The organism is Streptococcus sp. C150 (assembly GCF_000187445.1).
Taxonomy (GTDB): domain Bacteria; phylum Bacillota; class Bacilli; order Lactobacillales; family Streptococcaceae; genus Streptococcus; species Streptococcus raffinosi.
Genome location: NZ_GL698449.1, coordinates 790,646 through 847,644, shown reverse-complemented (window position 1 = coordinate 847,644; position 56,999 = coordinate 790,646). Strand labels below are relative to the sequence as shown.

Sequence of the window (56,999 nt, the reverse complement as noted above, 5' to 3'; positions counted from 1 at the left end):
GAGCCTAGAAAGAAGGCGACAATATGCAGGTAAAGAGAGTTCAGGATTATATCTCTAAAGAGTGGTTTGATGAAACAGATGGCTCTTACTTTGAACGACTTAACAGTCGGATACAGGTGCTTGTAAAAAAAGATTATCCTCTTGTACAAGGACATGATTTTATTAGCAATATCAGTCTTTTGGATTATAGATTGGTTTTTCTTGATGAAATCATTGCTAGTGCCAATGAAAAGAACGAGCATGTACGTGAGACAGTACATGATGTGACCAAAAATTTGTTGTATGAGTATCAGGACGTCCAGGAACAATTGGATAGTCGGATTACTTTTGGTCAAAAAGTTGCGGATGAAGTGGCACGATTTGGTGGATCTTGGACTTTTATCTTGTCGTTTATAGCTTTTATGGGGATTTGGATGGCACTAAATGTCATTCAACCATTTGGAATTTCTTTTGACAAGTATCCATTTATCTTGCTTAACTTGGCCTTATCAACCTTGGCGGCGGTTCAAGCACCATTGATTATGATGAGCCAGAATCGTGCATCGGATTATGACCGTTTGCAAGCCCGAAATGACTATCATGTGAATAAACAGTCTAAGGAAGAGATTCGTTTTTTGCATGAAAAGATTGATCACTTGGTGCAACAAGACCAGTCTGATTTGCTTACCATCCAAAAATTGCAGACAGAAATGATAATGGCTGTTAGTCAACAAGTTGAGAAGATGTCAGATGATATTCGAATGATGAAGGAAAAAGGATTAGAAAGGGAGATTCATGGAGACGAATCAAATTGATTTAGTTATCGTAACAGGAATGAGTGGTGCAGGTAAGACTGTGGCGATTCAATCCTTTGAGGATTTAGGTTACTTTACCATCGATAATATGCCACCTTCATTGGTGCCTAAGGTTATTGAGTTGGTAAAACATAGTGAACAGACCTCTAAGATTGCCTTAGTTGTTGACATGCGTAGTCGATTGTTTTTCGACGAGGTAAATGTCATTTTAGACAATTTGGAAAGTAATCAGGAACTTAATTTCAAGATTCTTTTCTTGGATGCCACAGATGGTGAATTAGTTTCTCGTTATAAAGAGACACGTCGTAGCCACCCCTTGGCTGCAGATGGTCGTGTGTTGGATGGGATTAAGCTTGAACGTGAACTCTTATCACCACTTAAGAGCTTGAGCCAAAACGTTGTAGATACAACTGAAATGACCCCACGTCAGCTTCGTAAGACCATTTCTGAACAGTTTTCATCTACAGAGGATCAGACTTCTTTCCGTATTGAGGTCTTGAGTTTTGGTTTCAAATATGGCTTGCCTTTAGACGCAGATTTGGTATTTGATGTGCGTTTCTTGCCAAACCCTTATTATGATCCTGCTCTTCGTAACCAGACTGGTCTGGATCAAGAAGTTTATGATTATGTTATGGAACACAAGGAATCAGAGGTGTTTTACAGTCATTTGACTCAACTTATTAAACCAATCTTACCGGGTTACCAAAAAGAAGGTAAATCTGTTCTCACTATTGCTGTTGGTTGCACAGGTGGTCAACACCGCAGTGTAGCTTTTGCACATCGATTGGCTCAAGAGTTGAAAAATGATTGGACGGTCAACGAAACACATCGTGATAAAGATCGACGTAAGGAGACGGTGAATCGTTCATGAACAAACCAAAAATTACAGTAATAGGTGGAGGAACTGGTATTCCAGTCATTCTTCGTAGTTTGCGCCATAAAGATGTTGATATTACTGCTGTTGTAACCGTGGCTGATGATGGCGGTTCTTCAGGAAATTTACGTGATATCATGCAACTGACACCTCCAGGGGATTTGCGTAATGTTTTGGTAGCTATGAGTGATATGCCTAAACTTTATGAACGTGTTTTCCAATATCGTTTTGACAAAACTGATGGTGCATTGGCTGGTCATCCTCTTGGGAATCTTGTTATCGCAGGAATTTCAGAAATGCAGGGATCTACATACAACGCCATGCAGCTTTTAACCAAGTTCTTTCATGTGACAGGCAGGATTTACCCTGCCAGTGAAACAGCCTTGACACTGCATGCGGTATTTCGTGATGGACATGAGGTCGCTGGTGAGAGTAGTATTGCCAAGTATGATGGCATGATTGAGCGTGTTTATGTAACCAATGCTTATAATGAGGATGAACCAAAGGCAAGTCGTAAGGTTGTTGATGCTATTTTAAATAGTGATATGATAATCCTTGGCCCTGGTTCTCTCTATACATCTATTTTACCTAACTTAGTTATCCCTGAGATTCGTCAAGCGCTTATTGAGACTAAGGCTGATGTTACTTATATTTGTAATATCATGACTCAATATGGTGAAACAGAACAATTTTCGGATGCTGACCATGTGGCTGTGCTTAATCGACATCTTGGCTCTGATGTGATTGATAATGTTCTGGTAAATATCGAAAAAGTTCCATTGGAATATATGACGAATAACAAGTTTGACGAATACCTTGTTCAGGTTGACCATGATTTCAACGGTTTACGTCGTGAAGCAAAAACAGTTGTCTCATCTAATTTTCTTCGCCTAGAAAATGGAGGTGCCTTCCACGATGGTGATTTAGTCGTTGAAGAACTCATGCATTTAGTGAGGAAGAAGTCATGAGTTTCACAATCAAGGTTAAAGAAGAGATCATTGCTGAATCAACCAAAGATAAGGCTGAATTGTCAGCTTTTATTAAGATGTCTGGTTCTGTAGGTTTGACCAATCAAGGGCTGACACTCTCTATCTCGACAGAGAATGCAAAGATTGCTCGTCACATTTATCAATTAATGGAGAGTCGCTATCATATTGCCCCTGAATTAAGACACCATAATAAGACGAATCTCAAGAAAAATCGTGTCTACACGGTTTTTGTGGCGGACCAAGCCAATGATATTTTGTCTGATTTACAATTGGCGGATTCTTTCTTTGGCTTTGAGACAGGGATTGAGACGTCAATAATGGAAGACGATGAGGCTGGAAGGTCTTATTTACGAGGGGCTTTTCTGGCAACAGGAACGGTACGTGACCCTGAAAAAGGACGTTATCAATTAGAAATTTTCTCTGTTTATCAGGACCACGCTGAGGATTTAGCCTCTCTCATGAAAAAATTTATGCTTGATGCCAAGGTTTTGCAACATAAAAATGGCTTTGTGACCTATCTTCAAAAAGCAGAAGATATTATGGATTTTCTTCTTGTCATTGGAGCCATGACTTCAAAGGAAATTTTCGAAGAAGTTAAGATTATGCGAGAGACGAGAAATGACCTCAATCGAGCTAATAACGCTGAAACGGCTAATATCGCTAGGACTATTAGTGCTAGCATGAAAACAATCAATAACATTATCAAGATTATGGATACGGTTGGCTTGGAAATTTTGCCGGCTGAACTGCGTCAAATTGCTCAACTCCGTATTGCCAATCCAGATTACTCAATCCAGCAAATCGCTGATAGTATCGAACCGCCTTTGACCAAAAGTGGTGTCAACCATCGTCTCAGAAAAATAAATAAAATTGCGGACGATTTGTAAGTAGAAAGGAAGCTTTTATGGCTTGTACAACGATTTTAGTAGGTAAGAAAGCCTCATATGATGGCTCTACCATGATTGCCCGTACTGAAGACTCTCAATCAGGTGTTTTCACACCTAAAGAGTTTCTTGTAGTAACACCCGAGGACCAACCACGTCATTACCAATCTGTGCTTAGCGATTTTTCGATTGATTTGCCAGATAATCCATTAGGTTATACTTCCGTACCAGATGCCCTTGGTAAAGATGGTATATGGGGAGAAGCCGGTATTAACTCAGCGAATGTTGCTATGAGTGCAACGGAAACAATCACAACCAATGCGCGTGTTCTTGGTGCGGATCCTCTTGTTAAAGATGGATTTGGCGAAGAAGATATGCTGACTCTGGTTTTACCTTATATTAAGACTGCTCGTGAAGGTGTTCTTCGCTTGGGACAACTCCTTGAAACTTATGGAACTTATGAGTCAAATGGTATTGCTTTTTCTGACACTGAAGAAATTTGGTGGCTAGAAACAATTGGTGGTCACCATTGGATTGCTAGACGTGTTCCGGATGATGCTTATGTTACCAATCCAAATCAACTAGGTATTGATCATTATGAATTTGAAAATCCAGATGACTATCTCGCTTCACCAGATATTCGTGACTTTATTAATAAGCATCATTTGGATTTGACTTATTCTAACGAACACTTCAATCCACGATATGCCTTTGGTAGCCAGCGAGATAAGGACCGTCATTACAATACACCACGTGCTTGGGCTATGCAAAAGTTTTTGAATCCAGAAAAGGAGTATGATCCAAAATCATTCTTCATTCCATGGGGTCAAAAACCTTACCGCAAAATTACAGTTGAAGACGTTAAATATGTTTTGAGCCTTCATTATCAAGACACCCCTTATGATCCTTATGGCCCTCAAGGTGATGCTGTTAGTCAACGTCAATTCCGTCCAATTGGTATTAATCGTACGAGTCATACAGCTCTCTTGCAAATGCGTCCTCATAAACCTTCTGAAACGACTGGTATCCAATGGTTAGCCTATGGATCAATGCCTTTTGGAACCATGGTACCATTTTGGACTCAAGTTGGTACAACGCCTGCTTATTTCTGTCAAACAACTGATAAGGTTGACACAGGCAATTTCTACTGGAGTAATCGCTTGATTGCTGCCATCTGTGATTCTCATTTTCAACATCACGAAGCTGATTTGGATGACTATGTCGAAACAACTATGGCTCTTGGCCATGCCATGATTAATCGTGTCGATACGGCTTTGGCAAATGGTGAGAGTATTGATTTTGAAGCTGAAAATCAAAAAATTAGTGACCAGATTCAGTCAGAAACAGATAAACTATTGGCAAAAGTCTTAGATGATGCTAGCAATTTAATGACCAACCGATTCTCAATGAGTGATTAGACTTATCAAAAAAACCTTTCCATAAAAAATGGAAAGGTTTTTTAGTGCTTTAACTATGGCTATTTTCTTCATCAAGCCTAGATAGCAGTTGGTAAAGCATAATGAAGAAGAAAAGATTAATTGAAATAAGAAGTCCTGAAGCCCAGGGAAAATCACTTTCTAAATTTCGAAGAGGTGAGTTCCAAGCAAAATGAGCGGCAAAAGCACCACAGGCATAAAGGAAGCCAATAAGACAGTATTTTTGATTAATAAGCTTTCGACATGAACGCCATATTAAGATTAAGCCCATAGCAAAGAAGGACGTATAAAGCCAGTGAGATGATACGACACCAATACTGCGGCCAAGGATTCCCGAAATCGTATAAGAAAAACCATCAGGTAAATCTGAAAGGATATAGGAGAAATCTTCACTAATCTGAAAACCTAGACCAGCTGTTATAGCAACAAGTAAGAGCCCTTTGTAACTTTTTGTTGGTACCATATAGATAGCAAAGAGAAAAGCTGCTAGTTTGAGAGGTTCCTCAACAAGAGGAGCCATAATAGCATCTTCAAAACGATAGAAAAAATGTTTCGAAGATAGGTGGGCCGTTACCCATTCATGAGAGAAGGTATTGGCATAACCTGCTATCCATCCCGTGATAAAGAGACCACCAATTAGGGCAAAAGCTAGCACAAGTGGTCTAACCTGCCATTTTTCACCTAAATGATAAATAAGAAATAAAGCTGGAACGATATAACATAGTGCAATGAGTGTTGATAGCCCAATGATACCGTAAGCTGAACCAGACAGAGCACCTGAAGTGTATGATTGGGTATCATAAGTCAGGCCAATGGCTGAAAGTAACAAAAAAATATACAGGGTTAATTTTCGAAACATGTATAACCTACTTTCCAAATGATACTTCCAGTATAACAAATAATTCATTTACACCGAAATATTTCAATTTTTTTATTTTAGGACTTGCAAAATAAAAATAGTGTGATATACTTAACCAGTAAACTATTAACTGGTTAAGTATTTTTTGAAAGGATTATTATGAAAAAGAAACGTATTTTTGGCCTAGCAGGCCTAGCAGCGATTGTTCTAGCAGCAGGTGCAGGTATTTATTATACGACTAGCCAACATAGTTCAAAAGACAATGGTGATATGAAAGTCGTTACAAGTTTTTATCCCGTTTATGAATTCACCAAGCAGGTTGTTGGTGATGAGGGAGAGGTGTCTTATCTTATTCCTGCAGGAAGTGAAGCCCATGATTTTCAGCCTTCTACAAAGAATGTCGCTGATATTGAAAAGGCTGACACTTTTGTCTATCTAAATGAAAATATGGAAACATGGGTTCCAAAGGTTGAAAAAACCATTAACACCAAACATACTAAAGTCATTAAGGCAAGTAAGGGTATGGTTCTTCTTCCTGGTATTGAGGAAGAAGAGCATGAACACGGGGAAGAAGGTCATCACCATGAGTATGATCCCCATCTCTGGCTGTCACCAAAACGTGCTCAAAAGTTGGTAGAAACCATTAGAGATGGTTTGATTGCGCAACACCCTGACAAGAAAGCGGTGTTTACAACAAATGCAGAGAAATACCTTAAAAAATTACAAACCTTAGATAAAGAGTATACCGAAGCACTCAGTCAAGCCAAACAGAAGAGTTTCGTAACACAACACTCAGCTTTTGCTTATCTAGCCTTAGATTACGGTTTGACACAAGTGCCAATTTCAGGTGTTTCTGCTGAGTCTGATCCATCGGCTAAACGTATTGCTAGTCTTTCTAAGTATGTCTCAGAATATAACATTAATTATATCTACTTTGAAGAGAATGCTTCAAGTAGTGTTGCTAAGACCTTAGCCAATGAAGTAGGTGTTAAGACAGCAGTTTTAAATCCGATTGAATCTTTAACCAAGGATCAGTTGAAAAAAGGTGAAAATTATGTCAGCGTCATGAACGAAAATTTAAAAAATCTTCGTTTGACTACTGATGTTGAAGGTAAAGCCATCCAACCAGAATCTGGAAGTGATGATAAGAAAACAGTCCAAAATGGCTATTTTGATGACAAAGATGTTAAAGATAGAAAACTAACTGATTGGTCAGGTGATTGGCAATCTGTTTATCCTTACCTTCAAGATGGTACTTTAGACCAAGTATTCGAATACAAATCTCTAATGAACAAGGATAAAACAGCACAAGAGTATAAGGATTACTATACTAAAGGGTATCAAACAGACGTTTCTAAAATTTCGATTGATGGTAAGAAAATGACTATGACTTTCACTAAGACTGATGGAAGTAGTGTGACACATACTTATCGTTATGACGGCTATAAGGTTTTGACCTATGCTTCTGGTAAGAAAGGTGTTCGCTATCTTTTCACAGCTACTGACAGTCAAGCGGCGGATAATCCTTATCAATATGTCCAATTCTCGGACCATCAAATAGATTCAACAACTTCAGCACATTTCCATATTTTCTTTGGAAATAGCAGTCAAGATGAGATTCTAAAAGAGATGGATAATTGGCCAACTTACTATCCAGCAAAACTCAGTGGCTTTGATATCGCACAAGAAATGATCAGTCACTGATACTATTAAATCACTCATATTTTGAGTGATTTTTCTTCTTTAAAAAATCTTTCATTTTTAAACTCTTAGAAAAATAGCTTGTGCAATAATTTTAAAATAGAAGATTTAAACAAAAAAATTTTTCTAAAAAATCATGAAAAAATTAAATTATTACTACTTTTTTTCATTCTTTAGTGGTACAATAATATTACGATTTTCAGATGACCAGGAGAGACCCATGAACCAGTATTTAGTAGCGATACACTATATTCAACTGCTGCAAGCAGAACTCGATATTCTTAATCATGATGCACGATTACTTTTTGATTTAAAGATTGACCCTAATCTTGCCAAAAGAGAGCTTGCTGACCTAAAAGTATCCCTGTCTAAATTATCTGATAAAAATCTTTATATTGAAGGAACTATCTGGTACCAGCCAAGTTTATTCACGATTATCGATCAAAATTTAGGAGTTATTGATGATTGGCTAAAGGACATAGATGACTTCTTTGCATTTACCTATGCAACAACAGTTTATACAGTTTTGAAAGAAAATGAAAATCGTAGTTATGACCTATTGCTTGGTCTCTATAGACGCCTAGAATATATTGTTTCAGAAATAAAAAGTTGCCGCTAGCTTGCTAACGGCTTTTAGTTTACCCTGATAGAATCATATTAATCTATTAAGTAGATATAACATACATTTAAAATACCAAATAATTTGACAAAATATTCAAATATGTGTAAAATAAAATTTGAAAATACTCTAATAAAAAGAACTAAAGATTAAAGGAAGATAATAACGAAGTGAGTAATCAGGGGTTGAAATGGGGTTCTTTTTGTAAATATTATTTGGTGAGTCTTGCTTCACTAAGCCTTTTATGTTTTGCGTTCTATGGCCTTTATTCTTTAAATGAACTCTTCCCATTGTCTTTAGACAAGACTTCAAGTTTGGAAATTAAGCATTATTCTGGTCAGTCATCTTCTACAGCTAAAAAAGATGGCATATATAAAGTTCAAGACTTTAGTGGCCAAACTAAGAGTTATGATGTTGATTTGCATGTATCAAATGAAGGGGATAAGGTTGTTCAAACCTACATCTTCGAGTATAAGAAATGACATATCGTGATGAAAACTCACAAACGAATAGTTTGTGAGTTTTTTTGTATTTATATTTTACCAGAGTCCTAATACTTTTTGCATGAGCAGAGATGCGAGGCTAATCAATACCCAACAGAGCCCCCCAACTAGTAGAGCGGATCCGCCTTTGGTAATGAGTTTCTTCAGATTTGTTTGGTAACCGATAGCTGTCATTGCCATGATAATCATAAACTTTGAAAGGTTCTTTAAAGGAGCAAAAACAGTAGCGGATGCGCCAAGAGACGTTGTAACAGTTGTAATGAGAGAAGCCACTAGGAACCAGAGAATAAAATTAGGAACAGCTTTGATTATAGAAAATGACTCTTTTCTATTTTCCTTTTTTGATTGCCATATAGATAGGCCAAGTGTAATAGGAATGATTGCAAGAGTACGAGTTAACTTAACAATTGTTGCTTGCTCTAAAATCGATGTTCCGTGCAAGCTATCCCAAGAACTGGCAGTGGCAGTTACAGACGAAGTATCGTTAACGGCTGTTCCAGCAAATATGGCGAATCCTTCATTACTAAGTCCTAGCCAAGATCCCAAGTGAGGGAAGAACAGAGCCGCTAAGATATTAAAAAAGAATATTACCGAGATTGCTGTGGCTATGGATTCATCTTTCGCTTTGATGACAGGTGCTGTTGCAGCAATAGCAGAACCTCCGCAGATTGAAGAACCAACTCCTACTAAAGTAGTAATTTCGCTGTCTAACTTAAATAACCGGTGAATGATATAAGCCGTACTGAGTGCCGTAGCAATAGTGACTAAAATGATAGGAAGTGAGGTTAAGCCAACTTGGAAAACTTGAGAAAGGTTTAGCCCAAACCCTAGAAGAATAACAGCGTATTGTAATACTTTTTTGGATGTGAATTGTATTCCAGTTTTAAGTTTTTCAGAGTCTGTAATTAAACTGCCAAACAAGAGGCCAATGAAAAGGCCAATGACAGGCCCTCCGATAATAGGAAATAATATTCCAAGATACCAAGCTACAAGCGAAATAAGTATTGCAATACTTATACCAGGTAAGAATGATTTGATTTTCATTTTTTCATCTCCTTAAAAATTACCTACATTATATCTTATTATTTAGGCTATGTAAAGGTGTTATTAGGGCTTGTTTTTTGGGAAAACATCTCTATAACTTGCTAAGGGTCTTTTTTTCTGATAGAATAGTATTAAAATATTATAATGGGAAATCTTAAGAAGGAAGGCTATATGTATCGTCATTTAAAGAAGTATTTGATTTTTATTGTGGGAGCTTTTATTTGTTCATTATTTTTAGTCTTAGCTTTTACAACCGATAGAAAAAATGATAACAGTGTCAACGCTAAAGCTGAAGCTGCTTATAACCAAACGACTACTGCTTTTATTGGTAGTATCGGTGAAACTGCGAGACAAATTGGTCAAGACTATAATATCTATGCTTCTGTTCTAATTGCTCAAGCTATTCTTGAATCGAATTCTGGGCAGTCAGGTCTTAGTCAAGCACCTTATTACAACTTTTTTGGAATTAAAGGAACTTACAATGGAAACTCGGTAACAATGCGTACTTGGGAAGATGATGGTACAGGGAAAACTTATGAGGTTGATCAGCCGTTCCGTTCTTATGGTAGCTTGAGCGACTCTTTGGCGGATTACGCCGCTTTGATGACATCATCAACTTATGCTGGAACTTGGAAATCTAATACAAGCAGTTATGCGGATGCTACTCAAGCACTTACAGGAACATATGCTACAGATAGTCTTTATGCTTCTAAGTTGAACAGTATTATTGCCTACTATGGTCTTACTGCCTATGACCAAGCTCCAGTTACCCAAACAACAGGTTCAACTGGTAGTCTTGTTTGGAATCGCTATAGAGGGTCTTACACGGACGCTGAAACTTTATCTATAGACGAGGCTTGGGCAAGCTATAAAAATTATAAATAATAGTAAGAGTCGAAAGGCTCTTTTTTGCGCACTTAAAAATCCCCAACAACATGTGTGGGGATTAAGATGAGAAGTCGTTAGCTTAGTTGTCAAAAGTGACTTCTTTAACAAGGTTATCTAGAAATTGTTCCCCCATTTTAGAGAGTGTTGCCTTTTCATGCTTCAGGTAAACAATATCAATTTCATCATCAATATCGAGTGGAATAGAGACAATGTTGTCACCATTTAAGTTACTATTTAAGATACCAGTGGCAATTGTGTAACCATCCAAACCAATTAATAGATTGAAGAGGGTCGCACGGTCTGAAACTACTATAGATTTTTTGTGGGGAATTTGTGAGAGAATTTCTTCGGAATAGTAGAAGGAATTATGAATCCCTTGATCGTAACTAAGGTATGGGAAGTCTTCTAAATCTTCTAAAGAGACAATTTCATGCTTGGCCAATGGATTTGATTTGCTGACAAAGATATGAGGTCTAGCTTTAAAGAGACTGGTATATGTGAGACGGTTGTCATCAAACATCTTAGTCAAGACGTCACGATTATAGCTATTAAGAAAGAGGACGCCGATTTCTGATCGAAAGTTCTTAACGTCTTCAATGATTTCATAAGTGCGAGTTTCACGTAAGAAGAGCTCATAACGTGTCATATCAGCTCTCTTGAGAAGTGAGACGAAGGCATTAACCACAAAGGCATAGTGTTGTGAAGAAACACTGAACAATTCACGTGTTTCGGTATGACTTTTGTAACGTTCTTCCAAAAGGTTAGTTTGTTCCACTACCTGACGGGCATAGGAAAGGAACTCGACCCCATCCTTGGTTAAGGTGATTCCCTTAGGGTTACGGATGAAAATATCAATCCCCATTTCTCTTTCCAAATCACGGACAGCATTAGAAAGACTCGGTTGAGTAATGAAAAGTTGTTTTGCGGCCTCATTCATAGAGCCGGTTTCGACGATTTTAATAATATAATGTAACTGTTGAATTCGCATAGCTTTATTATAGCATATTTTAAGGATTATTCCTTAGGATAAGAAGCGTTAAAAGTTCTTTTTAGGACTATACCAATTTTTATGCTTGACAATGTTAAATATATGGAATATACTGTCATCGTTAAGCTTTCTTAAGAGCTTATTGACTATACCAATTTAAAATGAAGGAGACATAACCTCCTTAATATGGGGTTATATAAAAAATATGTGCGGAATTGTCGGTGTTGTAGGGAACACAAATGCAACTGATATCTTGATTCAAGGACTTGAAAAGTTAGAATACCGAGGCTATGATTCAGCTGGTATCTTTGTAGCTAGTGATACATCTAGTCAACTAATTAAGGCTGTGGGCCGTATTGCAGAACTTGCTGCTAAGACTAAAGGAGTAGAGGGAACATCTGGTATTGGACATACTCGTTGGGCGACTCACGGGAAACCGACAGAGGACAATGCTCACCCACACCGCTCAGAAACAGAACGTTTTGTTTTGGTTCATAATGGTGTTATTGAAAACTATCTTGAAATTAAGGAAGAATACCTTTCTGGTCATCATTTCAAAGGTCAAACCGATACTGAAATTGCTGTTCACTTGATTGGTAAATTTGTTGAAGAAGACGGTTTGTCAACCCTTGAAGCTTTCAAGAAGGCTCTTCATATTATTCGTGGATCATATGCCTTTGCCCTCATGGATTCAGAAGATGCCTCAACAATTTATGTGGCAAAAAACAAATCACCACTTTTGATTGGTCTTGGTGATGGCTTTAATATGGTCTGCTCAGATGCCATGGCTATGATTCGTGAAACAAATCAATATATGGAAATTCACGATCAAGAGTTGGTTATCGTGAAGGCGGATAGTGTTGAAGTTCAAGACTATGATGGAAATGTCAAAGAACGTGATAGTTATACAGCTGAGCTTGATCTTTCTGATATTGGTAAAGGAACATACCCATACTATATGCTCAAAGAAATTGATGAGCAACCAACAGTGATGCGTAAGCTTATTCAAGCCTATACAGATGATAAGGGTCAAGTGACTGTGGATGCTGATATTATTAAGGCTGTTCAAAATGCTGACCGTATCTATATTCTTGCAGCAGGAACTTCTTATCATGCTGGTTTTGCTTCTAAGAAGATGCTTGAAGAATTGACTGATACACCAGTTGAGCTTGGTATTTCTTCTGAGTGGGGTTATGGTATGCCACTCCTTAGCAAGAAACCTCTCTTTGTCTTTATTAGTCAATCAGGTGAAACAGCAGATAGTCGTCAGGTTCTTGTTAAAGCTAACGAAATGGGTATTCCAAGTTTGACAGTAACAAATGTTCCAGGTTCAACGCTTTCACGTGAAGCAGACCATACAATGCTTCTTCACGCTGGACCAGAAATTGCTGTCGCTTCAACTAAAGCTTATACTGCTCAAATTGCAACTTTGGCTTTCTTGGCAAAAGCAGTGGGCGAAGTTAATGGTAATGAAAAAGCTAAGGCCTTTGACTTGGTTCACGAATTATCTCTCGTGGCTCAATCTATCGAATCAACACTTTCTGAAAAAGAAGTTATTGATGGGAAAGTTGCCAACCTTCTTGCAGAAACACGTAATGCATTCTATATCGGACGTGGACAAGATTATTATGTGGCTATGGAAGCTAGTCTTAAATTGAAAGAAATCTCATATATCCAATGTGAAGGTTTTGCAGCAGGTGAGTTGAAACATGGTACAATTGCTCTTATCGAAGATGGTACGCCTGTTATCGCTCTCTTGTCTGATCCAGTCCTTGCTAGCCATACTCGTGGTAACATTCAAGAAGTAGCAGCACGTGGTGCTAAAGTCTTGACTATTGCGGAAGAAAATGTCGCTAAAGAAGGTGATGACATCGTTCTTAACAACGTTCATCCATATTTGTCACCAATTTCAATGGTTGTACCAACTCAATTAATTGCTTATTTTGCAACGCTTCATCGTGGACTTGACGTTGATAAACCACGTAACTTGGCTAAGTCAGTTACTGTTGAATAAAAATGCCAACACCTCTGATTTTTCTAGGAGGTGTTGTTTGTTTTTACTCTTGCGTAATTACTCATTCTAAAGTAGAATAATAGCTATATCAGAATTTTTAGGAGAGAAATATGTCACTACCAAATTGTCCCAAATGTAACTCAGAGTATGTTTATGAAGATGGTATCTTGTTAGTCTGTCCAGAATGTGCCTATGAGTGGGATCCAAACGAGGTTGTAGAAGAAGGGCTTGTGGTTCTTGATAGCAACGGAACACGTCTTACTGATGGTGATACTGTCACAGTTATTAAAGACCTTAAGGTTAAGGGTGCTCCCAAAGACATCAAGCAAGGAACACGTGTTAAAAATATTCGCTTAGTTGAAGGTGACCACAATATTGACTGTAAGATTGATGGTTTTGGTGCTATGAAACTTAAATCTGAATTTGTCAAGAAAGTCTAAAATTAGTGCATAGGTAGGTAAGCCTAAATACTACAATTGCTAATATTAGCTAAGTCTTTGAGGAGTGAGGCTGGGAACTCAAGTTCATTACAATGAGTTCGGCCTCTCTCCTTTTAGTATTTTCAAAATTTTATACCCTTTTTTCGTTTTTTTTGGTATAATATTCAAAAATACTAAATAATTATAGGAGTTTATATGTCATACGTTTTGGAAGTATTACCAGCCCTTTTGAATGGTGCGGTAGTTACACTTCAAGTATTTTTCATTGTTATCGTACTGTCGATTCCATTAGGGATTGTGCTTGCTTTCTTAATGCAGATTAAGTTCAAACCTTTAAATTGGTTGTTGACCCTCTATGTTTGGATTATGCGTGGGACACCGCTCCTTTTGCAACTGATATTTGTGTATTATGTTCTTCCGAGTGTTGGGATTGTCTTTGACCGTCTACCAGCTGCCATTATTGCTTTTACCCTTAACTATGCAGCTTATTTTGCAGAGATTTTTCGTGGAGGAATCTTGGCTATTCCGAAAGGTCAATATGAAGCTGCCAAAATGCTTAAATTGAGTCCTTTCCAAACGATTCGCTACGTTATCCTTCCTCAAGTGGTCAAGATTGTTTTGCCAAGTATCTTCAACGAAATTATTAACTTGGTTAAAGATTCATCATTGGTTTATGTTCTTGGAGTCGGAGACCTCCTTTTGGAAAGTCGTACCGCTGCCAATCGTGATGCGACCTTAGCACCTATGTTTGTGGCTGGAGCTATCTATCTTATCCTTGTTGGTGTGGTAACTGTAGCTTCTAAACGTATCGAAAAGAAATTCAACTACTACAAATAGGAGACCTTATGTTAGAATTAAAAAATATTTCCAAGCAATTTGGTCAACACAAAATTTTTGATAAATACAATTTAACTGTTGAAGAGGGGAAAATCCTAGCTATCGTTGGACCATCTGGTGGTGGTAAGACAACTCTTTTGCGTATGTTAGCGGGACTTGAAACCATTGATTCTGGGCAAATTATCTATGAAAATGAAGAGATTCCTTTGAATCAGATGGAAAGTCGTAATTTGCTGGGCTTTGTTTTCCAAGATTTTCAACTGTTTCCGCACTTGACGGTCTTAGATAACCTGATGCTTTCGCCAATTAAGACGATGGGAATGTCTAAAGAAGATGCCCAGAAAAAAGCCCAAGGTTTGCTTGACCGTTTAGGACTTGGAGCTCACGGAAATGCTTATCCTTACTCTCTTTCTGGGGGACAAAAACAACGGGTTGCTTTTGCGCGTGCTATGATGATTGATCCCAAAATCGTCGGCTATGATGAACCAACATCAGCGCTGGACCCTGAGTTGCGTCAAGAAGTGGAGAAATTGATTTTGCAGAATCGTGATACAGGGATTACGCAAATTGTTATCACTCACGATATGCAGTTCGCACAGAACATCGCTGATGAGATTGTCACTATCAATCCAAAATAGTGAGGATTTTGCATGAAAAAAATAGTAAAAACAGTTTTGCTAGGCTGTCTTGTTCTTTTGCCTTTGTTTGCGCTATCAGCTTGCAGCTCGCGCTCACATTTTGCAACTCAGAAAGACCAGTGGCAAACCTACACCAAAGAAAAGAAAATCAAAATTGGTTTTGATGCGACCTTTGTTCCTATGGGATATGAGGAGAAAAATGGTAGCTATGTCGGTTTTGATATTGATCTTGCTACCGCAGTTTTTAAATTGTACGGTATTGATGTTGAATGGCAAGCCATTGACTGGGATATGAAGGAAACAGAACTGAAGAATGGGACAATTGATCTCATTTGGAATGGCTACTCAGTTACTGATGAACGTAAGCAGTCAGCAGACTTTACGGAACCTTATATGATCAATGAACAAGTACTGGTAACCAAAAAATCTTCAGGAATTGATTCTGTTGCAGGAATGTCCGGTAAGACCTTAGGTGCTCAGGCAGGTTCCTCTGGTTATGATGCTTTCAATGCTTCTCCGAAAATTTTGAAGAACATTGTTGCTAACCAAAAAGCAGTCCAATATTCAACCTTTACACAAGCCTTGATTGACCTGGAGAGTGGACGTATTGATGGCTTGTTGATTGACCGTGTGTACGCTAATTACTACCTAGAGAAATCAGGGGTTCTGGATCAGTATAACGTTATGCCTGCTGGGTATGAGGGTGAAAGCTTTGCCGTAGGTGCCCGTAAATCAGATAAGACTCTAATTACAAAAATTAATCAAGGATTTGAAACCCTTTATAAAAATGGAGAATTCCAAAAGATTTCTAACAAATGGTTTGGCGAAGATGTTGCCACAGACCAAGTTAAAGGGAAAAAATAAGATGATAACAACATTCTAGAAGGGATGTTGTTATTTTCTACGAAAAATACTTGAAATAAAACAAGTTATATTTTATACTATTGTTAGTTTATAAACTAACAAAGGAGCAATCATGGGATATTTTGATTATTCAAGAGAGCCACAAAGTGATATTGCTTTTGTAGATATGAAATCTTTCTATGCGAGTGTGGAGTGTGTTGAACGTGGCCTGCATCCTCTTAAAACTTCTCTATGTGTGATGAGTAGGGCTGAAAATGCGAATGGTTTGATACTAGCTTCTTCACCCATATTTAAAAAAGTTTTTGGTAAGTCAAATGTTAGTCGTTCTTACGACTTACCTTTTGACATTCATTCTCGTAAATTTCATTATTATAATGCCAAAAAACAAGGACTGCCAACGGATAGGGATTTTGTAGATTATATCGAATCTTGGGCCAAGGTTACCTTTATCGTCGCTCCTAGAATGGACCTTTATATCAAGAAGAATATTCAGATTCAACATATTTTCCAGAATTATGCTAGTGTTGAAGATATTCTTCCCTACTCGATTGATGAGGGTTTCATTGATCTCACATCGTCACTGAATTACTTTATTCCCGATAGGACTGTTACTAGAAAAGATAAGTTAGATATGATTTCAGGGCGTATTCAAAGAGATATTTGGAGGGAGACAGGTATTTACTCGACAGTTGGAATGTCTAACAGCAACCCCTTATTGGCTAAGTTAGCTCTTGATAATGAAGCCAAACATACGGCTACTATGAGAGCCAACTGGTCCTATGAAGATGTCGAGACTAAGGTTTGGAATATTCCCCATATGACCGATTTCTGGGGGATTGGAAAGCGAATGGAGAAGCGTCTAAACAAGTTGGGAATTTTCTCTATTCGAGAACTTGCGAATAGCAATCCTGATATCCTTAAAAAGGAATTAGGTGTTGCTGGACTGGACCTCTTTTTTCATGCCAATGGTATTGATGAGAGTAATGTTCATAAACCTTATAAACCAAAGTCACATGGCTTAGGAAATTCTCAAATCTTACCACGAGACTACGAGCATCAAGCTGATATAGAATTGATTCTAAGAGAGATGGCAGAACAGGTAGCCATTAGATTAAGACGAGCCCATAAGAAAGCTTGTCAAGTTTCCATTAGCATTGGATTTTCAAAGTTAGAGGGCAAGCGTTCGCTACAAGCACAGATGAAGATTGAACCGGCTAATAATACGAGAGTACTAATAAGCCACGTCATTGCACTCTTTAGGAAGAAGTATCAAGGAGGAGCTGTTCGAAGTGTGAGTGTCTCTTATGCAAATTTTGTAGATGAGAAGATTCAAGTATTCTCTTTATTTGATAATCCCGAAGAAATTGATAAAGAAGAAAGGCTTCAGACAGCTATAGATAGCATTCGTCAGGATTTTGGCTTTACTACTCTTCAAAAGGCTAATGCTTTACAAGAGGCCTCTAGGAGCCTTGTTCGTAGTAAGCTTATTGGTGGACACTCTGCTGGAGGATTGGATGGCTTAAAATGATAGACCGTAGTTATCTCCCCTTTCAATCAGCTAGGGAGCACCAGGATAGGGGAATGATGAAGTGGATGGGCTTTTTCTTGTCAGAACACACAAGTTCCTTATATGAAGATAAAACTAAAGAAGATTTTACGAGTCATTTGGAGGATTTGGAGAAATTTACCCTATTAAACCAGCTTTATACGGGACAATTATTGGGAAGTTTTCAGATGAAGGATAAAAATAGATGCTGTAGATATAGTGGCTATGTGGTTGAATTGAATCTTAATCAAGTTACGGTAAAATCTGACAAGCAGCATATACGGATTTACATTAAGGATATACTAGAAATTAGCTTGGGAGTTGAAGCCATAAATGAAGAAGAGAAAAATTTATGACGATAAGCTTCAGATTGACTATTTTTCTGATAGCTATTTAAAATTTGAAGAAGATTTTTATTGCTATTCTGCTATGGATATACCTCTGACCTTCTTGACGGATGACATTTTAAGAGAAATGGCAATCAGTCAGAAGAACTATTTTTTATTGAACAAAGAGAATGCTAGGGATGGTCGCAACCATTATTTCCATTTTGAAGTTAGTCTTCTGGATTCTAGGACACTTGTAAGAAAATACAAGTATCTTGGAAATGATTGATTGGTACAAAGGGCTTTCACGAAAATTTCTAAATGGTAGAGAAAAATTATTGTAAGCGTTGACATTTGTTGTGTAAGTGCTACAATGAAGGTGTTAAAGTTCTTATATGGAGGTAACTAAAATGAGAGCAGTTGTTGTTAATAATGAAGGTACAGGAGTAGAAGTTGTTAATCATGACAAACCAGCGGTAGTAGGACATGGTCAAGCTTTGGTTAAAGTGGAATATTGTGGTGTCTGTCATACGGACCTTCACGTAGCTCATGGAGATTTTGGTAAGGTTCCAGGTCGCATCTTGGGGCATGAAGGAATTGGTATTGTCGAAGAAGTGGGTGAAGGTGTTGAAACACTTAAAAAAGGTGACCGTGTGTCAATTGCTTGGTTCTTTGAAGGATGTGGCCATTGTGAATATTGTACAACTGGTCGTGAAACTCTCTGTCGTTCTGTAAAAAATGCAGGTTATAATGTGGATGGTGGTATGAGTGACTATGCCTTGGTTACAGCTGACTACGCTGTGAAAGTTCCGGAAGGACTTAACCCAGCTCAAGCTTCATCTATTACTTGTGCGGGAGTTACAACCTATAAAGCGATTAAAGAGGCTAAAATTGAACCTGGTCAATGGGTTGCAATCTACGGCGCTGGAGGACTAGGTAACTTGGCTATTCAATACGCTAAGAAAGTGTTTAATGCACGAGTAGTAGCTGTTGATATCAACCAAGATAAACTTGATTTGGCTAAAGAGTCTGGTGCTGATTTAGTTGTAAATGGTAAGGAAGTTAAAGATGTGGCAGGCTATATCCAAGAAAAAACTGGTGGTACTCACAGTGCAGTTGTAACAGCTGTTTCTAAAGTTGCTTTCAACCAGGCTGTCGATAGTGTACGTGCCGGTGGGACAGTCGTTGCGGTTGGTCTACCATCTGAATATATGGAGCTCTCAATTGTCAAAACAGTTCTAGATGGTATCCGTGTTGTTGGATCTCTTGTAGGTACACGTAAAGACTTGGAAGAAGCCTTTGACTTTGGTGCACAAGGTTTGGTAGTACCAGTTGTTGAAACCGTTCCTGTTGATACAGCAGTAGAAGTCTTTGATCAAATGGAAAAAGGACAAATCCAAGGACGTAAAGTACTGGATTTCACTAAGTAAGAATACTTTATCAAAGGTTAGTCATATGATTTTAAGTGAGTAGTGGTATAGGCTGCTAAATCACATTTCGAAAGAAGTCACATAAGATAAAAATGAGATAAAAATGCCATTGATGTATTTGTGTCGATGGCATTTTTATTTGCCAATAGCGTCATTTGAATGTATAACAAAAAAAGCGTTGAACGGATTAGTTCAGCGCTTTTGAAGTGTTTAGTTTTATTCCCACTCAACAGTTGCAGGTGGTTTACTTGTAATATCGTAGACGATACGGTTAACGTGGTCAACTTCGTTAACGATTCGAACAGAAATCTTTTGGAGAACTTCCCATGGAAGTTTCGCAAAGTCAGCTGTCATCCCGTCAATTGAAGTGATAGCACGGATAGCGATAGTGTAGTCGTAAGTACGGCCGTCACCCATAACCCCGACAGAACGAACGCCTGTGTTAACAGTGAAGTATTGCCATACGTCACGGTCAAGACCAGCTTTGGCAATTTCTTCACGAAGGATAGCATCAGACTCACGAACAGTTTCAAGTTTCTCTTCAGTGATTTCACCCATAACACGGATGGCAAGTCCAGGTCCTGGGAATGGTTGACGCCAAACGACTTCGTCAGGCATTCCCATTTCAGTACCAAGGGCACGTACTTCATCTTTAAAGAGGGTATTAAGCGGTTCAATCAATTCAAACTGCATGTCTTCTGGAAGACCACCGACGTTGTGGTGAGATTTGATTGTTTGAGCTGTCTCAGTACCTGATTCAATAATATCAGTATAAAGTGTTCCTTGAGCTAGGAAGTCAACGCCTTTAAGCTTGCTTGCTTCGTCATCGAAGACGTAAACAAACTCGTTACCGATAATTTTACGTTTTTTCTCAGGATCATCAACACCAGCCAATAGGTCTAGGAAGCGTTTAGAAGCATCAACACGGATAATGTTAAGGCCAAATTTACCTCCGAGCATCTCCATAACTTGGTCACCTTCACCTTTACGGAGAAGACCGTGGTCAACGAAGATACATGTCAATTGATCTCCGATAGCTTTTTGCAAAAGGACACCAACAACAGATGAGTCAACCCCACCTGAGAGTCCAAGAAGGACTTTACGGTCACCAACTGTTTCACGGATTTGTGCAATTTGCATATCTACGAAGTTAGCCATTGACCAGTCACCTTTGGCACCACAGATACCAAAAGCAAAGTTTTTCAAGATATCATTACCATATACAGAGTGACGAACTTCTGGGTGGAATTGGATACCATAGAAGTTTTTCTCAGTATTTTCCATCGCGGCGAATGGGCAATCTACTGAGTCACCAACAAGATGGAAACCTTCTGGAATTTCTGTAACTGCATCACCGTGGCTCATAAGAACAACTTGTTCTTCAGGAGTTCCTGCAAAGAGTTCTGATTGGGCACGAAGGCGAAGTGTTGATTGGCCATACTCACGGTTACCTGCTTCACCAGCTGGAACAACTTTACCACCGAGTTTGTGGGTCAAAAGTTGCATTCCGTAACAGATACCAAGAATTGGGATACCAAGTTCCAAAATCTCTTCGTCAATACCAAATGCATCTTCGGCATAAACAGAGTTTGGACCACCAGAAAGTACGATACCAATAGGATTGATGGCACGGACTTCATCAGCGGTAATTTTATGGCTCTTCAATTCAGAGAAAACACCAAATTCACGAATACGACGTGCAATCAGCTGATTGTATTGGCTACCATAGTCTAGAACAATGATTTTCTGCACATCATTCAAAGTAGAAATGTCAGTCATTATTACCCTTTCTTTTTACGTCACACATGGACTCTTTCTTATGCAATCATTGTATCACAAATTTATGGACTTAGCACCTAGATTTATACGAGAAACTGTAAGTATCATACTCATCTTTACAATTCTGTCCCTTTTTTTGTAAAATAGGGGTACAGAAGGGGGTATTAGATGTTACCAGCGTATATTCGCATACATGATAAGATTAAGGAAGATGTTGATGATGGTACTTGGAAAATCGGGCAACGTCTCCCTAGCGAGCGAGATCTTTGCGAGACTTTTGATGTGAGTCGTATGACTGTTCGTCAGGCCATAACACTTTTAGTGGATGAGGGGATTTTAGAACGCAAACCAGGCAGTGGTACTTTTGTGGCTAGCAGTCGAGTTAAGGAAAAGATGCGTGGAACTACGAGTTTTACTGAGATTGTCAAATCCCAAGGCAAGAAACCATCTAGTGAGCTTATTTCTTATCAACGTGTACATCCCAATGAATTTGAAATCAAGAATTTAGGTGTTTTACCGCAGTCCTATGTCATTCGTATGGAACGTGTTCGCTTTGCCGATGACATTCCAGTTGCCTATGAGATTGCTAGTATCCCTGAGAAAATTATCCGAGGTTTTAAGGAATCAGAAATTACCGAACACTTCTTCAAAACCTTAACTGATAATGGCTATGAAATAGGGAAAAGTCAGCAGACCATATCAGCCAGTTTGGCCAATAGTAGTCTAGCCAAGCACCTAAAGGTTAAGATCGGTGATGCTCTCTTGAGTTTGACACAGATTTCCTTCCTCCAAGACGGGCAGGCTTTCGAATATGTACGAAGTTACTATGTTGGCGACCGTTTTGAATTTTATTTGGAGAACAATTAACAGTCACGGCTTTTTTCTGCACAAGAATCGTGCTAACACCATGATTTTATGGTAAAATGGAGCTTATGGAAATTGAAAAAACCAATCGCATGAATGCCCTTTTTGAGTTCTATGCAGCCTTGTTAACAGATAAGCAGATGAACTATATTGAGCTATATTATGCGGATGATTATAGTTTGGCAGAAATTGCCGAGGAATTTGGTGTGAGTCGTCAGGCTGTATATGATAATATCAAGCGTACTGAGAAGATTTTAGAAGCTTACGAGATGAAACTACATATGTATTCAGATTACATCGTTCGTAGTCAAATTTTTGATGATATTATGGAAAAATACCCAGACGATAGCTATCTTCAGGAACAAATTGCTGTGCTTAGCAGCATTGATAATAGAGATTAGATTCAAGCAGAAATTAAGAGAGGAAATGATATATGGCTTTTGAAAGCTTAACGGAACGCTTGCAAGGCGTTTTCAAAAATTTAAGACGTAAAGGAAAACTTTCAGAGAAAGAAGTTCAAGAAGTCACTAAAGAGATTCGTCTGGCACTTCTTGAAGCAGACGTAGCCCTACCAGTTGTTAAGACATTCATTAAACGTGTTCGTGAACGTGCTGTAGGTCACGAAATCATTGATACTCTTGATGCTTCGCAACAAATCATCAAGATCGTTAATGAAGAATTGACAGATATTCTTGGGTCTGAAACATCTGAAATTGAGAAATCTCCAAAGATTCCAACAATCATTATGATGGTTGGTCTCCAAGGGGCTGGTAAAACAACCTTTGCTGGTAAATTGGCTAATAAGCTGATTAAAGAACAAGAAGCTCGTCCAATGATGATTGCTGCGGATATTTATCGTCCAGCAGCCATTGACCAGTTGAAGACTTTGGGACAACAAATCAATGTTCCTGTTTTTGATATGGGTACAGAGACACCGGCGGTTGAGATTGTCAAAAATGGTTTGGAACAAGCGCGTGCCAATAAGAATGACTATGTCTTGATTGATACGGCTGGTCGTTTGCAGATTGACGAGACTCTCATGCAAGAGTTGCATGATATTAAGAATTTTGCTCATCCAAACGAAATTCTCTTGGTTGTAGATAGCATGATTGGTCAGGAAGCTGCTAACGTTGCCAAGGAGTTCAATGAACAACTAGATATCACAGGTGTCGTTCTTACTAAAATTGACGGTGACACACGTGGTGGTGCGGCTCTTTCTATTCGTGAGATTACTGGTAAGCCAATTAAATTCACAGGTACTGGTGAGAAAATCACAGATATTGAGACTTTCCACCCAGACCGTATGTCAAGCCGTATCTTAGGTATGGGTGACCTTCTTACCCTTATTGAAAAAGCTTCTCAAGAGTACGACGAGAAAAAATCTCTTGAGTTGGCTGAAAAGATGCGTGAAAATACCTTTGACTTCAATGACTTCATCGACCAATTAGACCAAGTACAAAATATGGGTCCTATGGAGGATTTGCTTAAGATGTTGCCAGGTATGGCTAACAATCCAGCCTTGGCTAATGTTAAAGTAGACGAGAAACAGATTGCACGCAAGCGTGCCATTGTATCATCAATGACACCAGAAGAGCGTGAAAATCCAGATCTTTTGACACCAAGTCGTCGTCGCCGTATTGCAAATGGTTCAGGGAATACCTTTATTGAAGTAAACAAGTTTATTAAAGACTTCAACCAAGCCAAACAAATGATGCAAAGTGTTATGTCTGGTGATATGGAGCAAATGATGCGTCAAATGGGTCTTAACCCAAATAATCTGCCAAAAAACATGCCAAATATGCCTGATATGGGTAATATGGACATGTCTGCTCTTGAAGGCATGATGGGTGGCGCAGGTATGCCAGATCTTGGTAATATGGATCTAAGCCAAATGCTTGGTGGTGGTCTTAAAGGTAAGGTTGGTTCATTTGCCATGAAACATGCGATGAAGCGTCAAGCTAACAAGATGAAAAAAGCTAAGAAAAAACGTAAATAAGAAACTTAGAACGCTAGGGCACTTTGCTCTAGTGTTTTTTTCTGAAAATTATTGACTTATATAACTATACACTGTAATATACTAATGTATATACAGTAAAAGGAGTAAATAATGAAACCTAAAAAGAGAATTCAAGAAATGACCTTTGCAGCTTTATTAACTGCAATTGCTATCCTTATCCCAAGTATTATGCCAATTAAACTAATCATCCCACCGGCTTCGTATACTTTGGGGAGTCATGTTCCAATATTTCTAGCTATGTTTATATCGCCCTGGGTAGCAGCTTTTGTTATCTTAGCTTCTAGTTTGGGATACTTTATGGCGGGCTATCCGATTGTGGTTGTTTTTAGAGCCTTTTCTCATATTATATTTGGTTTTTTAGGCGCACTCTATTTGAAAAAATTTCCACAAACGATAGAAAACCATAAATCATCATTACTTTTCAACTTTGTTTTAGGACTTATCCATGCCTTAGGTGAAGTTCTTGCTTGCGTGATTTTTTATTCTGTAACTGGTGAGGATTTCCAAAAACTGTTCTATGTTCTTTTTGTTTTAGTTGGTTTTGGCACTATTATCCATAGTATGATAGACTATGTAATAGCATTAACGATTTTCAAAAGTATTCGAAAAATACGCTAGTTGAAAGAGGGAGGGTTTGTCTATGGCTTCAAATCGAAAAGAAGAATTATTGGCACTCTTAAAGGGAGCTAAAGAAGCAATGAATGGACAAAGTTTGGCGGAGCATTTTGGTGTGACACGTCAAATCATTGTTCAAGATATTGCCCTCTTACGTGCAGATGGTGCCCAGATTATTTCAACTAATAGGGGCTATATCTATAAAAGTAGCGATGACAATTGTTATATACGTAGGCTGTTTAAGGTGAATCATACTGTGTTAGATATGAAAGATGAGCTTTTGGCTATTGTTGATAATGGAGGACGTATTCAAAATATCATGATAGATCATCCAGTTTACGGAGAAATTCAGACTTTGTTGAAATTGACTTGTCGTCGAGATGTTAGTCATTTTTTAGATCAATCATCGTCAAATGACTTTCGTCCCTTATCTGATTTAACAAATGGTGTTCATTACCATCTTGTCGAAGCAGATAGTGAACAGGATATGGCTTATATAGAAGAGGCACTAAACCATCTAGGATTTTTAGTTAAAGAATAATACAAAAGAGAATTGTAAAAGTAGTTAGTTTCACTTGAAGTTAACTGCTTTTTTTGATAAACTTATGTTAGTTTATTAACTTACGGAGGTAGCTATGTTTTCAGGACAACGACTTAAGGAAATTCGAGAAGCACAAGGAATGAGTCAGGCAGCAGTGGCTAAGCATCTAGGAATTTCTCGCTCCTCTTATTTTAACTGGGAAAATGGTAAGACGAAACCAAATCAAAAGAATCTATCAGTATTGGCTGAACTTTTTGGTGTAGCTGAGACATATTTTCTATCTGAACATGAGATTGTAGAAGTGTACTTGGAATTAAATGAGGAAAATCGTCAGGAAGCTTTGCGACTCACTAAGGCTCTCTTGGAGGAGCAAGAAGCAGAAAAGCAGAAGGCACCTGTTATTCCGTTATATTCTTACAAAGTTTTCGAGCGTTTGTCAGCCGGAACGGGTTATACCTACTTTGGTGATGGCAATTACGATGAAGTTTTCTATGATGAAGAATTAGATCATGATTTTGCGTCATGGGTATTTGGAGACTCTATGGAACCTACCTACCTAAATGGAGAAGTAGTGCTAATCAAACAAACAGGCTTTGATTATGATGGAGCTGTTTATGCTGTAGACTGGGATGGTCAAACCTATATCAAAAAGGTCTATCGTGAGGAAGAGGGCCTTCGTTTAGTTTCTCTCAATAAACGTTATGGTGATAAGTTTGCACCCTATGACGAAGATCCTCGAATCATTGGTAAGATTGTTGGTAACTTTATGCCTGTTGAGGGGTAGGCAACTTTTATCAATTGGGCATCTCAAATTAAATCTGTTATAATACTAAGTAAAGCAAAGCCAATGATTTGGCTTTTTTTAAAGATTTTAAATGATATTTTGCTAAGAATACAAAAGGAGAAACATATATGGCTACTATTCAATGGTTTCCAGGTCACATGTCTAAGGCCCGTCGACAGGTTCAGGAGAACCTTAAACATGTTGATTTTGTTACAATTTTAGTGGATGCACGTTTGCCACTTTCGAGTCAGAACCCTATGCTGACCAAAATTGTTGGCGATAAACCAAAGCTTCTAATTCTCAATAAGGCTGACCTGGCTGACAGTAATCGTACGAAAGAATGGCGTACCTATTTTAAGAGTCAAGGGATTAAAACCTTGGCCATCAATTCCAAGGAACAATCTACAGTTAAATTGGTAACAGACGCTGCTAAGAGTCTTATGGCTGACAAGATTCAACGGCTACGTGAACGCGGTATTCAGAAAGAGACCTTACGAACCATGATTATTGGGATTCCAAATGCAGGGAAATCTACCTTAATGAACCGCTTAGCTGGTAAAAAGATTGCTGTTGTAGGAAATAAACCCGGCGTTACAAAAGGTCAACAGTGGTTGAAGTCTAATAAAGACTTGGAAATTCTTGATACTCCAGGTATTTTGTGGCCTAAGTTTGAAGATGAATTGGTTGGATTGAAGCTCGCTTTGACTGGTGCCATCAAGGACCAGCTATTGCCAATGGATGAAGTGACGATATTTGGACTCAACTATTTTAAAACTTACTATCCTGAACGTTTAGAGGAACGCTTCAAAGGGATTGAACTTGAAGAAGAGGCACCAGAAATCATTATGGAAATGACTCGAAAACTTGGCTTCCGTGAAGATTATGACCGTTTTTATAATCTATTTGTCAAAGAAGTTCGTGATGGAAAACTAGGCCGTTACACACTTGATATTGTTGGGGTCGATACTGATGGCGACAATTAAAGAAGTCAAGGAGCAATTGGCAGCATTGACAAATCTTGATGACTACCGATGGGCAAGTTTTGAGGAAGATAGTCGATCTGGTGTACAGACTGCCATAAAGCAACGTCGCAAAGCTATCCTAGCTGAGATTGCTGAGGAAGAACGCTTAGAAATGATGCTCAGTTACGAAAAGTCGCTTTATGCTCAGGGAGTTGAACTCATTGCAGGTGTTGATGAAGTTGGACGTGGCCCTTTGGCTGGGCCAGTGGTAGCTGCAGCGGTTATCTTACCAAAGCTTTGTAAAATAAAAGGTCTCAATGACAGTAAAAAGATTCCAAAATCTAAACATGAAGCTATCTATAAGCAGGTAATGAAGGAAGCAGTAGCTGTCGGTATTGGTATTAAGGATAATCATGTGATTGATGACGTCAATATTTATGAAGCAACCAAGCTTGCTATGGCTGAAGCTATTGAAAAACTGAGTCCCAAACCAGAACATTTGTTAATTGATGCCATGAGCTTGGACCTACCAATAGGACAAACATCAATCATAAAAGGGGATGCTAATTCTTTATCTATCGCAGCAGCTTCGATCGTAGCAAAGGTAACTCGGGATAAGATGATGGCTGACTATGATCAGGAGTTCCCTGGCTACGCCTTTGACCAAAATGCAGGCTATGGCACCAAAAATCATCTGTCTGGCATAGATAAATTTGGTGTAACACCAATTCATAGAAGAAGCTTCGAACCAATAAAGTCAATCATAAAAAAGTAGGTGAAGTGGCGTGATTTTAGCTATTGATATTGGAGGGACCTTTATCAAATTTGGATTAGTTGATAATGATTTTAGAATTAGCAACCAATCTAAAGTGCCTACACCATCGTCCCTAGATAATTTCTGGATAACTTTAGAGAGTATTATTTCATCATTTAAGAATGGTATTTCTGGTATTGCTATTGCATGCCCGGGCGAAATTAATAGTAAACGAGGTTTTGTTTTCAAGGGTGGTCTTATTCCTTATTTGACAGCCATTCCTCTGGGGACACGCTTGTCAAAAACATTTCAACTGCCTGTAAAGGTTATCAATGATGCTGATGCGGCAGCTTTGGCTGAAGCAAGATATGGTAGCTTACAGGATTTGGATTGTGGTGCTGCCTTGGTTTTAGGTACCGGTGTTGGCTTAGGCATTGTCTCACAGGGGGATTTGTTAACTCCTCTGTCGGTTACCCGATATTTGCGTTCTCCAAGTCCCCAAAGCAAGAGTCAAACAGCTCTCCCTTTCCAGTGGACCTTATTTAAGCAAGCACTGATTAGCCTTGTCGATAATAAAGGTTCTGCGGTAGGTTTCGTTCATGAATCTAGTCAAATACTTGGTTTAAAACAGGATGATAGTTTAGAAGTTTTCTCGGCTTTAGATGAAAATCACTCTGAACAACTAAAACGTCTATTTAAGGACTATTGTCATGAAATTGCTGTTCTGATTCTTAATTTGCAGAGTTTATTCAAGTTGGAGGGAGTTGTTATCGGTGGAGGCATCAGCAGCCAAAATGCTTTGATAGAAGGTATTGTTAATGCTTATGAAGAGTTATTTAATGAAAAGCCAGAATTAGGTTTTGAGCCGATAACAATTCAAGCTTGTCATTTCCATAACGACAGTAACCTCTTAGGAGCGGCATCATATTTTACTTCTGAAAATGTCTTATAATTAACAAAAGTTCCATGAAGGGGCTTTTTTTCTATTTCTCTTGCGAATAATGAAATGGAGGTAGTTACATGAATAACTTTGAACTTTTTAAACTAAAAGCAGCTGGATTGACAAATTTAAATATTCTTAATATTTTAGACTATCAAAAAAATCAAGATAAAAAACTGAGCTTACGTGATATGGCAGTGGTATCTAAGTCTAAAAATGCAGTTCTCTTTATGGAAAAATACAAGAATTTAGATATTAAGCAGCTTAAGGAAGATTTTCAACGTTTTCCGACCCTATCAATTTTTGATAAGGAGTATCCCATTGAGCTGAAGCATAGCTATAATCCACCTGTCCTCCTCTTTTATCAAGGGAATATTGATTTGCTAAGTAAACCAAAGCTAGCTGTTGTTGGGGCAAGAAAGTGCTCCGAAATAGGCAAACAGTCTGTTCGAAAAATTGTTAGTGAACTTGGGAATCACTTTACTATTGTGAGTGGTTTGGCGCGTGGGATTGATACTTGTGCTCATATGGAGGCCTTGAAAAATAAAGGTAAGACCATTGCAGTTATCGGGACAGGACTTGATGTTTATTATCCAAAAGAAAATAAATCTTTGCAGGACTATATGTCCAAAAATCATTTAGTTCTTTCAGAATATGGACCGGGTGAACAGCCTCTCAAGTACCACTTTCCTGAACGAAATCGGATTATTTCTGGATTGTGTCAAGGAGTTATGGTCGTAGAAGCAAAACTTCGCTCTGGAAGTCTGATTACTTGTGAGCGTGCCATGGAAGAAGGTAGAGATGTTTTTGCTATTCCAGGAAATATTTTAGATGGAAAGTCAGACGGATGTCATCACTTAATTCAAGAGGGCGCAAAGTGCATTACGACAGGGTTTGACATCCTTTCAGAGTTTTCTTGAAAATCAAAGTTCTCCTATAGAGATAAAGTTTTTTATTGACAGTTAAAGAAAAGGAAGGTATCATGTTAGTTGCTCGGTCCAAGATGTTTCATTTTTTAATGTCTTGTGACTAGATTTTAGACAGATGAGTGGCGCAGCCAGTTTATAACATTATAAGGAAATAGTCTATGGCGACAGCAACGACAACAAAAACGAAAACTAAAACAACAAAGAAAACGACAGCTAAAAAGGCGACTAAAAAGAGAGCGACACCAAAGAAAAATTTGGTCATCGTGGAGTCTCCTGCTAAAGCGAAAACGATTGAGAAGTATCTTGGCCGCAACTATAAAGTTGTAGCCTCTGTTGGGCATATCCGTGATTTGAAAAAATCAAGTATGTCGATTGATTTTGAAAACAACTACGAACCTCAGTACATCAATATTCGAGGTAAGGGACCTCTTATCAATGAATTGAAGAAAGAAGCAAAAAAAGCCAAGCAAGTCTTTCTCGCAAGTGACCCGGACCGTGAAGGGGAAGCCATTTCATGGCATTTGTCACATATTCTTGGATTAGAGCCAGATGATAAGAATCGTGTTGTTTTTAACGAAATTACTAAAGACGCAGTAAAAAATGCCTTTGTAGAGCCACGCGCCATTGACATGGACTTGGTAGATGCCCAGCAAGCTCGTCGTGTCTTGGACCGTATTGTGGGTTACTCTATTTCACCGCTTCTATGGAAGAAGGTTAAGAAAGGTCTTTCGGCCGGGCGTGTACAATCGGTAGCTCTTAAGCTCATTATCGACCGTGAAAATGAAATTAAGGCCTTTAAACCAGAAGAATACTGGACTATTGATGGTGCCTTTAAGAAGGGTGCTAAGAAGTTTCAGGCTAGCTTCTATGGCTTGGATGGTAAAAAGCTTAAGCTCAACAATAATGAGGATGTTCAAGCCGTTCTGTCTCGTATCACAAGTGATGATTTTAACGTAGATAAAGTAGAGAAAAAAGAACGCCGTCGTAATGCGCCATTGCCATATACAACTTCATCTCTTCAACAGGATGCTGCCAATAAGATTAACTTCCGAACACGTAAGACCATGATGGTTGCTCAACAGTTGTATGAAGGGATTAATCTGGGTTCAGGCGCTCAAGGTTTGATTACCTATATGCGTACGGACTCAACACGTATCAGTCCTGTTGCACAAAACCAGGCTGCTGAATTTATTACAGAACGCTTTGGTTCTAAGTATTCAAAACACGGCAGCAAGGTGAAAAATAGTTCAGGAGCACAAGATGCCCATGAGGCTATTCGTCCGTCAAATGTTTTCCAAACACCAGAAAGCATTGCAAAGTATTTGGATAAGGATCAGCTTAAGCTTTATACTCTTATCTGGAATCGTTTTGTAGCGAGTCAAATGACAGCTGCAGTATTCGATACGATGAAGGTGACCTTGTCTCAAAACGGAGTCATTTTCACTGCAAATGGTAGCCAAATCAAGTTCGATGGTTATATGGCCGTTTACAACGACTCTGATAAGAATAAAATGCTTCCTGATATGGCAGAAGGTGATACGGTTAAGAAGGTTGTGACAACGCCTGAACAACACTTCACGCAACCTCCTGCACGCTATTCTGAAGCGACACTGATTAAGACACTGGAAGAAAATGGTGTCGGTCGTCCGTCAACTTATGCGCCAACGCTTGATGTTATCCAACGTCGCTACTATGTCAAATTGGTGGCTAAACGTTTTGAACCAACAGAACTTGGTGAAATCGTTAATAGCTTAATCGTCGAATTTTTCCCTGACATCGTGGATGTTAAATTCACCGCTGAAATGGAGGGTAAACTTGATAAGGTTGAAATTGGTAAGGAACAATGGCAGAAGGTAATTGATGAATTCTTCAAACCTTTCCAAAAAGAATTGGAAAAAGCTGAAGAAGGTATTGAAAAAATCCAAATTAAGGATGAGCCTGCTGGTTTTGATTGTGACCTCTGTGGTCACCCAATGGTCATCAAACTTGGTCGCTACGGTAAGTTCTACGCATGTAGTAATTTCCCAGACTGTCATAACACCAAGGCCATTACAAAAGAAATTGGCGTTACTTGTCCAACCTGTGGTCAAGGTCAGGTCATCGAACGTAAGACAAAACGTAATCGTGTCTTTTATGGTTGTGATCGCTATCCTGACTGTGAATTTACGTCGTGGGATATTCCTGTTGGACGTAACTGTCCTAAATCAGGCGATTACCTCGTCGAGAAGAAAGTACGTGGTGGTGGCAAACAAGTCATCTGTAGTAACGAAGAGTGTGACTACAAAGAATCTGTTGTTAAATAAAGACATAGCTATCTCAAGTTAAGACTTGGGATAGTTTTTTGTATTTTATCCAAAAAACTGATACTTTCCTTAAATTTGTTTTTTATACTAAGAATGAAAGAAAGGAGAGTTATTATGAAACGTTTAAGTCTATCAGGTTTCCAACTCAAATATATAGCCCTCATTACTATGGTATTCGACCATATTCATTATTTTTTTGACTATACAGGGAAAATACCTATTTGGTTTACTATGATTGGGAGATTAGCAGCCCCCTTATTTCTATTTGCTGTGATTGAAGGTTTCGTTAATACACACAATCGAAAAAAATACTTCCTAAAGATTTATGCTTTAGCGATTTTGATGGGATTGATTCAGTTTGGATTCTATAATTTTCTACATCCTCTTGTAAGGCCAGATGGTTTCTTTCCGCAAAATATGATGCTGTCGTCATTTGCTATCTTGCTCGTTGCTCTTCAAGGTATTGCTTGGATTCAAGAAAAGAAATATCTAAAAGGAATCCCAACCTTACTTTTCCCATTGCTGCTTCCATGGTTATTGGTACCTTTTTATCTGTTAGGTCAAAACAAACCAGTCTTTACTTTATTCATAAATTTACTTAATTACACAGTGTTTCCAACTCATACGTCTATCAGTGATGGAGGAACATGGTTGCTGTTGACCGGTATCGCTATGTATCTTTGTCATAAGAATCTTAAGAAAGAAGTGCTTGCTTTTGTGAGTGTTAGTCTTGTTTGGGTACTAATGGCGATTGTTCTAACTAGACCTTCTTTTCACGATTTAATGTTTAAATACATTGAATGGATGGAAATATTTGCAGCTCCTTTGATGCTTTGTTATAACGGTCAAAGAGGGAATGGGTCAAAATATTTATTCTATGTCTTTTACCCAACACATATTTATCTACTCTACGCCTTGTCAGTTATCTTCTATAGATGATATGATAAAGGTAATTTTGTACGAAAGGAAAGCTTATGGCTCAAATACTTGTTATTGATGATCAAGAAGATATTGTGAAATTGGTTGTAAAAGCTTTAGAGCTTAAAAATCATAAGGTGACGGGGTTTACAAGTGTTTTAGATTTGGATAAGAACTCGCTTCCACGGTTTGACTTGATTATACTGGATATCATGATGCCTGATGTTGACGGTCTCCAGTTTTGTCATGAGATTCGGGATCAGGTGGATTGCCCCATACTTTTTATTACAGCCAGAACGCAAGAAGGGGATATCGTTCAGGGACTGAGCTATGGGGCGGATGATTATATTTGCAAACCATTTGGGGTTAAAGAACTTCAAGCGCGTGTGGCGGCTCACTTGAGACGTGAAAGTCGTGAACGTCACCATAAGCTTTCACTTGGAGATTTTCAGTTTGATTTGTCGGCTCAGGAGCTTTATGTTGAGAATCAGTTGTTAGATTTAACTAAGTCGGAATATGGTATTTGTCAGTTTCTGGCTGAAAATAAGGGCCAAGTCTTTTCAAAAGAACAAATCTACACGCATTTGTACGGCTATGAGGATAAAGGAAGTCCAACAGCAGTGGCTGAACATATTAAAAATATCCGTGCAAAGCTCAAAGATGTTGGGCAAAATCCTATTGAAACAGTTTGGGGGATTGGTTACAAGTGGCACTAATTAAAAAACGAGAACACTCTCTAAGAACAATCTTGTTATCTTATGTCGTTAGCCTGACGGTCCTCTCGGCAATCAGCAGTCTTCTTATTTTGTATTTGTTCAGCTTGTCTTATCGTTTTGGAGTTGTGATTCCAGCAAATCAAGTTGAGAGTGATTTGTCTGCTGTGAGAAGTGATATTGAAACTTCTAAGGTCTTTAATCCCGAGATTTTACCTGATGGTACGAGTTATGTCTTTTTAACTAGGGATTTTAAGCTTAAAAAGTCTAACATGCCTGTTAACTTGCAAGAAGAATCCTTACTAAATTACCAATTCAAGAATGCTCACGGTGGGATATACGGCTATTTTCAGTCTTTTGAACGGTCAGATGGCATAGTCATTGTCAACTATCAATTATCACCTAGGTATCATAATGCGTGGATGAATCAGCATTTTCCTAATGCTGATCTTATGATGATTGGCTCAATGTTTGTATCCATTCTCCTCCTATTTATTATTTTAACTTTTTACTATGCAAATAAATTAAGTCAGCAGCTTAAACCTATATTAAAAGCTACTGAAAAAATTTCCCAACAAGACTTGGATTTTCAAACCTCCCAGTCTACAATTAAGGAATTCAATCAGGTTTTAAGTAGCTTGGATCATATGCGTGTAGCACTTCGTGAGTCCTTGATGGAAAATTGGAAGGCAGAGCAAGATAAGCAAAATCAGATTTCTGCCCTGACACATGATTTGAAGACCCCACTGACAGTTGCTCGTGGGAATGCAGACCTCTTAGCCATGACTTCCTTGGATGCGGAACAGATGGACTTATTAGAACATTTTCAAAAGGGGATTACACAGGTTGATGCTTATGTTAAAGAGTTGTCTGAACTCAACAAAACGAGTTTGACGAAAAGCTTGACGCTTGAAGACATTTCGGTTAGGGAATTTGTTGAAGATATTTACGATCAAACCTTGTCACTAGCTCAAACCAAACAAATCAATGTAGCATTTGACAAGAAGGAGATTAAGAAAGCAATCATAGGCCATTGGGACAGGTCCTTGTTGAATCGAGCTTTTATGAATATTGTTTCAAATGCCGTAGAGTATACACCCAGTGGCAGTCAGTTGCTCCTGACTGCTAGGGTAGAAGAAGATGAATTCAAGTTTATCTACCTTGATTCTGGTCCTGGATTTTCCCTTGAATCTCTTGAAAAGGCTACTCAGCTCTTTTATCAAGAGGATAAAAGTAGACAGAGCCGCAATCATAGTGGCCTTGGTCTGACTATTGCCAATGATATTATTCGCTTACACCATGGTAGTCTTGCTCTTTCGAATGACGATAGCACGGGTGGTGCTAAAGTGACTATCATTTTACCCCTTTAAATACAGATGACTCCTAGTCGCCAGATGAGGAGTTTTTTGCTATACTACTAAGAGTAAAAATGAAGAAAGATTTGTGGGGGCAGGATTTCATCTTGTTCTCGAAGAGGTATTAGTGTCATGTCTCAATCAAAAGCAGATTATATTAACGTGATTGGAGCTGGATTGGCCGGCTCTGAAGCAGCTTATCAGATTGCTAAACGTGGTATTCCGGTAAAACTATATGAAATGCGTGGGGTCAAAGCAACACCTCAGCATAAGACAACAAACTTTGCAGAATTGGTTTGCTCTAACTCTTTCCGTGGCGATAGCTTGACAAATGCTGTAGGGCTTCTTAAAGAAGAAATGCGTCGCTTGGACTCGATCATTATGCGAAATGGAGAAGCTCACCGTGTGCCAGCTGGTGGTGCCATGGCTGTGGACCGTGAAGGTTATGCAGAAGCAGTGACAGCTGAAATTGAAAACAACCCACTAATTGAAGTTATCCGTGAAGAAATCACAGAAATTCCTGATGATGCCATTACAGTTATTGCTTCAGGTCCTTTGACTTCTGATGCTTTAGCTGAAAAAATTCACAAGCTTAACGGTGGAGATGGGTTCTATTTCTATGATGCCGCTGCACCGATTGTTGATAAAGCGACTATCGACATGAACAAGGTCTACCTTAAGTCACGCTATGACAAGGGTGAAGCAGCTTACCTAAACTGTCCAATGACCAAGGAAGAGTTCATGGCCTTCCACGAGGCCTTGACAACAGCTGAAGAAGCTCCTTTGAATTCTTTTGAAAAAGAAAAGTATTTCGAGGGCTGTATGCCTATCGAGGTTATGGCTAAACGTGGTATCAAGACAATGCTCTATGGTCCTATGAAACCAGTTGGTTTGGAGTATCCTGAGGATTATAAGGGACCACGTGATGGGGATTTCAAGACACCTTATGCGGTTGTTCAGCTTCGTCAGGACAATGCGGCTGGTAGCCTCTACAATATCGTTGGTTTCCAAACCCACCTCAAATGGGGAGAGCAAAAGCGTGTCTTCCAAATGATTCCAGGTCTTGAAAACGCTGAATTTGTGCGATATGGGGTAATGCACCGCAACTCTTACATGGATTCGCCAAACTTGCTTAAACAGACCTTCCAATCAAAATCAAACCCTAACTTGTTCTTTGCGGGACAAATGACTGGTGTTGAAGGTTATGTTGAATCGGCTGCTTCAGGTTTGGTTGCCGGCATCAATGCTGCCCGTCTCTTTATGGGTGAAGATGAGGTTATCTTCCCTCACACAACAGCTATCGGGAGTCTTCCCTATTATGTGACACATGCTGAAAGCAAACATTTCCAACCAATGAATGTTAACTTCGGTATTATCAAAGAGTTAGAAGGCCCACGTATTCGTGATAAGAAAGAGCGTTATGAAAAAATTGCAGAGCGAGCTCTTAAAGATTTACAAGCTTTTATTCAAGATTAAAAAACAACAAAATCCCTTACTGTATTGGTAAGGGATTTTGTAATTAGCAGCATAATCACGCTAATGAAAAATAGTTAATTTGTTACCTGTCATATAGTTAGAGACTATAAAAGGCCCAAGTCTGCAAAAAGTGGCATCCTGTGGTAAAATGAAAAGAAAATAATGAAAGTTGAAATCATGCAAAAAACATTATTTATCATTAAACCAGACGCTGTTAAACGTCACCTCGTTGGACAAGTCATTGACCGTATTGAGCGTCGTGGCTTTACTATTGAACGTATGGAAATGCTAACGCTTGACCTAGAGCGCCTTAAAAAGCATTATGCTCAGTTGGTAGATAAGCCATTCTTCTCTAGTATTACAAACTATATGATGAGTGGGCCGGCAATTATTGGGATTCTTTCGGGGCCAGGTGTTATCAAATCATGGCGTGATATGATGGGAGCGACAAATCCTGGTGAAGCTGCTCCTGGCACAATTCGAGGTGACTTTGCGACCGCACCCGATGAACATGGCATACAAAATATTGTTCATGGTTCCGATTCAGAAGAATCTGCGGCTCGAGAAATCGAGCTTTGGTTTGGTAAATAACATGGATTTAAAGCAGATTCAAAATGATATAGCTCAAGGTGGATTGCTCATTGATGTTCGTAGTCCGGAAGAGTATGCAGAAGGACATGTTAAGGATGCTTTATTAATACCTCACACGCAGTTTTTCACAGCTGACATTCCAGCTAAAAAAGACGATTCAATTTACCTTTATTGTAAAATGGGACCTCGGGCTGACTTTGCTGCAGCAGTGCTTCATGAGAGAGGTTATAGCAATGTTACCAACCTTGGTGGCTTGGACGACATGGAAGCACTAGGCTTTGAGTTCGTTTTATAATAGGACAAAATAACAGATATTCCTTATCTATTTTCAGAAAAGTATGACATTTACTTGACAACGCTTTCATATAAGCGTAAAATCTTATTTAAGTTAAGACAAAGCTTATGAAAATGACTTTGCCAGAACTTGACTAACTTTGCGTATTCCGATTGAGATAAGCTTTGTTGGATCAACGAAGTAGGGCCTCAATTGGTAGAGGAGGATTTTATATGTCTAAAGTTGCTATTGTTACAGGTGCAGGTCAAGGTATTGGTTTTGCGATTGCAAAACGTTTAGTTGAAGATGGATTTAAAGTTGGGATTTTAGATTACAATGCTGAAACTGCTGATAAAGCGGTAGCTGAATTGTCAGCAGACAAAGCATTTGCGGTTGTAGCAGATGTGTCTAAACAAGCTGAGGTAGCAGCAGCCTTCCAAAAAGTTGTTGATCACTTTGGCGATTTGAACGTTGTTGTCAATAATGCTGGTGTCGCACCTACAACTCCACTTGATACAATCACTGAAGAACAATTCCATCGTACATTCAATATCAATGTAGGTGGTGTGATCTGGGGTGCCCAAGCTGCCCAAGCACAATTTAAAGCTCTTGGACATGGTGGTAAAATCATCAATGCGACTTCACAAGCTGGTGTCGTTGGTAACCCTAACTTGACTATCTATGGTGGTACTAAATTTGCAGTTCGTGGTATTACACAAACTTTGGCGCGTGATTTGGCTGATTCAGGTATTACTGTTAATGCATATGCACCAGGTATCGTTAAGACACCAATGATGTTTGACATTGCCCACGAAGTTGGTAAAAATGCTGGTAAAGATGACGAATGGGGTATGCAAACATTCGCAAAAGATATCACTTTGAAACGTCTTTCTGAGCCTGAAGATGTGGCAGCTGCAGTAAGCTTCCTTGCTGGACCTGACTCAAACTACATTACAGGCCAAACAATCATCGTTGATGGTGGTATGCAATTCCATTAAGATTAAGAGGGAGAGCGGAAGCTCTCTTTTTTTCTTGAAGAATCATAATATTTCTGATAATATAAGGTTAAATAATTACGCTTAAAGGAGTCTTCCTATGTCAGACATTTTACACTATATTGCTGAGCACCCATTTTTCAGCCTCATTCTATTGGGAATTGTCGTGTTAGCCTTTGGTTTAGCACCATTTTCAAGCAGTTCAACAGAGAACAAACGTTCAGCTATTATTAATAAGCACTACAACGATACTTTTAAGAAGTAGGATGACTTAACCGGAATCAGAAAGCAGATATTAGAGATAGGCAAATGCCTGTCTTTTTTGTATAATAGAAGGTAACGATTAGTTTTTTTATAATCACAAGTAAGAACTAGGAAAGATAAGAATGCCAAATATTGAAGAATTAAAACAACGACAGGAGAAGATTCGTAACTTCTCGATTATTGCCCATATTGACCATGGTAAATCAACGCTTGCTGACCGTATCTTGGAAAAGACTGAGACAGTGTCTAGTCGTGAGATGCAGGCGCAACTCCTTGATAGTATGGACCTTGAGCGCGAACGTGGAATCACTATTAAACTAAATGCCATTGAGCTCAACTACACAGCTAAGGATGGTGAAACCTACATTTTCCACCTTATTGACACACCAGGACACGTGGACTTTACTTATGAGGTGTCTCGTTCTCTTGCTGCCTGTGAAGGTGCTATCCTTGTAGTAGATGCTGCTCAAGGGATTGAAGCACAGACACTCGCCAATGTTTACTTGGCACTTGATAATGACTTGGAAATTTTGCCGGTTATTAATAAGATTGACCTTCCAGCCGCAGATCCTGAACGTGTCCGTACAGAAATTGAAGATGTTATTGGTCTAGATGCCTCTGAAGCAGTGCTTGCCTCAGCCAAGGCCGGTATTGGTATCGAGGAGATTCTTGAGCAAATCGTAGAAAAGGTTCCTGCGCCTCAAGGCGATGTAGATGCGCCTCTTCAAGCCCTTATCTTTGACTCTGTTTACGATGCTTACCGTGGGGTTATCCTCCAAGTGCGTGTGGTTAACGGAATGGTGAAACCTGGCGATAAGATTCAAATGATGTCTAATGGTAAGACCTTTGACGTTACTGAGGTGGGTATCTTCACACCTAAGGCTGTTGGCCGTGACTACCTTGCGACTGGTGATGTTGGTTATGTGGCAGCCTCAATCAAGACTGTCGCGGATACCCGTGTCGGTGATACAGTAACACTTGCGGACAATCCAGCGGCAGAGCCACTTCATGGCTATAAGCAAATGAATCCAATGGTCTTCGCCGGTCTTTATCCAATTGAGTCTAATAAATACAATGACTTGCGTGAAGCTCTTGAAAAACTCCAGTTGAACGATGCCAGTCTTCAATTTGAGCCTGAAACGTCTCAAGCCCTTGGTTTTGGTTTCCGTTGTGGTTTCTTGGGTCTTCTTCACATGGATGTTATCCAAGAACGTTTGGAACGTGAGTTTAACATTGACCTTATCATGACAGCACCATCGGTAGTTTACCATGTTAATACTACTGACGGTGAGATGCTTGAAGTGTCTAACCCTTCTGAGTTCCCAGATCCTACACGTATTGATGCTATTGAAGAGCCTTATGTTAAAGCTCAAATCATGGTTCCTCAAGAGTATGTTGGTGCTGTTATGGAGTTGGCGCAACGTAAACGTGGTGATTTTGAGACTATGGAATACATCGATGATAATCGTGTTAACGTTATCTATCAGATTCCACTTGCTGAAATCGTCTTTGACTTCTTTGATAAATTGAAGTCATCAACTCGTGGTTATGCAAGTTTCGATTATGAATTGTCAGAATACCGTCGCTCACAATTGGTGAAAATGGATATTCTCCTTAATGGTGACAAGGTCGATGCCCTTAGCTTCATCGTGCATAAGGAATTTGCCTACGAGCGTGGAAAACTTATCGTTGATAAACTTAAGAAAATCATTCCACGTCAACAATTCGAAGTGCCCATTCAAGCGGCTATCGGTCAAAAAATTGTTGCTCGTACTGATATTAAGGCCCTTCGTAAAAACGTCTTGGCGAAATGTTACGGTGGCGACGTTTCACGTAAACGTAAACTCCTCGAAAAACAAAAAGCCGGTAAGAAACGTATGAAAGCCATCGGTTCGGTGGAAGTACCCCAAGAAGCCTTCTTGTCTGTGCTTTCAATGGACGAAGAAGAGAAATAAGAGTAATAGTCAGAATGTGATGTTCTGGCTATTTTTGTAAAAAGTTATGATAAAGAAGATTCTAAAATTTCCCTTCTCCAAGCGTGGAAGGATTTATACTGCGGCTATACTCATGCTTTTCTTTTTAGGAAATGCATATACAAAGAACAAATTTCATGAAGAAGCTGTAGAAGAGTTACAGATGGCCCTAAAAGCAGATAAGGTAACTTCCAATAAGATTTTTGGTAGTCGTCAACAGTATGTTGCCATTAGTCATGAAGAACCCACTTATTATAATTCTGAAGATAATGTAGCTACTGAGTTGATTGGTAGAAATCATTTTGTTCGCTATTACGATACCATGAGTAGTCTGCATCAAGCTCATTTGGTAGTTTATGATATTAACAAAAATTTTGAAAAGAAAATTATTAATTTGACCCCATATTTGAAGAAAATAAAAGATTTTAAAGATATTAAGGAGTTGGCTGTGTCTTTAAGAGAGATTGATGGTTATGATTATGTTTTCTTGACTACTTCTCAAAGCGATAAGCAATTTACTTATAATCTCGATACCAATCAATTTTTAACTGGAGACCTACCAGATTATTCTTACAGTAAAGATGAACTGCTTTATTTCGGTGATAGGGGTTCTGCTCGTAATCAGCTGAATGACAGTAATATGTGGGGCTATTTAAAAAGAGAGGGAAACTTAGATGAGCTTTTAAAGAAATTGCCAGTTCAAAAAGACAGCTATTTATCAGCACACCTAAATGTTATCCAAGAGATCGATAATGTAGATACTTCAAAACAAGAGAATCAGATTAATCTATTTAATGACAATCCTGAAGTTAAGCATATTTACGAAGATGCTGTTAATCAAACAACAAATAGTGATACGTTAAAGAAATTTAAACTATTGACCCGTCAAGGTAAGGAAGGGGATTTTCCAGCCGGTCCAACTGAGCCAGTGAAAAGTTTCCTACCTAATAAACCAAGAGAGCCAAAGAAACTTCCAGAATTTAATGCTCTCCCAGATTCTATTTTTCCTTTTAAAACCTTAAGTTTTAGTGACATTCTTAATAAGAAGGCTCAACAAGACTACCAGAGAGACTATCGAGCTTACGAAAAAGTACGTCAAAAAGCTAAGAAAGATTATAATAGAAAATATAAGGCCTATAAAAAGAAGTTAGCTAAATATGAGTCTTTTAGAGATAGGGAATACGACAAACAATCACAAATCTATTTCTCCCCTGAAGAGCAGACCAATGATATTTTACATTGGTTGGGAACAAATGGAGAGCAAGCAATTGTAATTTCTGTAGAGGATGGTGCTGGTATTAAGAAAGATATTCATTCTTTTACTGATATAAAGGATTGGGTAGATGAACATGATGACGATAACAATATAAAATCTGACTTTAGAGACTATAAAGAAGTTAAATAATACTCTCATGGGTCTTGTAGTCTTAATAGGAAACCCATTACAAGATTTTTTCCCATCTTTAGGCTATAATAGACAAAAAGAAGCGTTGGGAGGTTGCTATGGAGATTACAAACTTTATTCCCAGTCAGCGACAGGCTATTTTGGAGCGTTTTCAGCAGGTGGAGGACTTGGGGTTTGGAGCTATTCGCATTGAGATGAAGGTCTCTAACCCTATCGGTATTATCTATGAGTGTTACCTCATAGCTGGTGACAATTATTTTTCGGATCAGCCTGTGGTCTCTTTCCGTATTTTGTATGAAAAAGATGTCGAGCGTATTTCTTTGGATGTGAATGATATTCCAGGACGCTCCACTTTGTCCAATTATTTACAACTTTTGAATATTTTTGAGGCTTTGCAAAATTATCTGAATCGTGAATTTTCTAAGGTCAAAAACACATAAACATCTGATAGCATTCAGGTGTTTATTTTGATTTAGAAGTGCAAAAATTCACAATCTTTTTTTCACAAGAATGCTTAAAAACTGTGCTATAATGATAACAGAATTGTGAAGTGATTAAAGTTTGTGAAAAATCGATCAGGCTTTGACCCTTTATGACTTATATTTGAAAGGAAAGTAGGCTCTGTAGTTGATGAGCCAAAAGGACTTGGTTAATGTCAGAAGGAAAGCAATTGTATGGTGCTGATTTAGTGGTTGATAGCTTGATTAACCACGATGTTAAGTATGTTTTCGGGATACCTGGAGCGAAAATTGATAGGGTTTTTGATACGCTTGAAGATAAGGGGCCGGAATTGATTGTTGCTCGTCATGAGCAAAATGCAGCTTTTATGGCTCAAGGAGTTGGTCGAATTACCGGAAAACCCGGTGTTGTCTTGGTGACATCTGGTCCCGGTGTTTCTAACTTGGCGACTGGTTTGGTTACGGCCACTGATGAAGGGGACCCTGTTCTTGCTATTGGTGGTCAGGTTAAGCGTGCAGACCTCTTGAAACGTGCCCACCAATCAATGAATAACGTTGCTATGTTAGAGCCAATCACGAAGTATGCAGCTGAAGTCCATGATGCTAATACCCTTTCTGAGATTGTAGCCAATGCTTATCGTCATGCTAAAGCAGGTAAGCCTGGTGCAAGTTTCATTTCTATTCCTCAAGACGTTACAGACGCTCCAGTCAGTGTCAAAGCTATTAAACCATTGACTGATCCAAAACTGGGGTCAGCTTCTGTCTCTGATATTAATTATTTGGCACAAGCCATTAAAAATGCGGTTTTGCCAGTTTTCCTTTTGGGGAATGGTGCTTCATCAGAGGCGGTAACTCAGTCTATCCGTCAAATTTTGGAGTATGTTAAATTGCCAGTGGTAGAAACTTTCCAAGGAGCAGGTATTGTTTCTAGAGACCTCGAAGAGGACACTTTCTTTGGCCGTGTTGGGCTTTTCCGTAATCAACCTGGTGATATGTTGCTTAAAAAAGCAGACTTGATTATAGCAATCGGTTATGACCCAATCGAGTATGAAGCACGCAACTGGAATGCTGAGATTTCAGCTCGTATCATTGTTATCGATGTAGAACCTGCTGACGTTGATACGTATTTCCAACCAGAACGTGAGTTGATTGGTAATGTTGAAGCAACTTTGGATTTGCTTTTGCCAGCAATCCAAGGATATCAATTGCCTGAAGGCTCAGTTGAATATCTTAAAGGTTTGAAAGATACTGTCGTTGATGATGTCAAATTTGACCGTCAGCCTGAAGAAGGTACGGTCCATCCACTTGATTTGATTGAAGTCTTGCAAGATCAAACTGAGGATGATATGACGGTTACAGTTGACGTTGGTAGTCACTATATCTGGATGGCACGTTATTTCAAATCTTATGAACCTCGTCATTTGCTATTCTCAAACGGTATGCAAACCTTGGGTGTTGCTCTTCCTTGGGCGATTTCTGCAGCCTTGGTTCGTCCAAAGGAAAAGGTTATCTCAATTTCTGGTGATGGTGGTTTCCTCTTCTCTGGACAAGAGTTGGAAACAGCGGTTCGTTTGAAACTGCCAATTGTTCATATCATCTGGAATGATGGGCATTATAATATGGTGGAATTTCAGGAAGAAATGAAGTATGGTCGCTCGTCAGGGGTTGACTTTGGCCCTGTTGATTTTGTAAAATATGCTGAGAGCTTTGGTGCCAAGGGCTATCGTGCGACAAGCAAAGAAGCCTTTGCGCAATTACTTCAACAAGCACTTCAAGATTCTGATAATGGACCTGTCCTTATAGATGTGCCAATAGACTACAAAGACAATATTAAACTCGGCGAAACTATCTTGCCTGATGAATTTTATTAAGAAGAAGGTGTACACATGTCTGAAGCCATAAAATTATTTCAATATAATACCTTGGGAGCCTTAATGGCTGGGCTTTACGGGGGTACGTTAACAGTTGGTGAACTTTTAGAACATGGGGACTTGGGGCTTGGAACCCTTGATTCCATTGATGGGGAGCTAATTGTCCTTGATGGTAAAGCTTATCAAGCCAAGGGGTCAGAAGGTAAGGTTGAGGTTGTTGAGGTTGCTGCTAATGAAAAAGTACCTTATGCAGCTGTAGTTCCACACCAAGCCGAAGTAATCTTCCGACAACGCTTTGAAATGACTGATAAGGAACTTGAAGAACGTATTGAATCTTACTACGATGGGGTTAATCTCTTCCGTTCCATCAAAATTAAGGGTCACTTTAAGCACATGCATGTTCGTATGATTCCTAAATCTGCCCCGGATACTAAGTTTGCAGAGGTGGCAACACATCAGCCGGAGTATGAAGCTGATAATATTTCAGGTACCATTGTTGGTATTTGGACTCCTGAGATGTTCCATGGAGTTAGTGTAGCTGGCTATCATTTACACTTTATTTCGGATGATTTGTCTTTCGGTGGGCACGTTATGGACTTCATTATTGATAATGGTATTGTTGAAGTCGGTCCAGTTGACCAACTCGATCAACGTTTCCCAGTTCAAGATCGCCAGTATCTCTTCGCTAAATTCAATGTCGATGAAATGCGTGAAGATATTACCAAGGCTGAGTAAGCTCGTTTAAAGATATTATTCGATTATAGTTAGAACTTTCCTAGATGATTAGGAAAGTTTTTTTGTTTTTATAATTATTTCTATATCGAAATAGTTGACAGATGTAATGAGTAGATTTACAATAGATTTAGAAAGTTCGATATAGAAGAAAAAGGAGACAAAATGGACAAGAAGCAAGGGGGCTACCAAGCTTTACAGATACGTTTGTTGAACGGGCGACTGTTTCAAAAACTCTTGAGCAAGGAACCAGATGCCCAATACCGAAGTGAACAGGGGAAAATTTTAACGATTTTGTGGAAGCAAGAATTGGGGTGCGCTACTGCGACCGATATCGCTCTTGCGACCGGTCTAGCCAATAATACATTGACCAGCATGGTTAAAAAATTGGCAGAACAAGGCTTGGTTACAATTCAACCTTGCACGCAGGATAAAAGAAAAAAATATATTTCTTTGACAGACCTAGGTTGGGAGCAAAAAGAAATTGGAGACCGTGTTAGTAAAGAGTTGGGTGAGATTTTCTACCAAGGTTTTTCTGATCAAGAAATCCGAGAATTTGAGGCTTATCAAGAGCGTATTATCTCAAATCTAAAAGCTAAAGAAAATGAACTGTAGAAAAAGAGGAGTACCTTATGAAAGCAGTTGTTGTGAGCAGTCCAGGTGGACCAGAGGTATTAGAAGTTGTCGAACGACAAAAACCAGTCCTGAAGCCAGGTTGGACCCTGGTGAAAATCCAAGGTTTTGGTATTAACCATAGTGAAATTTTTACTCGCAAGGGACAATCACCATCTGTGAAATTTCCTCGTGTATTAGGGATTGAGTGTGTCGGTCTTGTGGAAGAAACGACACGACCAGATTTGAAGATTGGTCAGCAAATCATTTCCATTATGGGGGAGATGGGACGTGCCTTTGATGGAGGCTATGCAGAGTATACTCTTATCCCCAATGAGCAAATTTATCCGATCAAGACAGAACTTGATTTGGAAAGTTTGATCACCCTTCCGGAAACCTATTACACGGCTTTTGGCTCTTTTCTTAACCTCAAGATTGAGGAGAAAGACAGCGTGTTAGTTCGCGGAGCAACCAGTGGTGTAGGAATTGCCTTTGCTAGACTGCTAAAAGGCAAATTTCCTAAGGTTCATCTGGCGGGAACTAGCCGAAATTTAGCTAAGGAAGACCAATTGAAGGCGGTCGGATTTGATGAGGTGATTTTGGAGAAGGATGGTGTCTTGCAAACGCAAGAGCAGTTCGATAAGGTTTTGGATCTTGTCGGTCCCAGTGCTATTCTCGATACTTTTGCGCGGACAGCAGAAGGCGGGATGATCTGTTCTTGTGGCCTTCTGGGTGGTCAGTGGACTGTTCCAGACTTTGATCCGATTGAGATGCTCTCTCGCAATCTCTACTTGACGACTTTTGCTTCTGGCAATGTGTCTCCAGACAAGCTTCAGGCTTTGGTAGATTTTGTCGAGCAGTATCATGTGGATGTACGACCTGAAAAGGTTTATAAGATTGACCAAATCCAAAAAGCGCATGCTTATCTGGAAGGAAGCCATTCTTTCGGCAAAGTGATCGTGAAAAATGAGGATGATTTATGATTGAATACAAACATGTAGCCTTGCGCTACACAGAAAAAGACATTTTAAAAGATGTCAATCTCTGTATTGAAGATGGTGAATTTATGGTGCTCGTAGGCCCCTCAGGATCTGGGAAAACCACCATGATCAAGATGATCAATCGGCTACTTGAGCCGACTGATGGCAATATCTACATGGATGGGAAACGCATCAAGGACTATGATGAACGGGAGTTACGTCTCAGTACCGGCTATGTACTTCAAGCCATTGCCCTCTTTCCTAATTTGACAGTTGCGGAAAATATTGCCCTCATTCCTGAGATGAAGGGCTGGACCAAAGAACAAATTGCCTCTAAAACCGATGAACTCTTGGATAAGGTTGGTCTGCCTGCTGCAGAGTATGCAAAGCGCAAGCCAAGTGAGTTGTCTGGTGGGGAGCAACAACGGATTGGGATTGTGCGTGCCATCATTGGGAAACCAAAGATTCTATTGATGGACGAACCATTTTCAGCCTTGGATGCAATTTCTCGCAAGCAGTTGCAGAGTCTCATAAAAGACTTGCATAAAGAATTCGGCATGACGACAATCTTCGTTACCCACGATACAGACGAGGCCTTAAAATTAGCCGACCGGATTGCAGTTTTGCAAGATGGAGAAATTCGTCAGGTTGCAGAACCTGAAACAATTTTACAAGCACCTGCGACAGACTTTGTAGCAAACTTGTTTGGAGGTAGCCCTCATGTCTAATTTAATTTCAACATTTCAAGAGCGCTTTAGCGACTGGCTTACAGCTCTCGGACAACACTTACAATTGTCTCTTTTGACCTTAATTATTGCTATTTTCATCTCAATTCCTTTGGCTATTTATCTTAGTACGCGCGATCGTGCGAGTAACTGGGTCTTGCAGATTGCTGGGATCTTTCAAACCATCCCTTCTATGGCCCTTCTGGGACTCTTTATCCCTATTATGGGGATTGGGACCTTGCCTGCTTTGACGGCACTCGTTATTTATGCCATTTTCCCCATCCTTCAAAATACTATTACAGGATTGCGTGGGATTGACCCCAGTTTAGAAGAAGCAGGGATTGCCTTTGGGATGACCAAATGGGAGCGCCTCAAGAAGTTTGAAATACCTCTTGCCATGCCTGTGGTGATGTCAGGTGTGCGAACTTCTGCAGTAATGATTATCGGGACAGCAACCTTGGCAGCACTTATCGGGGCTGGAGGACTTGGTTCCTTTATCCTTTTAGGGATTGACCGCAATAATGCCAGTTTGATTTTGATTGGTGCCCTATCTTCGGCACTCTTAGCCATCACCTTTAACCTTCTGCTCAAATGGATGGAAAAGGCCAAATTACGGACCATCTTTACAGTCTTTGCGGTCATGATTCTGGGATTGGGAGCTTCCTATGTGCCGAGTCTTATCCCCAAACCAGAAAAAGAAAACCTGATCATTGCTGGGAAGTTAGGGCCTGAACCTGAAATTCTAGCTAATATGTATAAGATCTTGATCGAGAAAAATACGGATATGACAGTGACTGTTAAACCAAATTTTGGCAAGACCACTTTCCTCTATGAAGCTCTGAAAAAAGGGGATATTGATATCTATCCAGAATTTACAGGCACCGTGACGGAAAGTCTCCTCAAGCCGGCGCCACAAGTCAATCATGATCCAGAAGCAGTCTATCAAGCTGCCCGAGATGGTATTAAAAAACAAGACGACCTGGCCTTGCTCAAACCTATGGCATATGAAAATACCTATGCTGTTGCAGTGCCTAAGAAAATTGCTCAAGAGTATGGACTCAAGACCATTTCTGACTTGAAAAAGGTGGAAGGGGAGCTTAAGGCAGGCTTCACCCTAGAGTTTAATGACCGACAGGATGGGAACAAGGGCTTGCAGAAAGTCTATGGTCTTGATCTACAAGTCTCCACCATGGAGCCAGCCCTTCGCTACCAGGCTATCCAGTCCGGTGAGATCCAGATAACAGATGCTTACTCAACGGATGCGGAGCTTGCTCGCTATGACCTTGTGGTTCTAGAGGATGACAAACAACTCTTCCCACCTTATCAAGGGGCGCCCCTTATGAAAGAAGCTCTTCTTAAGAAACATCCAGAATTGGAAGGCATTCTAAACAAGTTAGCTGGTAACATCACAGAGAAGCAAATGAGCCAGATGAACTACCAAGTGGGAGTAGAAGGTAAACCAGCTGCCCAAGTAGCGCATGACTTTTTGGTAAAAGAAGGAGTTATCAAGAAATAAAGAAAACTTTGTACAAAAAGTAACTTTTTCAAGTTGCTTTTTTTAGATACCATTTGTCTGTTTTCTATCCTATTTTCAGATATAATGAAGATAACAAATTAAGGAGCCCCAATGTTAATGAGCCAATATACCATCCCACAATTTATCGTTGATGCTTTTACAGATACCGTTTTTAAAGGGAACCCAGCTGCTGTTTGTCTTTTGGATGAATGGTTATCGGATAATACCTTGCAGAATATCGCCAGAGAAAATAATCTCTCTGAGACAGCTTTTACGGTTAAAAATGATGATTACTATGAATTACGTTGGTTTACTCCGGGTGGAGAAATCGATTTGTGTGGTCATGCTACTTTGGCAACGGCCTTTGTTCTCTTTCAATTTAAAGAAAAAGAAGCTGAAAATCTTACCTTTGAAACACAAAGTGGCGAACTTGTGGTTACTAAGAAAGCTGAGTATTATGAGCTTAATTTCCCAGTATATTCTATGCAGCAAGTTCCAGTCTCAAGTGAGATGGAAGAAGCAATCGGAGTGCGTCCGCTTGAAGCGTGGCTGGGAAGAGACCTAGTCTGTATCTTACCCCATGAAAATGATGTCATCAATGCTACTCCAGATTTTGACAGAGTCAAAGCTTTAGATGGACTCCTTTTAAATATCACTGCTAGAGGGGAAAAATACGATACTGTTACACGAAGTTTTGCTCCAAAATTATCCATTGAGGAGGATCCAGTTTGTGGGTCAGGTCATTGTCATGTCATTCCTTTATGGGCTAATAAGTTAGGACAAGAAGAATTTAGAGCTTATCAAGCCTCTGAGCGAAGTGGGAACCTTAGTTGTCATATAGAAGGAGATAGGCTTTATCTTGCAGGAAACGCTGCCCTCTATAGCCGTGGCGAGATTTATGTGACTGACTAGGGTTCGTCTTGTTAAAAATGGAAGTATAAGCAATAAGGATTAAAGTCATTATAGAAACAAAAAATGTCTAGTAGGAGCTAGGCATTTTCAGTTAACTCATTTTTTTGCAGAATTTTCAGAAAAGACTTGACAATTTCGAGAATAAGCGTATGATATGAGTAAGAACTCGAAAATAGTAATTTTACTATATTAACTTATGTCGACTACGGTTAGTACAGTGAAAATACCTAAGAGTTCAGTTAACTATACTATAGAGCGTTACGTCCGAAAGTCATTCCCGACACGGCTCTTTAAAAACAAAAGGAGAAGATTATGAAAACAGAACCGATTCATCGTACCAGTATGTGGGAATTTAAGTTAAGTGCTGCCACCATGACTTTGATTCCCGCTGCTGTGGGGATTAACTATGTTGCCAAAGCCTTGGCGGAGGGGTTAAAGTTGCCCGTTTGGCTGGGGTCTTTGGGAACCTTTCTTGCCAGCATGTTGGCTGGGCCGGTTGCCGGTGCCATCAGTGGTTTCATCAACAACGTAATCTATGGGCTGACCTTATCGCCAATTTCAACCGTGTATGCGATAACCAGTATCGGAATTGGTATTGCTGTCGGAGTTTTGCACGCCAAGGGGTGGTTCTCGTCAGCGCGACGAGTATTTGTTTCTGCTATTATTATTGCCATCGTTTCAGCTGCCATTTCAACGCCACTCAACGTCATCTTTTGGGGTGGTCAGACCGGTATCGCTTGGGGTGACTCATTGTTTGCGGTAATGGTCGCCAATCATGTACCAGTGTGGCTGGCCTCATTTACCGATGAGTTTGTCTTGGATATTTTGGATAAAGTCTGCGTGTCCTACCTGGCATTCTTCATCTATCGTCAGCTGCCGAAGCGTATGGTGCACTTCTTTAGCGGTGATAAATGATGACTGTTCAAACATTGATTTCTGGAACGCCACGGGTCAAGCTAAAGTGGTACCAGGTGATCGATCCGATTACTAAGCTCTTGTTCATCTTGGACATGACGTTGTTGAGCTTTGCCAGTATGAATTTATTGCTTCAGGCTGGATTAATCCTTGTCGCAACATTGCTATTGTTATTTTCCAAATTGAGTTCTACCATCTTTAAGGCGCTGGGATTCAGCCTGTTTCTGATTTGCACCATGCTGATCATCCAAGGGTTATTTTACAGTCGGAATCAAACTGTGCTGTTTTCTGTGCTTGGGGTGTCGTTCTACAAAGAAGGCCTGATTTACGCCACCACTCTGGGTTGTCGAGTATTGGTGATTATTTTGACCAGTGGCTTTTTTATGGTGACCACGAGTATTTCAGAAAACGCGGCCTATTTGGAACTGTCCGGATTGTCTTATAAAACCGTCTACGTTCTGATGTCGGTGTGTTATATTTTGCCGGAAATGATGCGCAATATGCGGAAAATCCAGCAGGCACAAAAAGTTCGCGGAACCAATCCGCAAAAAACGTTGATTCAGAAATTAAAGTCAGTCCTGCCGGTTCTAATTCCATTGGTGATTAAGACCTTGGATCAATCGATGGCGCGGTCGATTTCTCTCCAACTGAGAGGTTTTGATAATCCCAACCGGACTGTCAGAACCTCCCAGCGCGTGTATCGCCTGTCGCAGACGCTGCACATTGGTCTGACTGGATTGGCAATTTTATTGATTGGGTGGAAGATATGGAAGAAGATAAACGGATTGTAATTGAAAATTTGACCACCCGTTATCCGGGTACTGAGCAACCACAACTACGTCAGATTAACGCGGAGGTTCATACCGGCCAGGTGGTTGGGATTATCGGGAATAGCCACTCCGGCAAATCGACTTTGTGCCGTGTGCTGGCAGGGGTCATTCCCAAAATTGTGTCTGCTGAGATTGAGGGCGACTGGCACATGTTTGGCCAGCGAGTGTCCGACAATTGGCCCGTTTATAATGCCATGAATGGAGTTGTACTGCAAAATCCAGCTGGCCAACTAAGCGGGTTGGCAGACACGGTTGCCGATGAAATCGCCTTTGACTTGATTAATCAGGGAATGGCTGAAGAACTGATTCAAAAACGGGTTGAAGAAGTTGCCACGCAAATGGGGCTGATTGAACAGCTGAATTTGCGTCCCGAGAGCCTTTCCGGTGGTCAGATTCAGCGGTTGGCAATTGCCACGGCGATTGTGGCTAATCCGGCTGTTTTGATTATGGATGATCCGACCAGTCAGATGGATCCCCTTGGCCGCCGGCAATTTTTCCAATGGCTGGCCCAAGTCAAAGAGACGAATGTCTTCATTGTCACCAGTGAAATTGACGATTTGTGCGAAGTCGCCGACGTTGTGTGGGTGCTGCACGAGGGTCAAATGGTAGCCCAGGGCAGGCCGGGTGAGGTGTTTAATCATTTGGCAGCTGACTGGCAGATTCCAGCCCCGACAATCCAGCAACTTGCTCAAAAAATGGATTGGCACTTGGCTGATGGCCAGTATCCGGTGAATGGCGCTGATCTGAAGGAGGCTTGTTATGTCCACAATTGAACTGAACCACCTGACGTTCACTTATCCGGAACGGTCCTTTAGCTTGGATGTTGAAGACAAACACTTCGCCGATCCGATGGTGGCGATTGTCGGCCAAAATGGTGCCGGTAAATCAACGCTCTTCAAATTGTTGACGGGCTTGCTGACACCACAAACCGGTGTGATTAAGATCGATGGAGAAAATTTTAATGATCTTAAACCAGTCGAAAAGTTACTGAAAGTTGGGATTACTTTTCAGAATCCTGACGATCAGCTTTTCAACCCGACCGTTCAACGAGAGGTGGAGTGGAGTGTCGCGCAGGTCATGGATGACCACGACACGATTACGAGGCGGGCTTTAGCGGCTCTAAAAAGAGTTGGCTTGGATGATAAAGCAGCTGAAAGTCCATATGACCTGTCATTGTCGGAACGCAAGCTGTTGAGCGTTGCCACAGTTTTGGCAGTGGATCCGGCGATTTATTTATTTGATGAGCCGATGATGTCGCTTGATTGGGAAAGCCGGCGCAAGTTGACCGCAATTTTCCATCAGTTGGCTGATTCGGGCCACCAAGTTGTGACCATCACCCATGACATGGATTGGGTCGCCGCCGAGTTTGAGTCGGTGTATGTTATGGAACACGGGAAGTTTGGCTTCGCCGGCAGTCCACGGGAATTGTTCAGCGATCACGAACTTGTCCAGCGAGTGGGACTACTACCACCGCGGATTATGGACATAGCGGAGTCGCTGGGTGATTCACAGACATATTTATCGGTTAATGATTATTGCCAGAAAAATCGAGATGTATAGAAAAAGTCACCTCTGCGGGTTTTCCAGATTGAAGGATTAACTTCAGCTTCTGGCAAGAACTCACATGGGTGACTTTTGTGTTTAATAACGTTTCATGATCATCGGGTGCTTCCTCAGATCGCTCGGTTTGATTTTATCAATTAATAAGAGGATTCCGTAGGGGTCCTTTTTTGGATGTTATTTTTCTTATGTAGAAAGTATTGACAGTGATTCAAACATATGTAATAAAGATAATAACGTTTATTTTCTAAATAATAAAGAAGGGCTAGATTTAACCTCTAGGCCCTTTTGAATAATATTTGTAGCGATAAGTATCACATCATCTTAAGTATAGACTAACATATAACAAAATAGTAATAAGCATGTCAATGACAAAACGAATTAGGTGGTGTGATTTGTTGAATTTTTTATTATTTTTACCATTCATGACAGCGCCGAAGCAAATCATAGAGTTACCGAATATCCAGATATAAATTGTCAAGGTGCGACTAATCATTACAAGGAGTAGGGCTAAGATACTAACTATGGCACCAGCTATAATAAATCCGGTTCCTAAGCTTTTTTTGCCATTTAAAATAGCTGATAACGCTGCAACAAGATGAAGCAGGACAAAAGCAAGCGCTAAGAAGACTGTAATGATGCTAAAGATGGGATAAAGTGACATAGATGTTTCCTTTCCAAGATATGATTGTCTAAGTGCTATTTTTTATGACTGATTTTATTAAGAATCATAAATGATACTATAAGATTTAAAACGATAACCAGTAAAGTCAAAAAAGAGTAACCATAGAGTTTGACTGAACTTTCAATTTTTAGAAATGTGATGGAGAACAAGCTCGTTAAAATACCCGTTAACAAGCCAGGAACATATTTTAGAAGGACAATTGTCTGAATCAGGTGTCCGAAAATATGGTAGATATAAGCAATTACAATGGTTGTGTAAATAGTATAGTTGCTAAACTGATAGCTAAGAAAAAGTGATAGCAGAAGGATCAGAAACTGCTCCAAGACAATGGCATTGAAAGTTAAAGGAGTGTAATAAGAAAGGAATCGAATATCTGGAAACTGTGCGGATAGTTTTTTGACAAAGGATGGCATCCATATGATTTCCTCAAGTTCGTGAAGCATGAATAAGGCTGGAAAGAGAAAATAAAATTGAGTGAGGGTCATTAAAAAAACTTCTTTCTAGTTTGAACCAACTTTCAGTATCTCCAAATAAAACTGGACAACTTCCTGCTCGCTATAGGACTTACCTTTTTTTAGCCACCAGCTGAGGGTTTCGATAAAGTGGCTGACGACCAGGTGCTTGAGATAGGAGTGAGGAATGTTGGGGTGTGCTTGAATCAGTTCGTCTGCTAACATGGGATAGACGTCATGTTCCAGTTCTTTTTGCAGTTGGCGGAGAAAGTAGTCATTTTTTGATAAGAGAAGACTGGTAATATGGTCTTGATTTTTCTTAAAATGCAAAAAGATATGCGCCAGGTAGCCTTGTGGAGAGAGGTGTTGAGCACGCTCAAACAAATGGTGAAAGAGCTGTTGACAGAGCTCATCCAGTAGTAACTCCTTGCTCTCATAATGGCTATAAAAGGTCGAGCGCCCCACATCAGCCAGGTCAATAATCTCCTGAACGGTGATGGCTTCGTAGTCTTTTTGGTTGAGTAATTGTAAAAAAGCTTTATAGATAGCATTTCGAGTCTTGGTGATGCGACGATCTGGAACTTTCATATGGACAATTTGAACAAACTGTTCAATAACGTACACAGAGAACGGTTTGCTTCTATCCTTTCTGTTGATAGTATTGGATAATAGATAATGAAGAGAAGAGATAATAGTCTCAGTTCTCGGAATATCTATAGAGTTAAATGATTTATGCAGTAGCTGATTGGTCTCTTTTTCGCTCTTTAGCTCTTTAGCTTCAAAGAGTACCTAATCAGCCTTGCGGGGTGGGAATACGAGAGTGGGACAGAAATCGGTCATTCGTTAGAATTCGATTTCGTCGTCCCACCTCCGCACAGTTGAGTAGGGCTGTAAAAGCTGATGAAATCAGCGTAGTAGAGCCCACTCAACCACTGCGTCTTGCTCGACAATCCAAAGACAATTGAGAGGCTAGGACTTTTGTCCCACTTCCATTATAACAAAGGAAACAAGATTATGAAGACAAAATATGCAGTTTGGCTGGCTTTTTTCTTAAATCTAAGCTTTGCCATTGTTGAGTTTATAGCAGGAGGGATTTTTGGTTCCAGTGCAGTTCTTGCTGATTCGGTTCATGACTTTGGGGATGCGGTTGCTATTGGTATCTCGGCTTTCCTAGAGAGCATTTCCAATCGGAAAGAAGACAGCCATTACACCTTGGGATACAAGCGTTTTAGCCTTTTAGGGGCTATGGTGACCGCTGTGATCCTGATGACAGGGTCTGGTATGGTGATTTTGGAAAATATGGTCAAACTGTTTCACCCACATCCTGTCAATGAAGAGGGACTTTTCTGGCTTGGGATTATTGCGATCAGTGTGAATGTCTTAGCAAGTCTTGTGATTCGTAAGGGACAAACCAAGAATGAATCCATTCTCAGCCTGCACTTTTTGGAAGACATCCTGGGTTGGGTCGCCGTCATCCTGATGGCCATTGTTCTCAGATATACTGACTGGTATATCCTGGATCCGCTCTTGTCCCTTGCTATTTCCTTCTTTATTCTTTCAAAAGCCATTCCACGTTTTTGGTCTACGCTCAAGATTTTCTTAGATGCTGTGCCGGAAGGGGTGAACATCCAGAAGATCAAGACGGATCTGGCAGAGTTGGACCATGTCGCTAGTATTAATCAGCTTAATCTTTGGACCATGGACGGTTTGGAGAAAAATGCCATCGTCCATGTATGTCTGGAGCATGTCAAGCATATGGAGGTCTGTAAAGAGTCTATCCGCACCTTGCTCAAAGAGAGGGGGTTCCAAAATGTTACCATCGAAGTGGATGAAGATCTAGCAACCCACCGAGCCCACAAGCGAAATATCGAAGAGCTGGAGGCAGAAAGTGAGCAAGAGCACCATCATTAAATACAAAACGACTCCTAGAGAAGTAGATTTTCTAGGAGTTTTGTTTTATTCGTTAATTTATGCTAGAATACTAAAAAGAAAAAGTTTTTCCCATATATGCTTGATAGAGGTGCTAAATGAAGAAATTTGGAGAACTATATAGGCAGTTCCGAGAATCCAGAGGTATCCGACTGAAGGTTCTGTTGCAAAGTTTTAAATAAAGAATAAAATCCCTTACGGCATCTATGATTTAAGCTGGGATTCCCAATAATACCTTGATTTCAGTACAGACCGAAAACCCGAAGAGAGTGCCTTCTTTTCGGGTTTTCTTATATAATCCTCGGATGGCTTCCATGCCTTTAATCGTGGGTGAGGCAGTGCGTAAACTTCGATAGAATTTATTGCGTCTCTTTACTGGACGATGGTCTTGTTCAATCAAATTATTCAGGTATTTAATGGTACGATGTTCTGTCCCTTGATAAAAGCCGTATTCTTTTAGTCTCTTAAAGGCACTTGTAATAGAGGGGGCTTTATCTGTGACTACAACCTTCGGTTCATCAAACTGCTTCACTAACCGCTTAAGAAAAGCATAGGCTGCTTGTGTGTCCCGTTTTTTACGTAACCAAATATCCAAGGTTAAACCATCTGCATCGATGGCTCGATACAAATAATGCCATTTTCCTTTAATTTTGATGTATGTTTCATCCATTTTCCATGAATAAAAGGATTTTTATT

Annotated in this window: 59 protein-coding genes and 1 pseudogene; 52 read left to right on the top strand and 8 right to left on the bottom strand. The window is 39.6% G+C overall.

Features of this window, described 5'->3' with window-relative positions; all coding sequences use genetic code 11:
* Positions 1–23: 23 nt before the first annotated feature.
* The 5 genes from HMPREF0848_RS03960 to HMPREF0848_RS03940 are packed head-to-tail and all read left to right on the top strand — an operon-like array spanning position 24 to position 4,959.
* Positions 24–794, top strand: coding sequence for a DUF1003 domain-containing protein (locus HMPREF0848_RS03960; protein WP_008534784.1), 771 nt, complete (start codon positions 24–26; stop codon positions 792–794).
* The gene (gene rapZ, locus HMPREF0848_RS03955) at positions 775–1,665 is read left to right on the top strand and encodes an RNase adapter RapZ (RefSeq protein ID WP_008534782.1); all 891 of its coding nucleotides are present in this window, start codon (positions 775–777) and stop codon (positions 1,663–1,665) included. The genes HMPREF0848_RS03960 and rapZ overlap by 20 nt, the downstream gene beginning before the upstream one ends.
* Positions 1,662–2,636, top strand: coding sequence for a YvcK family protein (locus HMPREF0848_RS03950; protein ID WP_008534780.1), 975 nt, complete (start codon positions 1,662–1,664; stop codon positions 2,634–2,636). Before rapZ ends, HMPREF0848_RS03950 begins: the two co-directional genes overlap by 4 nt.
* Positions 2,633–3,544: a DNA-binding protein WhiA gene (whiA, locus tag HMPREF0848_RS03945; RefSeq protein ID WP_008534778.1), complete on the top strand. Its 912-nt coding sequence runs from the start codon at positions 2,633–2,635 to the stop codon at positions 3,542–3,544. Before HMPREF0848_RS03950 ends, whiA begins: the two co-directional genes overlap by 4 nt.
* Positions 3,545–3,561: 17 nt before the next feature.
* Positions 3,562–4,959, top strand: coding sequence for a C69 family dipeptidase (locus HMPREF0848_RS03940; protein WP_008534777.1), 1,398 nt, complete (start codon positions 3,562–3,564; stop codon positions 4,957–4,959).
* Between the two features lie 49 nt (positions 4,960–5,008).
* On the opposite strand, the gene HMPREF0848_RS03935 is transcribed toward HMPREF0848_RS03940, so the two are convergent.
* The gene (locus tag HMPREF0848_RS03935; protein ID WP_008534775.1) at positions 5,009–5,836 is read right to left on the bottom strand and encodes a PrsW family glutamic-type intramembrane protease; all 828 of its coding nucleotides are present in this window, start codon (positions 5,834–5,836) and stop codon (positions 5,009–5,011) included.
* A 159-nt stretch (positions 5,837–5,995) separates the two neighbouring features.
* Between HMPREF0848_RS03935 and HMPREF0848_RS03930 the strand changes: the two genes are divergently transcribed.
* The 3 genes from HMPREF0848_RS03930 (at position 5,996) to HMPREF0848_RS10985 (ending at position 8,638) form a co-directional block, all read left to right on the top strand.
* On the top strand, positions 5,996–7,540 hold the full coding sequence (locus HMPREF0848_RS03930) for a zinc ABC transporter substrate-binding protein AdcA (RefSeq protein ID WP_008534773.1): 1,545 nt from the start codon (positions 5,996–5,998) through the stop codon (positions 7,538–7,540).
* Positions 7,541–7,757: 217 nt separating this feature from the next.
* The gene (locus HMPREF0848_RS03925) at positions 7,758–8,156 is read left to right on the top strand and encodes a hypothetical protein (protein WP_008534771.1); all 399 of its coding nucleotides are present in this window, start codon (positions 7,758–7,760) and stop codon (positions 8,154–8,156) included.
* Positions 8,157–8,326: 170 nt separating this feature from the next.
* Positions 8,327–8,638, top strand: coding sequence for a hypothetical protein (locus HMPREF0848_RS10985; protein ID WP_037608905.1), 312 nt, complete (start codon positions 8,327–8,329; stop codon positions 8,636–8,638).
* Between the two features lie 57 nt (positions 8,639–8,695).
* Here the strand turns inward: HMPREF0848_RS10985 and HMPREF0848_RS03915 are convergent, their stop codons facing one another.
* Positions 8,696–9,703, bottom strand: a complete 1,008-nt coding sequence (locus tag HMPREF0848_RS03915) for a YeiH family protein (RefSeq protein ID WP_008534767.1) — start codon at positions 9,701–9,703, stop codon at positions 8,696–8,698.
* A gap of 171 nt (positions 9,704–9,874) precedes the next feature.
* Here HMPREF0848_RS03915 and HMPREF0848_RS03910 point away from each other — a divergent pair, with 171 nt between their 5' ends.
* Complete coding sequence (locus HMPREF0848_RS03910) at positions 9,875–10,588, top strand: glucosaminidase domain-containing protein (protein ID WP_008534766.1); 714 nt, start codon at positions 9,875–9,877, stop codon at positions 10,586–10,588.
* A gap of 82 nt (positions 10,589–10,670) precedes the next feature.
* On the opposite strand, the gene HMPREF0848_RS03905 is transcribed toward HMPREF0848_RS03910, so the two are convergent.
* Positions 10,671–11,579, bottom strand: a complete 909-nt coding sequence (locus HMPREF0848_RS03905) for a LysR family transcriptional regulator (RefSeq protein WP_002888521.1) — start codon at positions 11,577–11,579, stop codon at positions 10,671–10,673.
* Between the two features lie 205 nt (positions 11,580–11,784).
* Here HMPREF0848_RS03905 and glmS point away from each other — a divergent pair, with 205 nt between their 5' ends.
* From glmS to adhP, 9 genes are all read left to right on the top strand, one after another.
* On the top strand, positions 11,785–13,593 hold the full coding sequence (gene glmS, locus HMPREF0848_RS03900) for a glutamine--fructose-6-phosphate transaminase (isomerizing) (protein WP_008534764.1): 1,809 nt from the start codon (positions 11,785–11,787) through the stop codon (positions 13,591–13,593).
* 110 nt (positions 13,594–13,703) lie between these two features.
* Positions 13,704–14,033 (top strand): zinc ribbon domain-containing protein YjdM, encoded by a 330-nt coding sequence (locus HMPREF0848_RS03895; RefSeq protein WP_002888524.1) that lies wholly within the window; start codon positions 13,704–13,706, stop codon positions 14,031–14,033.
* 195 nt (positions 14,034–14,228) lie between these two features.
* Entirely contained in the window at positions 14,229–14,870 is a 642-nt protein-coding gene (locus HMPREF0848_RS03890) for an amino acid ABC transporter permease (RefSeq protein ID WP_002888525.1), read from the top strand.
* Positions 14,871–14,878: 8 nt separating this feature from the next.
* Positions 14,879–15,508 (top strand): amino acid ABC transporter ATP-binding protein, encoded by a 630-nt coding sequence (locus HMPREF0848_RS03885; RefSeq protein WP_008534763.1) that lies wholly within the window; start codon positions 14,879–14,881, stop codon positions 15,506–15,508.
* A gap of 12 nt (positions 15,509–15,520) precedes the next feature.
* Positions 15,521–16,372, top strand: a complete 852-nt coding sequence (locus HMPREF0848_RS03880; protein WP_008534762.1) for an amino acid ABC transporter substrate-binding protein — start codon at positions 15,521–15,523, stop codon at positions 16,370–16,372.
* 112 nt (positions 16,373–16,484) lie between these two features.
* Positions 16,485–17,900, top strand: a complete 1,416-nt coding sequence (locus tag HMPREF0848_RS03875) for a Y-family DNA polymerase (protein ID WP_008534761.1) — start codon at positions 16,485–16,487, stop codon at positions 17,898–17,900.
* A complete protein-coding gene (locus HMPREF0848_RS03870; protein ID WP_008534760.1) occupies positions 17,897–18,274 on the top strand; it encodes a hypothetical protein in 378 nt (125 codons plus the stop codon). The genes HMPREF0848_RS03875 and HMPREF0848_RS03870 overlap by 4 nt, the downstream gene beginning before the upstream one ends.
* A complete protein-coding gene (locus tag HMPREF0848_RS03865) occupies positions 18,252–18,533 on the top strand; it encodes a DUF5960 family protein (RefSeq protein ID WP_008534758.1) in 282 nt (93 codons plus the stop codon). Before HMPREF0848_RS03870 ends, HMPREF0848_RS03865 begins: the two co-directional genes overlap by 23 nt.
* A 121-nt stretch (positions 18,534–18,654) precedes the next feature.
* Positions 18,655–19,674, top strand: a complete 1,020-nt coding sequence (adhP, locus tag HMPREF0848_RS03860) for an alcohol dehydrogenase AdhP (protein WP_037608903.1) — start codon at positions 18,655–18,657, stop codon at positions 19,672–19,674.
* 216 nt (positions 19,675–19,890) lie between these two features.
* Here the strand turns inward: adhP and guaA are convergent, their stop codons facing one another.
* Positions 19,891–21,453, bottom strand: coding sequence for a glutamine-hydrolyzing GMP synthase (guaA, locus tag HMPREF0848_RS03855; RefSeq protein WP_008534755.1), 1,563 nt, complete (start codon positions 21,451–21,453; stop codon positions 19,891–19,893).
* Positions 21,454–21,621: 168 nt separating this feature from the next.
* Here guaA and HMPREF0848_RS03850 point away from each other — a divergent pair, with 168 nt between their 5' ends.
* The 33 genes from HMPREF0848_RS03850 (at position 21,622) to HMPREF0848_RS03695 (ending at position 53,237) form a co-directional block, all read left to right on the top strand.
* Positions 21,622–22,320, top strand: a complete 699-nt coding sequence (locus HMPREF0848_RS03850; protein ID WP_008534754.1) for a GntR family transcriptional regulator — start codon at positions 21,622–21,624, stop codon at positions 22,318–22,320.
* 65 nt (positions 22,321–22,385) lie between these two features.
* The gene (locus HMPREF0848_RS03845) at positions 22,386–22,718 is read left to right on the top strand and encodes a putative DNA-binding protein (protein ID WP_002883908.1); all 333 of its coding nucleotides are present in this window, start codon (positions 22,386–22,388) and stop codon (positions 22,716–22,718) included.
* 32 nt (positions 22,719–22,750) lie between these two features.
* Complete coding sequence (gene ffh, locus HMPREF0848_RS03840) at positions 22,751–24,313, top strand: signal recognition particle protein (RefSeq protein ID WP_008534753.1); 1,563 nt, start codon at positions 22,751–22,753, stop codon at positions 24,311–24,313.
* Positions 24,314–24,424: 111 nt separating this feature from the next.
* Entirely contained in the window at positions 24,425–24,952 is a 528-nt protein-coding gene (locus HMPREF0848_RS03835) for an ECF transporter S component (protein ID WP_008534752.1), read from the top strand.
* Between the two features lie 22 nt (positions 24,953–24,974).
* Positions 24,975–25,490, top strand: coding sequence for a transcription repressor NadR (locus tag HMPREF0848_RS03830; RefSeq protein WP_008534751.1), 516 nt, complete (start codon positions 24,975–24,977; stop codon positions 25,488–25,490).
* 94 nt (positions 25,491–25,584) lie between these two features.
* Positions 25,585–26,274 (top strand): XRE family transcriptional regulator, encoded by a 690-nt coding sequence (locus HMPREF0848_RS03825; RefSeq protein ID WP_002891070.1) that lies wholly within the window; start codon positions 25,585–25,587, stop codon positions 26,272–26,274.
* Positions 26,275–26,402: 128 nt separating this feature from the next.
* The gene (gene ylqF / locus HMPREF0848_RS03820; protein ID WP_002891069.1) at positions 26,403–27,257 is read left to right on the top strand and encodes a ribosome biogenesis GTPase YlqF; all 855 of its coding nucleotides are present in this window, start codon (positions 26,403–26,405) and stop codon (positions 27,255–27,257) included.
* Positions 27,244–28,011, top strand: coding sequence for a ribonuclease HII (locus tag HMPREF0848_RS03815; protein ID WP_037608900.1), 768 nt, complete (start codon positions 27,244–27,246; stop codon positions 28,009–28,011). The genes ylqF and HMPREF0848_RS03815 overlap by 14 nt, the downstream gene beginning before the upstream one ends.
* A gap of 10 nt (positions 28,012–28,021) precedes the next feature.
* Positions 28,022–28,942, top strand: coding sequence for an ROK family protein (locus tag HMPREF0848_RS03810; RefSeq protein WP_008534749.1), 921 nt, complete (start codon positions 28,022–28,024; stop codon positions 28,940–28,942).
* A gap of 68 nt (positions 28,943–29,010) precedes the next feature.
* On the top strand, positions 29,011–29,850 hold the full coding sequence (gene dprA / locus HMPREF0848_RS03805; RefSeq protein WP_008534747.1) for a DNA-processing protein DprA: 840 nt from the start codon (positions 29,011–29,013) through the stop codon (positions 29,848–29,850).
* A 167-nt stretch (positions 29,851–30,017) separates the two neighbouring features.
* The gene (gene topA, locus HMPREF0848_RS03800; RefSeq protein ID WP_008534745.1) at positions 30,018–32,162 is read left to right on the top strand and encodes a type I DNA topoisomerase; all 2,145 of its coding nucleotides are present in this window, start codon (positions 30,018–30,020) and stop codon (positions 32,160–32,162) included.
* 114 nt (positions 32,163–32,276) lie between these two features.
* Positions 32,277–33,101: a TraX family protein gene (locus HMPREF0848_RS03795; RefSeq protein WP_008534743.1), complete on the top strand. Its 825-nt coding sequence runs from the start codon at positions 32,277–32,279 to the stop codon at positions 33,099–33,101.
* A gap of 35 nt (positions 33,102–33,136) precedes the next feature.
* Entirely contained in the window at positions 33,137–33,796 is a 660-nt protein-coding gene (locus HMPREF0848_RS03790) for a response regulator transcription factor (RefSeq protein WP_008534741.1), read from the top strand.
* Complete coding sequence (locus HMPREF0848_RS03785) at positions 33,787–35,163, top strand: HAMP domain-containing sensor histidine kinase (RefSeq protein WP_156685093.1); 1,377 nt, start codon at positions 33,787–33,789, stop codon at positions 35,161–35,163. The genes HMPREF0848_RS03790 and HMPREF0848_RS03785 overlap by 10 nt, the downstream gene beginning before the upstream one ends.
* A gap of 117 nt (positions 35,164–35,280) precedes the next feature.
* Positions 35,281–36,624, top strand: a complete 1,344-nt coding sequence (gene trmFO / locus HMPREF0848_RS03780; RefSeq protein WP_008534738.1) for a methylenetetrahydrofolate--tRNA-(uracil(54)-C(5))-methyltransferase (FADH(2)-oxidizing) TrmFO — start codon at positions 35,281–35,283, stop codon at positions 36,622–36,624.
* A 177-nt stretch (positions 36,625–36,801) separates the two neighbouring features.
* Positions 36,802–37,215, top strand: a complete 414-nt coding sequence (gene ndk / locus HMPREF0848_RS03775; protein WP_198003205.1) for a nucleoside-diphosphate kinase — start codon at positions 36,802–36,804, stop codon at positions 37,213–37,215.
* A 1-nt stretch (position 37,216) separates the two neighbouring features.
* The gene (locus tag HMPREF0848_RS03770) at positions 37,217–37,510 is read left to right on the top strand and encodes a rhodanese-like domain-containing protein (RefSeq protein ID WP_008534736.1); all 294 of its coding nucleotides are present in this window, start codon (positions 37,217–37,219) and stop codon (positions 37,508–37,510) included.
* A gap of 212 nt (positions 37,511–37,722) precedes the next feature.
* Positions 37,723–38,487 (top strand): (S)-acetoin forming diacetyl reductase, encoded by a 765-nt coding sequence (locus HMPREF0848_RS03765; protein ID WP_008534735.1) that lies wholly within the window; start codon positions 37,723–37,725, stop codon positions 38,485–38,487.
* Positions 38,488–38,584: 97 nt separating this feature from the next.
* Complete coding sequence (locus HMPREF0848_RS10700; protein WP_008534734.1) at positions 38,585–38,749, top strand: hypothetical protein; 165 nt, start codon at positions 38,585–38,587, stop codon at positions 38,747–38,749.
* Positions 38,750–38,870: 121 nt separating this feature from the next.
* A complete protein-coding gene (gene lepA, locus HMPREF0848_RS03760; RefSeq protein ID WP_002888464.1) occupies positions 38,871–40,703 on the top strand; it encodes a translation elongation factor 4 in 1,833 nt (610 codons plus the stop codon).
* A gap of 46 nt (positions 40,704–40,749) precedes the next feature.
* Positions 40,750–42,126 (top strand): hypothetical protein, encoded by a 1,377-nt coding sequence (locus tag HMPREF0848_RS03755; protein WP_008534733.1) that lies wholly within the window; start codon positions 40,750–40,752, stop codon positions 42,124–42,126.
* Between the two features lie 98 nt (positions 42,127–42,224).
* Positions 42,225–42,566, top strand: coding sequence for a hypothetical protein (locus HMPREF0848_RS03750; protein WP_008534732.1), 342 nt, complete (start codon positions 42,225–42,227; stop codon positions 42,564–42,566).
* Between the two features lie 212 nt (positions 42,567–42,778).
* Positions 42,779–44,455 (top strand): acetolactate synthase AlsS, encoded by a 1,677-nt coding sequence (gene alsS, locus HMPREF0848_RS03745; RefSeq protein ID WP_008534731.1) that lies wholly within the window; start codon positions 42,779–42,781, stop codon positions 44,453–44,455.
* A gap of 15 nt (positions 44,456–44,470) precedes the next feature.
* Positions 44,471–45,190, top strand: a complete 720-nt coding sequence (gene budA, locus HMPREF0848_RS03740) for an acetolactate decarboxylase (RefSeq protein ID WP_008534730.1) — start codon at positions 44,471–44,473, stop codon at positions 45,188–45,190.
* 162 nt (positions 45,191–45,352) lie between these two features.
* Positions 45,353–45,802: a MarR family winged helix-turn-helix transcriptional regulator gene (locus HMPREF0848_RS03735; protein WP_008534729.1), complete on the top strand. Its 450-nt coding sequence runs from the start codon at positions 45,353–45,355 to the stop codon at positions 45,800–45,802.
* Positions 45,803–45,819: 17 nt separating this feature from the next.
* A complete protein-coding gene (locus HMPREF0848_RS03730; protein ID WP_008534728.1) occupies positions 45,820–46,782 on the top strand; it encodes a zinc-binding dehydrogenase in 963 nt (320 codons plus the stop codon).
* On the top strand, positions 46,779–47,507 hold the full coding sequence (locus tag HMPREF0848_RS03725) for an ATP-binding cassette domain-containing protein (RefSeq protein ID WP_008534727.1): 729 nt from the start codon (positions 46,779–46,781) through the stop codon (positions 47,505–47,507). The genes HMPREF0848_RS03730 and HMPREF0848_RS03725 overlap by 4 nt, the downstream gene beginning before the upstream one ends.
* The gene (locus HMPREF0848_RS03720) at positions 47,500–49,020 is read left to right on the top strand and encodes an ABC transporter permease/substrate-binding protein (protein ID WP_008534726.1); all 1,521 of its coding nucleotides are present in this window, start codon (positions 47,500–47,502) and stop codon (positions 49,018–49,020) included. The genes HMPREF0848_RS03725 and HMPREF0848_RS03720 overlap by 8 nt, the downstream gene beginning before the upstream one ends.
* Before the next feature lie 111 nt (positions 49,021–49,131).
* Positions 49,132–49,932: a PhzF family phenazine biosynthesis protein gene (locus HMPREF0848_RS03715; protein WP_037608898.1), complete on the top strand. Its 801-nt coding sequence runs from the start codon at positions 49,132–49,134 to the stop codon at positions 49,930–49,932.
* A gap of 312 nt (positions 49,933–50,244) precedes the next feature.
* Positions 50,245–50,847 (top strand): hypothetical protein, encoded by a 603-nt coding sequence (locus tag HMPREF0848_RS03710; protein WP_008534724.1) that lies wholly within the window; start codon positions 50,245–50,247, stop codon positions 50,845–50,847.
* Positions 50,847–51,638, top strand: a complete 792-nt coding sequence (locus tag HMPREF0848_RS03705) for an energy-coupling factor transporter transmembrane component T (protein WP_008534723.1) — start codon at positions 50,847–50,849, stop codon at positions 51,636–51,638. The genes HMPREF0848_RS03710 and HMPREF0848_RS03705 overlap by 1 nt, the downstream gene beginning before the upstream one ends.
* On the top strand, positions 51,614–52,450 hold the full coding sequence (locus HMPREF0848_RS03700; RefSeq protein WP_037608893.1) for an ABC transporter ATP-binding protein: 837 nt from the start codon (positions 51,614–51,616) through the stop codon (positions 52,448–52,450). Before HMPREF0848_RS03705 ends, HMPREF0848_RS03700 begins: the two co-directional genes overlap by 25 nt.
* Entirely contained in the window at positions 52,437–53,237 is an 801-nt protein-coding gene (locus HMPREF0848_RS03695; RefSeq protein WP_002891034.1) for an energy-coupling factor ABC transporter ATP-binding protein, read from the top strand. The genes HMPREF0848_RS03700 and HMPREF0848_RS03695 overlap by 14 nt, the downstream gene beginning before the upstream one ends.
* Positions 53,238–53,556: 319 nt before the next feature.
* Here the strand turns inward: HMPREF0848_RS03695 and HMPREF0848_RS03690 are convergent, their stop codons facing one another.
* The 3 genes from HMPREF0848_RS03690 to HMPREF0848_RS03680 are packed head-to-tail and all read right to left on the bottom strand — an operon-like array spanning position 53,557 to position 54,962.
* Positions 53,557–53,901 carry a hypothetical protein gene (locus tag HMPREF0848_RS03690; RefSeq protein ID WP_008534720.1) on the bottom strand — a complete coding sequence of 115 codons (345 nt, stop codon included), beginning with the start codon at positions 53,899–53,901 and terminating at the stop codon, positions 53,557–53,559.
* Between the two features lie 35 nt (positions 53,902–53,936).
* Positions 53,937–54,407, bottom strand: a complete 471-nt coding sequence (locus tag HMPREF0848_RS03685) for an HXXEE domain-containing protein (protein ID WP_037608891.1) — start codon at positions 54,405–54,407, stop codon at positions 53,937–53,939.
* Positions 54,408–54,422: 15 nt separating this feature from the next.
* Entirely contained in the window at positions 54,423–54,962 is a 540-nt protein-coding gene (locus HMPREF0848_RS03680) for a TetR/AcrR family transcriptional regulator (protein ID WP_232203288.1), read from the bottom strand.
* A 426-nt stretch (positions 54,963–55,388) separates the two neighbouring features.
* On the opposite strand from HMPREF0848_RS03680, the gene HMPREF0848_RS03675 reads away from it, so the two are divergent.
* On the top strand, positions 55,389–56,285 hold the full coding sequence (locus tag HMPREF0848_RS03675) for a cation diffusion facilitator family transporter (protein WP_008534716.1): 897 nt from the start codon (positions 55,389–55,391) through the stop codon (positions 56,283–56,285).
* 229 nt (positions 56,286–56,514) lie between these two features.
* On the opposite strand, the pseudogene HMPREF0848_RS03670 reads toward HMPREF0848_RS03675, so the two are convergent.
* A pseudogene (locus HMPREF0848_RS03670) lies at positions 56,515–56,994 on the bottom strand (IS6-like element IS1216 family transposase); the annotation flags it as partial.
* Between the last annotated feature and the right edge of the window lie 5 nt (positions 56,995–56,999).

What these genes read in the sequence shown, in the direction of transcription:
- topA (WP_008534745.1), top strand. Translation starts at nt 30,018, where the DNA reads ATGGCGACAGCAACGACAACAAAAACGAAAACTAAAACAACAAAGAAA.
- HMPREF0848_RS03890 (WP_002888525.1), top strand. Translation starts at nt 14,229, where the DNA reads ATGTCATACGTTTTGGAAGTATTACCAGCCCTTTTGAATGGTGCGGTA.
- HMPREF0848_RS03790 (WP_008534741.1), top strand. Translation starts at nt 33,137, where the DNA reads ATGGCTCAAATACTTGTTATTGATGATCAAGAAGATATTGTGAAATTG.
- HMPREF0848_RS03795 (WP_008534743.1), top strand. Translation starts at nt 32,277, where the DNA reads ATGAAACGTTTAAGTCTATCAGGTTTCCAACTCAAATATATAGCCCTC.
- glmS (WP_008534764.1), top strand. Translation starts at nt 11,785, where the DNA reads ATGTGCGGAATTGTCGGTGTTGTAGGGAACACAAATGCAACTGATATC.
- HMPREF0848_RS03895 (WP_002888524.1), top strand. Translation starts at nt 13,704, where the DNA reads ATGTCACTACCAAATTGTCCCAAATGTAACTCAGAGTATGTTTATGAA.
- HMPREF0848_RS03730 (WP_008534728.1), top strand. Translation starts at nt 45,820, where the DNA reads ATGAAAGCAGTTGTTGTGAGCAGTCCAGGTGGACCAGAGGTATTAGAA.
- guaA (WP_008534755.1), bottom strand. Translation starts at nt 21,453, where the DNA reads ATGACTGACATTTCTACTTTGAATGATGTGCAGAAAATCATTGTTCTA.
- HMPREF0848_RS03825 (WP_002891070.1), top strand. Translation starts at nt 25,585, where the DNA reads ATGTTTTCAGGACAACGACTTAAGGAAATTCGAGAAGCACAAGGAATG.
- HMPREF0848_RS03685 (WP_037608891.1), bottom strand. Translation starts at nt 54,407, where the DNA reads ATGACCCTCACTCAATTTTATTTTCTCTTTCCAGCCTTATTCATGCTT.
- HMPREF0848_RS03815 (WP_037608900.1), top strand. Translation starts at nt 27,244, where the DNA reads ATGGCGACAATTAAAGAAGTCAAGGAGCAATTGGCAGCATTGACAAAT.
- HMPREF0848_RS03850 (WP_008534754.1), top strand. Translation starts at nt 21,622, where the DNA reads ATGTTACCAGCGTATATTCGCATACATGATAAGATTAAGGAAGATGTT.
- HMPREF0848_RS03770 (WP_008534736.1), top strand. Translation starts at nt 37,217, where the DNA reads ATGGATTTAAAGCAGATTCAAAATGATATAGCTCAAGGTGGATTGCTC.
- ndk (WP_198003205.1), top strand. Translation starts at nt 36,802, where the DNA reads ATGCAAAAAACATTATTTATCATTAAACCAGACGCTGTTAAACGTCAC.
- HMPREF0848_RS03690 (WP_008534720.1), bottom strand. Translation starts at nt 53,901, where the DNA reads ATGTCACTTTATCCCATCTTTAGCATCATTACAGTCTTCTTAGCGCTT.
- ffh (WP_008534753.1), top strand. Translation starts at nt 22,751, where the DNA reads ATGGCTTTTGAAAGCTTAACGGAACGCTTGCAAGGCGTTTTCAAAAAT.
- HMPREF0848_RS03750 (WP_008534732.1), top strand. Translation starts at nt 42,225, where the DNA reads ATGGAGATTACAAACTTTATTCCCAGTCAGCGACAGGCTATTTTGGAG.
- HMPREF0848_RS03720 (WP_008534726.1), top strand. Translation starts at nt 47,500, where the DNA reads ATGTCTAATTTAATTTCAACATTTCAAGAGCGCTTTAGCGACTGGCTT.
- adhP (WP_037608903.1), top strand. Translation starts at nt 18,655, where the DNA reads ATGAGAGCAGTTGTTGTTAATAATGAAGGTACAGGAGTAGAAGTTGTT.
- alsS (WP_008534731.1), top strand. Translation starts at nt 42,779, where the DNA reads ATGTCAGAAGGAAAGCAATTGTATGGTGCTGATTTAGTGGTTGATAGC.
- ylqF (WP_002891069.1), top strand. Translation starts at nt 26,403, where the DNA reads ATGGCTACTATTCAATGGTTTCCAGGTCACATGTCTAAGGCCCGTCGA.
- HMPREF0848_RS03830 (WP_008534751.1), top strand. Translation starts at nt 24,975, where the DNA reads ATGGCTTCAAATCGAAAAGAAGAATTATTGGCACTCTTAAAGGGAGCT.
- HMPREF0848_RS03710 (WP_008534724.1), top strand. Translation starts at nt 50,245, where the DNA reads ATGAAAACAGAACCGATTCATCGTACCAGTATGTGGGAATTTAAGTTA.
- HMPREF0848_RS03940 (WP_008534777.1), top strand. Translation starts at nt 3,562, where the DNA reads ATGGCTTGTACAACGATTTTAGTAGGTAAGAAAGCCTCATATGATGGC.
- HMPREF0848_RS03865 (WP_008534758.1), top strand. Translation starts at nt 18,252, where the DNA reads ATGAAGAAGAGAAAAATTTATGACGATAAGCTTCAGATTGACTATTTT.
- HMPREF0848_RS03880 (WP_008534762.1), top strand. Translation starts at nt 15,521, where the DNA reads ATGAAAAAAATAGTAAAAACAGTTTTGCTAGGCTGTCTTGTTCTTTTG.
- HMPREF0848_RS03910 (WP_008534766.1), top strand. Translation starts at nt 9,875, where the DNA reads ATGTATCGTCATTTAAAGAAGTATTTGATTTTTATTGTGGGAGCTTTT.
- HMPREF0848_RS03870 (WP_008534760.1), top strand. Translation starts at nt 17,897, where the DNA reads ATGATAGACCGTAGTTATCTCCCCTTTCAATCAGCTAGGGAGCACCAG.
- HMPREF0848_RS03960 (WP_008534784.1), top strand. Translation starts at nt 24, where the DNA reads ATGCAGGTAAAGAGAGTTCAGGATTATATCTCTAAAGAGTGGTTTGAT.
- HMPREF0848_RS03735 (WP_008534729.1), top strand. Translation starts at nt 45,353, where the DNA reads ATGGACAAGAAGCAAGGGGGCTACCAAGCTTTACAGATACGTTTGTTG.
- HMPREF0848_RS03930 (WP_008534773.1), top strand. Translation starts at nt 5,996, where the DNA reads ATGAAAAAGAAACGTATTTTTGGCCTAGCAGGCCTAGCAGCGATTGTT.
- HMPREF0848_RS03905 (WP_002888521.1), bottom strand. Translation starts at nt 11,579, where the DNA reads ATGCGAATTCAACAGTTACATTATATTATTAAAATCGTCGAAACCGGC.
- HMPREF0848_RS03875 (WP_008534761.1), top strand. Translation starts at nt 16,485, where the DNA reads ATGGGATATTTTGATTATTCAAGAGAGCCACAAAGTGATATTGCTTTT.
- HMPREF0848_RS03765 (WP_008534735.1), top strand. Translation starts at nt 37,723, where the DNA reads ATGTCTAAAGTTGCTATTGTTACAGGTGCAGGTCAAGGTATTGGTTTT.
- HMPREF0848_RS03935 (WP_008534775.1), bottom strand. Translation starts at nt 5,836, where the DNA reads ATGTTTCGAAAATTAACCCTGTATATTTTTTTGTTACTTTCAGCCATT.
- HMPREF0848_RS03885 (WP_008534763.1), top strand. Translation starts at nt 14,879, where the DNA reads ATGTTAGAATTAAAAAATATTTCCAAGCAATTTGGTCAACACAAAATT.
- HMPREF0848_RS03835 (WP_008534752.1), top strand. Translation starts at nt 24,425, where the DNA reads ATGAAACCTAAAAAGAGAATTCAAGAAATGACCTTTGCAGCTTTATTA.
- trmFO (WP_008534738.1), top strand. Translation starts at nt 35,281, where the DNA reads ATGTCTCAATCAAAAGCAGATTATATTAACGTGATTGGAGCTGGATTG.
- HMPREF0848_RS03695 (WP_002891034.1), top strand. Translation starts at nt 52,437, where the DNA reads ATGTCCACAATTGAACTGAACCACCTGACGTTCACTTATCCGGAACGG.
- HMPREF0848_RS03725 (WP_008534727.1), top strand. Translation starts at nt 46,779, where the DNA reads ATGATTGAATACAAACATGTAGCCTTGCGCTACACAGAAAAAGACATT.
- whiA (WP_008534778.1), top strand. Translation starts at nt 2,633, where the DNA reads ATGAGTTTCACAATCAAGGTTAAAGAAGAGATCATTGCTGAATCAACC.
- HMPREF0848_RS03675 (WP_008534716.1), top strand. Translation starts at nt 55,389, where the DNA reads ATGAAGACAAAATATGCAGTTTGGCTGGCTTTTTTCTTAAATCTAAGC.
- HMPREF0848_RS03925 (WP_008534771.1), top strand. Translation starts at nt 7,758, where the DNA reads ATGAACCAGTATTTAGTAGCGATACACTATATTCAACTGCTGCAAGCA.
- budA (WP_008534730.1), top strand. Translation starts at nt 44,471, where the DNA reads ATGTCTGAAGCCATAAAATTATTTCAATATAATACCTTGGGAGCCTTA.
- HMPREF0848_RS03700 (WP_037608893.1), top strand. Translation starts at nt 51,614, where the DNA reads ATGGAAGAAGATAAACGGATTGTAATTGAAAATTTGACCACCCGTTAT.
- HMPREF0848_RS03680 (WP_232203288.1), bottom strand. Translation starts at nt 54,962, where the DNA reads ATGAAAGTTCCAGATCGTCGCATCACCAAGACTCGAAATGCTATCTAT.
- HMPREF0848_RS03705 (WP_008534723.1), top strand. Translation starts at nt 50,847, where the DNA reads ATGACTGTTCAAACATTGATTTCTGGAACGCCACGGGTCAAGCTAAAG.
- dprA (WP_008534747.1), top strand. Translation starts at nt 29,011, where the DNA reads ATGAATAACTTTGAACTTTTTAAACTAAAAGCAGCTGGATTGACAAAT.
- HMPREF0848_RS03755 (WP_008534733.1), top strand. Translation starts at nt 40,750, where the DNA reads ATGATAAAGAAGATTCTAAAATTTCCCTTCTCCAAGCGTGGAAGGATT.
- lepA (WP_002888464.1), top strand. Translation starts at nt 38,871, where the DNA reads ATGCCAAATATTGAAGAATTAAAACAACGACAGGAGAAGATTCGTAAC.
- rapZ (WP_008534782.1), top strand. Translation starts at nt 775, where the DNA reads ATGGAGACGAATCAAATTGATTTAGTTATCGTAACAGGAATGAGTGGT.
- HMPREF0848_RS03915 (WP_008534767.1), bottom strand. Translation starts at nt 9,703, where the DNA reads ATGAAAATCAAATCATTCTTACCTGGTATAAGTATTGCAATACTTATT.
- HMPREF0848_RS03715 (WP_037608898.1), top strand. Translation starts at nt 49,132, where the DNA reads ATGTTAATGAGCCAATATACCATCCCACAATTTATCGTTGATGCTTTT.
- HMPREF0848_RS03845 (WP_002883908.1), top strand. Translation starts at nt 22,386, where the DNA reads ATGGAAATTGAAAAAACCAATCGCATGAATGCCCTTTTTGAGTTCTAT.
- HMPREF0848_RS10700 (WP_008534734.1), top strand. Translation starts at nt 38,585, where the DNA reads ATGTCAGACATTTTACACTATATTGCTGAGCACCCATTTTTCAGCCTC.
- HMPREF0848_RS03950 (WP_008534780.1), top strand. Translation starts at nt 1,662, where the DNA reads ATGAACAAACCAAAAATTACAGTAATAGGTGGAGGAACTGGTATTCCA.